The sequence below is a fragment of the Croceicoccus sp. Ery15 genome, assembly GCF_020985305.1.
Taxonomy (GTDB): Bacteria; Pseudomonadota; Alphaproteobacteria; order Sphingomonadales; family Sphingomonadaceae; genus Croceicoccus.
Genome location: NZ_CP087588.1, coordinates 2,059,329 through 2,114,235 on the forward strand (window position 1 = coordinate 2,059,329; position 54,907 = coordinate 2,114,235).

General features: G+C 63.3%; 58 protein-coding genes, 1 tRNA gene and 2 other RNA genes (2 of these 61 only partly in view). 28 read left to right on the forward strand and 33 right to left on the reverse strand.

Features of this window, described 5'->3' with window-relative positions; all coding sequences use genetic code 11:
- Positions 1-318, forward strand: the 3' portion of a protein-coding gene (locus tag LOZ77_RS10040; protein WP_230279037.1) for a hypothetical protein. 213 nt of this gene lie to the left of the window's left edge; the window shows 318 of its 531 coding nt (coding positions 214-531); its start codon lies off the left edge, out of view; the stop codon is at positions 316-318.
- A 72-nt stretch (positions 319-390) separates the two neighbouring features.
- On the opposite strand, the gene creD is transcribed toward LOZ77_RS10040, so the two are convergent.
- The 3 genes from creD to LOZ77_RS10055 form a co-directional block, all read right to left on the reverse strand.
- Positions 391-1,827, reverse strand: a complete 1,437-nt coding sequence (gene creD / locus LOZ77_RS10045) for a cell envelope integrity protein CreD (RefSeq protein WP_230279038.1) — start codon at positions 1,825-1,827, stop codon at positions 391-393.
- 61 nt (positions 1,828-1,888) lie between these two features.
- Positions 1,889-3,589 carry a M56 family metallopeptidase gene (locus LOZ77_RS10050; RefSeq protein WP_230279039.1) on the reverse strand — a complete coding sequence of 567 codons (1,701 nt, stop codon included), beginning with the start codon at positions 3,587-3,589 and terminating at the stop codon, positions 1,889-1,891.
- The gene (locus tag LOZ77_RS10055) at positions 3,586-3,969 is read right to left on the reverse strand and encodes a BlaI/MecI/CopY family transcriptional regulator (RefSeq protein ID WP_230279040.1); all 384 of its coding nucleotides are present in this window, start codon (positions 3,967-3,969) and stop codon (positions 3,586-3,588) included. Before LOZ77_RS10055 ends, LOZ77_RS10050 begins: the two co-directional genes overlap by 4 nt.
- Before the next feature lie 174 nt (positions 3,970-4,143).
- Here LOZ77_RS10055 and LOZ77_RS10060 point away from each other — a divergent pair, with 174 nt between their 5' ends.
- Positions 4,144-4,803, forward strand: coding sequence for a peptidylprolyl isomerase (locus LOZ77_RS10060; protein ID WP_230279041.1), 660 nt, complete (start codon positions 4,144-4,146; stop codon positions 4,801-4,803).
- Here LOZ77_RS10060 and LOZ77_RS10065 read toward each other — a convergent pair.
- Positions 4,800-5,879 carry an AI-2E family transporter gene (locus tag LOZ77_RS10065; protein ID WP_230279042.1) on the reverse strand — a complete coding sequence of 360 codons (1,080 nt, stop codon included), beginning with the start codon at positions 5,877-5,879 and terminating at the stop codon, positions 4,800-4,802. The two genes, LOZ77_RS10060 and LOZ77_RS10065, sit on opposite strands and share 4 nt — an antisense overlap.
- A gap of 2 nt (positions 5,880-5,881) precedes the next feature.
- Positions 5,882-7,573 (reverse strand): DNA repair protein RecN, encoded by a 1,692-nt coding sequence (gene recN / locus LOZ77_RS10070; RefSeq protein WP_230279043.1) that lies wholly within the window; start codon positions 7,571-7,573, stop codon positions 5,882-5,884.
- Between the two features lie 204 nt (positions 7,574-7,777).
- On the opposite strand from recN, the gene LOZ77_RS10075 reads away from it, so the two are divergent.
- The 5 genes from LOZ77_RS10075 (at position 7,778) to LOZ77_RS10095 (ending at position 12,622) form a co-directional block, all read left to right on the forward strand.
- Positions 7,778-8,695, forward strand: coding sequence for a UDP-2,3-diacylglucosamine diphosphatase (locus LOZ77_RS10075; protein WP_230279044.1), 918 nt, complete (start codon positions 7,778-7,780; stop codon positions 8,693-8,695).
- Between the two features lie 29 nt (positions 8,696-8,724).
- Positions 8,725-9,798 (forward strand): glycosyltransferase family 1 protein, encoded by a 1,074-nt coding sequence (locus LOZ77_RS10080; protein ID WP_230279045.1) that lies wholly within the window; start codon positions 8,725-8,727, stop codon positions 9,796-9,798.
- Positions 9,799-9,886: 88 nt separating this feature from the next.
- Positions 9,887-11,143, forward strand: coding sequence for an IS701 family transposase (locus tag LOZ77_RS10085; RefSeq protein ID WP_119592595.1), 1,257 nt, complete (start codon positions 9,887-9,889; stop codon positions 11,141-11,143).
- 161 nt (positions 11,144-11,304) lie between these two features.
- Positions 11,305-12,077, forward strand: a protein-coding gene (locus LOZ77_RS10090) for an IS5 family transposase (RefSeq protein ID WP_156170621.1) whose coding sequence is annotated in 2 segments (ribosomal slippage) — positions 11,305-11,623 and positions 11,623-12,077 — 774 coding nt in all. Because the reading frame shifts where the segments join, the coding sequence is not laid out codon by codon here.
- A gap of 125 nt (positions 12,078-12,202) precedes the next feature.
- Complete coding sequence (locus LOZ77_RS10095; RefSeq protein ID WP_370637998.1) at positions 12,203-12,622, forward strand: PRC-barrel domain-containing protein; 420 nt, start codon at positions 12,203-12,205, stop codon at positions 12,620-12,622.
- 18 nt (positions 12,623-12,640) lie between these two features.
- Here the strand turns inward: LOZ77_RS10095 and LOZ77_RS10100 are convergent, their stop codons facing one another.
- Positions 12,641-12,823, reverse strand: a complete 183-nt coding sequence (locus tag LOZ77_RS10100; protein ID WP_230279046.1) for a hypothetical protein — start codon at positions 12,821-12,823, stop codon at positions 12,641-12,643.
- Between the two features lie 308 nt (positions 12,824-13,131).
- Between LOZ77_RS10100 and LOZ77_RS10105 the strand changes: the two genes are divergently transcribed.
- Positions 13,132-14,316 carry a pyridoxal phosphate-dependent aminotransferase gene (locus LOZ77_RS10105; protein ID WP_230279047.1) on the forward strand — a complete coding sequence of 395 codons (1,185 nt, stop codon included), beginning with the start codon at positions 13,132-13,134 and terminating at the stop codon, positions 14,314-14,316.
- Between the two features lie 48 nt (positions 14,317-14,364).
- Here LOZ77_RS10105 and LOZ77_RS10110 read toward each other — a convergent pair whose 3' ends face one another.
- From LOZ77_RS10110 to LOZ77_RS10140, 7 genes are all read right to left on the reverse strand, one after another.
- Positions 14,365-15,228 carry a class I SAM-dependent methyltransferase gene (locus LOZ77_RS10110; protein WP_230279048.1) on the reverse strand — a complete coding sequence of 288 codons (864 nt, stop codon included), beginning with the start codon at positions 15,226-15,228 and terminating at the stop codon, positions 14,365-14,367.
- Between the two features lie 132 nt (positions 15,229-15,360).
- The gene (locus LOZ77_RS10115; protein ID WP_230279049.1) at positions 15,361-15,699 is read right to left on the reverse strand and encodes a hypothetical protein; all 339 of its coding nucleotides are present in this window, start codon (positions 15,697-15,699) and stop codon (positions 15,361-15,363) included.
- 194 nt (positions 15,700-15,893) lie between these two features.
- On the reverse strand, positions 15,894-16,433 hold the full coding sequence (locus tag LOZ77_RS10120; RefSeq protein WP_230279050.1) for an NUDIX hydrolase: 540 nt from the start codon (positions 16,431-16,433) through the stop codon (positions 15,894-15,896).
- Positions 16,434-16,473: 40 nt separating this feature from the next.
- Positions 16,474-17,160, reverse strand: a complete 687-nt coding sequence (locus LOZ77_RS10125; RefSeq protein WP_230279051.1) for a TPM domain-containing protein — start codon at positions 17,158-17,160, stop codon at positions 16,474-16,476.
- A gap of 2 nt (positions 17,161-17,162) precedes the next feature.
- Positions 17,163-17,954 carry a YgcG family protein gene (locus tag LOZ77_RS10130; RefSeq protein ID WP_230279052.1) on the reverse strand — a complete coding sequence of 264 codons (792 nt, stop codon included), beginning with the start codon at positions 17,952-17,954 and terminating at the stop codon, positions 17,163-17,165.
- Positions 17,951-18,463 (reverse strand): TPM domain-containing protein, encoded by a 513-nt coding sequence (locus tag LOZ77_RS10135; protein WP_230279053.1) that lies wholly within the window; start codon positions 18,461-18,463, stop codon positions 17,951-17,953. The genes LOZ77_RS10130 and LOZ77_RS10135 overlap by 4 nt, the downstream gene beginning before the upstream one ends.
- 62 nt (positions 18,464-18,525) lie before the next feature.
- Positions 18,526-19,125, reverse strand: coding sequence for a LemA family protein (locus LOZ77_RS10140; RefSeq protein WP_230279054.1), 600 nt, complete (start codon positions 19,123-19,125; stop codon positions 18,526-18,528).
- 222 nt (positions 19,126-19,347) lie between these two features.
- Between LOZ77_RS10140 and mscL the strand changes: the two genes are divergently transcribed.
- The 3 genes from mscL (at position 19,348) to ssrA (ending at position 20,351) form a co-directional block, all read left to right on the forward strand.
- The gene (gene mscL / locus LOZ77_RS10145) at positions 19,348-19,809 is read left to right on the forward strand and encodes a large conductance mechanosensitive channel protein MscL (protein ID WP_230279055.1); all 462 of its coding nucleotides are present in this window, start codon (positions 19,348-19,350) and stop codon (positions 19,807-19,809) included.
- Positions 19,810-19,839: 30 nt separating this feature from the next.
- A complete protein-coding gene (locus LOZ77_RS17845) occupies positions 19,840-19,971 on the forward strand; it encodes a hypothetical protein (protein WP_255671120.1) in 132 nt (43 codons plus the stop codon).
- 33 nt (positions 19,972-20,004) lie between these two features.
- Positions 20,005-20,351: a transfer-messenger RNA gene (gene ssrA, locus LOZ77_RS10150) on the forward strand.
- A gap of 139 nt (positions 20,352-20,490) precedes the next feature.
- Here the strand turns inward: ssrA and rnpB are convergent.
- The 4 genes from rnpB to LOZ77_RS10170 form a co-directional block, all read right to left on the reverse strand.
- Positions 20,491-20,931: RNase P RNA component class A (gene rnpB / locus LOZ77_RS10155), an RNA gene on the reverse strand.
- A 59-nt stretch (positions 20,932-20,990) separates the two neighbouring features.
- Entirely contained in the window at positions 20,991-21,626 is a 636-nt protein-coding gene (locus LOZ77_RS10160; RefSeq protein WP_230281842.1) for an N-acetylmuramoyl-L-alanine amidase, read from the reverse strand.
- A gap of 85 nt (positions 21,627-21,711) precedes the next feature.
- On the reverse strand, positions 21,712-22,368 hold the full coding sequence (locus LOZ77_RS10165; RefSeq protein WP_230279056.1) for a histidine phosphotransferase family protein: 657 nt from the start codon (positions 22,366-22,368) through the stop codon (positions 21,712-21,714).
- A gap of 111 nt (positions 22,369-22,479) precedes the next feature.
- A complete protein-coding gene (locus tag LOZ77_RS10170) occupies positions 22,480-22,863 on the reverse strand; it encodes a M67 family metallopeptidase (protein ID WP_230279057.1) in 384 nt (127 codons plus the stop codon).
- A gap of 50 nt (positions 22,864-22,913) precedes the next feature.
- Here LOZ77_RS10170 and LOZ77_RS10175 point away from each other — a divergent pair, with 50 nt between their 5' ends.
- From LOZ77_RS10175 to mtgA, 3 genes are all read left to right on the forward strand, one after another.
- The gene (locus LOZ77_RS10175) at positions 22,914-23,885 is read left to right on the forward strand and encodes an RluA family pseudouridine synthase (RefSeq protein WP_370638081.1); all 972 of its coding nucleotides are present in this window, start codon (positions 22,914-22,916) and stop codon (positions 23,883-23,885) included.
- 118 nt (positions 23,886-24,003) lie between these two features.
- Positions 24,004-24,906, forward strand: coding sequence for an RNA polymerase sigma factor RpoH (rpoH, locus tag LOZ77_RS10180; RefSeq protein WP_230292700.1), 903 nt, complete (start codon positions 24,004-24,006; stop codon positions 24,904-24,906).
- A 303-nt stretch (positions 24,907-25,209) separates the two neighbouring features.
- Positions 25,210-25,896: a monofunctional biosynthetic peptidoglycan transglycosylase gene (gene mtgA / locus LOZ77_RS10185; RefSeq protein ID WP_230279060.1), complete on the forward strand. Its 687-nt coding sequence runs from the start codon at positions 25,210-25,212 to the stop codon at positions 25,894-25,896.
- A 65-nt stretch (positions 25,897-25,961) separates the two neighbouring features.
- On the opposite strand, the gene LOZ77_RS10190 is transcribed toward mtgA, so the two are convergent.
- Positions 25,962-28,448 carry a TonB-dependent receptor gene (locus tag LOZ77_RS10190; RefSeq protein WP_230279061.1) on the reverse strand — a complete coding sequence of 829 codons (2,487 nt, stop codon included), beginning with the start codon at positions 28,446-28,448 and terminating at the stop codon, positions 25,962-25,964.
- A 304-nt stretch (positions 28,449-28,752) separates the two neighbouring features.
- Between LOZ77_RS10190 and LOZ77_RS10195 the strand changes: the two genes are divergently transcribed.
- A complete protein-coding gene (locus LOZ77_RS10195) occupies positions 28,753-29,709 on the forward strand; it encodes a cation diffusion facilitator family transporter (protein ID WP_230279062.1) in 957 nt (318 codons plus the stop codon).
- Here LOZ77_RS10195 and LOZ77_RS10200 read toward each other — a convergent pair.
- The 6 genes from LOZ77_RS10200 to LOZ77_RS10225 all read right to left on the reverse strand — a co-directional run bounded on the left by LOZ77_RS10200 (position 29,697) and on the right by LOZ77_RS10225 (position 35,930).
- Positions 29,697-30,437: a trans-aconitate 2-methyltransferase gene (locus tag LOZ77_RS10200; RefSeq protein WP_230279063.1), complete on the reverse strand. Its 741-nt coding sequence runs from the start codon at positions 30,435-30,437 to the stop codon at positions 29,697-29,699. The two genes, LOZ77_RS10195 and LOZ77_RS10200, sit on opposite strands and share 13 nt — an antisense overlap.
- A gap of 30 nt (positions 30,438-30,467) precedes the next feature.
- Positions 30,468-31,724, reverse strand: coding sequence for an ATP-dependent Clp protease ATP-binding subunit ClpX (clpX, locus tag LOZ77_RS10205; RefSeq protein WP_230279064.1), 1,257 nt, complete (start codon positions 31,722-31,724; stop codon positions 30,468-30,470).
- A 276-nt stretch (positions 31,725-32,000) separates the two neighbouring features.
- On the reverse strand, positions 32,001-32,645 hold the full coding sequence (gene clpP, locus LOZ77_RS10210; RefSeq protein WP_230279065.1) for an ATP-dependent Clp endopeptidase proteolytic subunit ClpP: 645 nt from the start codon (positions 32,643-32,645) through the stop codon (positions 32,001-32,003).
- A 226-nt stretch (positions 32,646-32,871) separates the two neighbouring features.
- Positions 32,872-33,783 carry an intradiol ring-cleavage dioxygenase gene (locus LOZ77_RS10215; protein ID WP_230279066.1) on the reverse strand — a complete coding sequence of 304 codons (912 nt, stop codon included), beginning with the start codon at positions 33,781-33,783 and terminating at the stop codon, positions 32,872-32,874.
- Positions 33,784-34,103: 320 nt separating this feature from the next.
- On the reverse strand, positions 34,104-35,762 hold the full coding sequence (tig, locus tag LOZ77_RS10220) for a trigger factor (RefSeq protein ID WP_230279067.1): 1,659 nt from the start codon (positions 35,760-35,762) through the stop codon (positions 34,104-34,106).
- Between the two features lie 83 nt (positions 35,763-35,845).
- A tRNA-Leu gene (locus tag LOZ77_RS10225) sits at positions 35,846-35,930 on the reverse strand.
- Positions 35,931-36,079: 149 nt separating this feature from the next.
- Here LOZ77_RS10225 and LOZ77_RS10230 point away from each other — a divergent pair.
- Positions 36,080-36,271, forward strand: a complete 192-nt coding sequence (locus LOZ77_RS10230; RefSeq protein WP_230279068.1) for a hypothetical protein — start codon at positions 36,080-36,082, stop codon at positions 36,269-36,271.
- A 3-nt stretch (positions 36,272-36,274) separates the two neighbouring features.
- Here the strand turns inward: LOZ77_RS10230 and sppA are convergent, their stop codons facing one another.
- Positions 36,275-38,164: a signal peptide peptidase SppA gene (sppA, locus tag LOZ77_RS10235; protein WP_230279069.1), complete on the reverse strand. Its 1,890-nt coding sequence runs from the start codon at positions 38,162-38,164 to the stop codon at positions 36,275-36,277.
- Between the two features lie 173 nt (positions 38,165-38,337).
- On the opposite strand from sppA, the gene LOZ77_RS10240 reads away from it, so the two are divergent.
- Together LOZ77_RS10240 and LOZ77_RS10245 are read left to right on the forward strand one after the other, a co-directional pair.
- Positions 38,338-39,378, forward strand: coding sequence for an aspartate carbamoyltransferase catalytic subunit (locus LOZ77_RS10240; protein ID WP_230279070.1), 1,041 nt, complete (start codon positions 38,338-38,340; stop codon positions 39,376-39,378).
- Positions 39,375-40,628 carry a dihydroorotase family protein gene (locus LOZ77_RS10245; protein ID WP_230279071.1) on the forward strand — a complete coding sequence of 418 codons (1,254 nt, stop codon included), beginning with the start codon at positions 39,375-39,377 and terminating at the stop codon, positions 40,626-40,628. The genes LOZ77_RS10240 and LOZ77_RS10245 overlap by 4 nt, the downstream gene beginning before the upstream one ends.
- Here LOZ77_RS10245 and LOZ77_RS10250 read toward each other — a convergent pair.
- Complete coding sequence (locus tag LOZ77_RS10250) at positions 40,625-40,828, reverse strand: hypothetical protein (protein WP_230279072.1); 204 nt, start codon at positions 40,826-40,828, stop codon at positions 40,625-40,627. The genes LOZ77_RS10245 and LOZ77_RS10250 overlap by 4 nt on opposite strands.
- Positions 40,829-40,941: 113 nt before the next feature.
- Here LOZ77_RS10250 and LOZ77_RS10255 point away from each other — a divergent pair, with 113 nt between their 5' ends.
- Positions 40,942-41,322 (forward strand): DUF3597 domain-containing protein, encoded by a 381-nt coding sequence (locus LOZ77_RS10255; RefSeq protein WP_230279073.1) that lies wholly within the window; start codon positions 40,942-40,944, stop codon positions 41,320-41,322.
- 56 nt (positions 41,323-41,378) lie between these two features.
- On the opposite strand, the gene LOZ77_RS10260 is transcribed toward LOZ77_RS10255, so the two are convergent.
- Together LOZ77_RS10260 and LOZ77_RS10265 are read right to left on the reverse strand one after the other, a co-directional pair.
- A complete protein-coding gene (locus LOZ77_RS10260) occupies positions 41,379-41,741 on the reverse strand; it encodes a hypothetical protein (RefSeq protein WP_230279074.1) in 363 nt (120 codons plus the stop codon).
- A gap of 187 nt (positions 41,742-41,928) precedes the next feature.
- Entirely contained in the window at positions 41,929-43,518 is a 1,590-nt protein-coding gene (locus LOZ77_RS10265; protein ID WP_230279075.1) for a phosphoenolpyruvate carboxykinase, read from the reverse strand.
- A 440-nt stretch (positions 43,519-43,958) separates the two neighbouring features.
- Between LOZ77_RS10265 and LOZ77_RS10270 the strand changes: the two genes are divergently transcribed.
- The 7 genes from LOZ77_RS10270 (at position 43,959) to LOZ77_RS10300 (ending at position 49,458) form a co-directional block, all read left to right on the forward strand.
- Positions 43,959-44,669, forward strand: coding sequence for a response regulator transcription factor (locus tag LOZ77_RS10270; protein ID WP_230279076.1), 711 nt, complete (start codon positions 43,959-43,961; stop codon positions 44,667-44,669).
- Positions 44,638-46,341, forward strand: coding sequence for an ATP-binding protein (locus LOZ77_RS10275; RefSeq protein ID WP_230279077.1), 1,704 nt, complete (start codon positions 44,638-44,640; stop codon positions 46,339-46,341). Before LOZ77_RS10270 ends, LOZ77_RS10275 begins: the two co-directional genes overlap by 32 nt.
- Positions 46,338-46,811, forward strand: coding sequence for an HPr kinase/phosphorylase (locus tag LOZ77_RS10280; protein WP_230279078.1), 474 nt, complete (start codon positions 46,338-46,340; stop codon positions 46,809-46,811). The genes LOZ77_RS10275 and LOZ77_RS10280 overlap by 4 nt, the downstream gene beginning before the upstream one ends.
- On the forward strand, positions 46,808-47,776 hold the full coding sequence (gene rapZ, locus LOZ77_RS10285; RefSeq protein WP_230279079.1) for an RNase adapter RapZ: 969 nt from the start codon (positions 46,808-46,810) through the stop codon (positions 47,774-47,776). The genes LOZ77_RS10280 and rapZ overlap by 4 nt, the downstream gene beginning before the upstream one ends.
- 120 nt (positions 47,777-47,896) lie before the next feature.
- A complete protein-coding gene (locus tag LOZ77_RS10290; protein WP_230279080.1) occupies positions 47,897-48,301 on the forward strand; it encodes a PTS sugar transporter subunit IIA in 405 nt (134 codons plus the stop codon).
- Positions 48,298-48,618: an HPr family phosphocarrier protein gene (locus LOZ77_RS10295; RefSeq protein ID WP_370637999.1), complete on the forward strand. Its 321-nt coding sequence runs from the start codon at positions 48,298-48,300 to the stop codon at positions 48,616-48,618. Before LOZ77_RS10290 ends, LOZ77_RS10295 begins: the two co-directional genes overlap by 4 nt.
- A 42-nt stretch (positions 48,619-48,660) precedes the next feature.
- Positions 48,661-49,458, forward strand: a complete 798-nt coding sequence (locus LOZ77_RS10300) for an RNA methyltransferase (RefSeq protein WP_230279081.1) — start codon at positions 48,661-48,663, stop codon at positions 49,456-49,458.
- A 42-nt stretch (positions 49,459-49,500) separates the two neighbouring features.
- On the opposite strand, the gene LOZ77_RS10305 is transcribed toward LOZ77_RS10300, so the two are convergent.
- The 4 genes from LOZ77_RS10305 to recR form a co-directional block, all read right to left on the reverse strand.
- Entirely contained in the window at positions 49,501-50,232 is a 732-nt protein-coding gene (locus LOZ77_RS10305) for a hypothetical protein (protein ID WP_230279082.1), read from the reverse strand.
- Between the two features lie 25 nt (positions 50,233-50,257).
- Positions 50,258-51,685, reverse strand: a complete 1,428-nt coding sequence (gene rmuC, locus LOZ77_RS10310; protein WP_230281844.1) for a DNA recombination protein RmuC — start codon at positions 51,683-51,685, stop codon at positions 50,258-50,260.
- Positions 51,686-51,916: 231 nt separating this feature from the next.
- On the reverse strand, positions 51,917-52,483 hold the full coding sequence (gene def / locus LOZ77_RS10315; protein ID WP_230279083.1) for a peptide deformylase: 567 nt from the start codon (positions 52,481-52,483) through the stop codon (positions 51,917-51,919).
- A 56-nt stretch (positions 52,484-52,539) separates the two neighbouring features.
- The gene (gene recR / locus LOZ77_RS10320) at positions 52,540-53,151 is read right to left on the reverse strand and encodes a recombination mediator RecR (RefSeq protein WP_230279084.1); all 612 of its coding nucleotides are present in this window, start codon (positions 53,149-53,151) and stop codon (positions 52,540-52,542) included.
- Positions 53,152-53,198: 47 nt separating this feature from the next.
- On the opposite strand from recR, the gene fmt reads away from it, so the two are divergent.
- Together fmt and truA are read left to right on the forward strand one after the other, a co-directional pair.
- Positions 53,199-54,104: a methionyl-tRNA formyltransferase gene (gene fmt / locus LOZ77_RS10325; protein ID WP_230279085.1), complete on the forward strand. Its 906-nt coding sequence runs from the start codon at positions 53,199-53,201 to the stop codon at positions 54,102-54,104.
- Positions 54,101-54,853: a tRNA pseudouridine(38-40) synthase TruA gene (gene truA / locus LOZ77_RS10330; protein ID WP_230279086.1), complete on the forward strand. Its 753-nt coding sequence runs from the start codon at positions 54,101-54,103 to the stop codon at positions 54,851-54,853. Before fmt ends, truA begins: the two co-directional genes overlap by 4 nt.
- 28 nt (positions 54,854-54,881) lie before the next feature.
- Here the strand turns inward: truA and LOZ77_RS10335 are convergent, their stop codons facing one another.
- On the reverse strand, positions 54,882-54,907 hold the 3' end of the coding sequence (locus LOZ77_RS10335; protein ID WP_230279087.1) for a transglycosylase domain-containing protein. It continues 1,885 nt past the right edge of the window; only the last 26 of its 1,911 coding nucleotides appear in the window; the start codon falls outside the window, past its right edge; its stop codon occupies positions 54,882-54,884.

A 54,907-nucleotide genomic window follows, 5' to 3' on the forward strand; every position in this document is an offset into this window, starting at 1 on the left:
ACCGGCGGGCTGACCGATTGCGCCACCATCGGCAAGGCCATTGCGGACATCGACGTGATGCTGGGCGACGATATCGACGTTCCGAAAGAGGAACGATCCGACCTGCAGAAGGGCGCGAACAAAGTGGGCGAAGTGGCGCAGGACATCGTCGGCGGGCTGATCCCGTTTCGCGGCATCGTGCGCGAAATCACGGGGGCCAAGGCGCAGGAACAATATGTCAGCGAACTGGTCGTGGCCGCCACGGTGCGGCGCGCATTCCTGAAAGGCATCGGGCTGGAACGCGGATGCAAGGCACCCGCGCGGCCCGCAGCCGAATAGAAAGGCGCGGGAGAACACTGCCCCCCGCGCCCATCATCGCATTCATTTCTCGGCCATTCAGTATCAGGCCGGTCAGTTTTGAGAGGGCCGCGCTAATCCCGACCAGTCGATATTGCGCGTGGCATACATTACGCCCGCCAGTGCCGCGAACAGCAGCAGCGAACCGATCAGCAGCGACCATGCCTCAAGACTGAGCAGCACGAACAGCAGTGCATACAGCCCTGCCAGCAGCACGCCCATCACCCGCGCCCGCTTCCAGCTTTTCAACACGGAAGCGCTATAGGCCGTGATCAGGCCGACAATGGCGGCGCTGGCCACCAGATAGGCGATGGTAAAGCCCGTCACCTCGGCAAAGGCGAGCAGCAGCACGAAGAACAGCACCAGCCCCGCGCCGGTCAGCAGATATTCTGCCGCCGCCACGGTCACGCCCGCGACCACGTCGAACATCAGAAAGGTCAGAAAGGTAAAGCCGATGATCAGAAAGCCGTATTTCACCGAACGGTCGATCCGGCTGTAGAGATCGACCGGTTCGACCAGCCCGATGGTGGCGACGCGCGCCTGCGATCCACTACGCATGTCGGGGTCCGTGTAAACATTGGTCACGACGGGCGGTTCAAGATCGCTGGTCATGGCCAGCCCCTGCCCCAGCGCCAGATCGGGCACCGCAAATTCGGCCGCGAAGCCCGCATCGGATATTTGCGGATCGCCGGGAAGGAACCCGCCCGAAAAGCTGGGATGCGGCCAGCTGGATGTGACCGACCATTCGGTGTTCCCCCCGCGCGGCACAAGGCTGATCGTTTCGCTGCCGCGCAGGCCATAGGACCATGCGACATTCATCGCCTGACTTTCGTCCCAGTCGGGAAACCCGTGAAAACCCGCCCCGCTGGTCGCCGCCGGACCGCCGCCGGGCCGCGTCGCCAAAGCCTTGCCGTTCACCGTTACCGCGCTCTGGCTTTGCAGGCCGCGCGGATCCGACACACCGAAACGCAATTCGGCGCGTTCGGGCATCAGCGCGTCGGGATCGATCCCCTGTCGCGCCAGATCGGCAGGCAGTTCGAACCGCGCCGTGCCCTCGACCGCGGCATTATACAGCACCGAGGCATAGATCGATTTCTGTTTCAGCTGCGGGTCCAGACCGGTCGCGATCTTCTGCTCGACCGGAGAGAGATACAGCTCGCGCGTTACCCTCGTCAGCTTTGACGTCTGTTTCCCGTCGACCACGCTGTTTTCGGTGACCGTCTCTTCATAGGGGATCACCAGCACCGGCCCTGTCACCAGCTGCGCGCCGCCCCAGCCCTGCGTGATCGTCTGCCGCGCCGTATGCGACTGGTCCTGCCGGTCCCAGACCAGCGCATAGACCATCATCAAAGGCACCGCGAGCGCGCCCGCGACCAGCAGGGTGAAGAGTAGTTTTATGCCCGGCGACCGTTGTCGGCCGGATTGATGCGATTGTTCATAGTCCGACACGATGTCGTCTCCCCTTTCAGAATAGCCATTCAGGTGGGCCATTCAGGATGGAGAGACGAACCGTGGCGTTTTGTCGATGAATTGAAGGTGAACTATCCGAAATTCAGCGCGCGCCCATTTCCTTGCGCAGCTCGGCCAGTTCGGCATCCAGCTCGGCCATGACCTCGGCGCGCACATCGGCGGACAGCGATCCGCTCGACGCGATGGCAAGGCGCGCGCCTTCGATCCCGGCGATCGCGGCATGCATAGCGCTGCGCTCTATCGCGGCTTCGTCGATGACATGCTCCTGCACCACCAGATCCTTGCCGTCCGCGCTCTTGCGGGTGACGCGGATCGTGCGAACGCCATCGGACGATACTGTTTCGGTCACTTGCGGCGCGGCAGCGGCTGCGCGTTCGGCCTCGGTAATGGCGCGGGTCGTTTCGCGGCTGGACCGGCGGATGTCGGCGCGGGCACGTTCCATATCGGCAGCAGCGCGCTCCAGATCGCGTTCCAGCTTCGCGCGTTCCGCGGCGCTCAATTCCTTGTTGCTGCGCACGACGCGGATCTCGCGGCGGATTTCCTTTTGCCCCTCGACCAGATCGGCGTCGGCTTCGCTGAATTCGCGCTCGGTCTCGAACACCCAGCTGTGGGTGCCGTCGGAATAGACGCCGTGCTCGGGCGGCACAGGCGGCGTCGGTGCGACGGGCGGTTCCGGCGGCAGCGGAGCCTCGGGCGCTTGTGGAGCCTCGGGCGGAAGCGGCGCCTCGGGTGCGGCGGGAACCGATGGCGGTGCGGGCACTTCCGCGATTTGCGCCTCGGCATAGGATAGTGATGCGGTCAGCGGCACGGCGATGCACGCTCCCGCACCGACAAGCAGCAGACCGGTGCGACGACGCAGGCGGGAGGGGGACATGGCAAGACTCCTGAGACGATGGACAATGGCTTTTTCGCCCAGCAGAGGCCCGATCTCCCGAAATCCGGCCATGGGGGCAGCAAGGGCAAGGTTCTGTTCGCGCGCCGATGCGGCAATCACGCTGCCGTAATGGGCGCGGATGGCGGCATCGCGGCCCTCTATGACCCGCGCGTCGCAGGCCGCTTCCTGATCGCGCCGCATCGCGCGCCAGCCCAGCCACGCGACGGGGTTGAACCAGTGCAGCGCCAGAACCGGCTGTGCGACGATATTGGCCAGCAAGTCGTGGCCGCGGTGATGCGCAATCTCGTGCGCGATGGCCAGATCGCGGCCCGCGCTGTCGATACCGGCCATAAAGCCGACCGGCATGGCGATCACCTTGTCGAACACGCCGAACGCGACAGGGGCAGCGACGGCATCGCTTTCGATCAGGCGGATATCTTCCCATTCGCCCACCGGACGCGCGCCTTTCAGCAGCATCCTTCGCATCGCGTGATAGGACGACCAGCGCCACGCAAGGAACAGCGCCGCCACGCCCAGCCAGACAAGGATCGCCCCGCCGACCAGCATGTCGGGCGCGACCAGCGCGGGGGCCGGATCGCCCATTGGCGTGGCCGCCATGCCGGTCACCGTATCAACCGGCACCGGCACGCGATCCGCAAAATAGGGAACATCGGCGGCGACAGGTGTAGCAGACGGCGCCGCAACCGGCTCGGCAGGGCGCATCCATGCGGGCAGCACCAGCGGCGGCAGCATCAGCCGGATCAGCGGCAACAGCCACAAGGCATAGGCCGCGCGCGGGCCGAACCAGCGCGCCACAGGGCGGCGTAGCACCAGCGCGGCGGCGATCAGCACGCCGGTCCCGACCAGCGTATCGACCGCAAAGTCCAGAAGGCCAATGTCTCCCGTCATTTCCTGAGCTCCCTCAGCAGTCCCTCGATCTCGTTCAAATCGCGCTCGCTCAGCGCCTCGGCCTCGGCCAGATGGGCGAACAGGCTGGATGCGCGCCCGCCGAACAGCCGGTCGAGCAGGCGGCGCGATTCGCTGCCCAGAAAGGCATCGCGCCCGATCAGCGGCGTATAAAGAAAGCGGCGCCCGTCGGGCTGGGTCGCAATGGCGTTCTTGGCCACCAGCCGCGACAGCAGCGTCTTGACCGTCGCAAGGCTCCACCCTTTTTCCGCCCCAACGCGGTCGGCAACCTGCGACGCGGTCAGCGCCTCGTCCGCATCCCATAATGCTTCGAGCACGGATTGCTCGGCTTCGGAAATGCGGTCTGCGGCAGCGTCGGCCATGATCGTCCCTTTAGGCGTGAAGTTCGATTACAGATGTAAACGCAATCGACTACAGCTGTAAACGCCCGATCGCGGCCAACCATGTCGCCGGTCGAGCGGTCTATGTCGTTCGTCGGCGCCTGCCTGCTTCGATCCGCGCTTGCACCTGCGCGGCGGCAGCGCGATAGTCGCGCGATGATCCGCGCTCTGATCCCGGCTTTCGCCCTTGTGTCCGGCCTGCTTGCCGCGCCCGCCTTTGCGCAGGAAGCGCCTGCCGCGCCGCTGCCCGATGCTGCCGAAGCGCCCGCCCCGCGGACCGAGCTGGTCGCCATCGAAACCGCGCTGGGCACCATCACCATCGCGCTGGAAGTCGAACGCGCGCCTGTCACCGCTGCCAATTTCCTGCGCTATGCGGCGGGCGGGAAATTCGACGGGGCCGTGTTCTATCGCGCCATGCGGCTTGAATGGGGAGAGCAGCCGAACGGGCTGATACAGGGCGGATCGCAGGGCTATCCCGACCGGGTGCTGCCGCCCATCGCGCACGAGCCGACGGACGAGACCGGCATCACCCACAAGCGGGGCACGATTTCGATGGCCATGCTGGAACCGGGCAGCGCGACCGGCGACTGGTCGATCCTGCTGTCGGACATGCCGGGGCTGGACGCCGATCCCGACAATCCCGACCCCGCCCGCCGCCCGGGCTATGCCGCGTTCGGCCATGTGGTCGACGGGATGGAGGTGGTCGAGGCGATCTGGAACGCCCCGCTAGACCCCGATGCGGGCGAAGGGTGGATGAAGGGGCAGATGCTGGCCGATCCGGTGACGATGATCACCGTGCGCAAGGTGGAGGATTAGCCCCGCGCCGCCTCGCGCTGTTCGCGCAGGATCGCCCAGCCGGTCATGAACAGCCCCGCGACGACCGGCCCCACGACGATGCCGGTAATGCCCAGCGCGGCAATGCCGCCCAGCGTGGTGACCAGAATGACCCAGTCGGGCAGGCCCGTATCGCGGCCCACCAAAAGCGGGCGCAGCGCATTGTCGGCCATGCCGATCACCAGTACGCCGGACCCGATCACCACCAGCCCCTGCCAGATTGCGCCCGTCGCCAGCAGATAGGCCGCGGCGGGCACCCAGACGATGGCGGGCCCCACCGCGGGCAGCAGCGAGAAGATCGCCATCAGCAATCCGAACAGCAGCACGGCGGGCAACCCCGCGATCCAGAACGTGATCGCGCCTAACGCCCCCTGCACCAGCCCGACCACGATCGAACCCTTGATCGTCGCGCGCGTCACAGCTGCGAAATTCGCCACCAGCCGCTGCGCAATGGCCGGTTCCATCGGCAGGCTGGCCGTCAGCGTCGCTGTCAGGCGTTCGCCGTCGCGCAGCAGGAAAAAGGTGACATAGAGCCCCATCGCAAAGGCCAGCGCAAAGCCCAGCACCCCGCCGCCGATTTCCAGCGCCTTGCTGGCGATCAGCCCCACGCTTTGCTGCAGCAGTTCGACCAGCCTGGCCTGCAACAGCTCGAACTCGCCATAGCCCGAATTGTCGACCATGGTCTGCAGCCGAGCGGGCAATGCGTCATAGCCCCAGCGGAAATAATAGCCCGCGTCGATCTGCTGGTCCTGCAAGGCGACGTAAATGCCCGTCGCCTGTCGCACGATCATCGACCCGATGATCATGGCCGGAATGATCACGGCAAAGGTAATGACCAGCAGCGTCACGAAAGCCGCGCGATTGCGCCTGCCGCCCATGTTCCTCAGCACGCGTCGGAACAGCGGCTGGAACATCATCGCGGCCAGCATCGCCCAGAACAAGGGCGTCAGGAACGGCCACGCGATCAGCGCCAGCAACACGGTTATCGCGGCAAGGAACAGCAGGAAACCGCCCCGTTCCGTTACGGGCCCGCCCTTGGCCATCGGGTCCGGTTCCATCGTCATACCCCTTCCAGCAGCCGTTCGGCCTGTGCCCGCGCCTCGGGCGTGATTTCCGCGCCCGACAACATGCGGGCGATTTCCTCGACCCGCTGGCCCGCATCCAGCATGCGGACCGATGTGCGCGTCACCGTGCCCTCGCTCGACTTGGCGATCATGTAATGGCTGCCCCCGCGCGCGGCGACTTGCGGGCTGTGCGTAACCGCCAGCAATTGCGCCGCAGCCGCCGCACCGCCGCCCGCCGATCCGCCTGCAAGCCGTGCCAAACGGTCGCCGATGGCGCTGGCCACCGCGCCGCCGACGCCGCGGTCGATTTCGTCGAAGATGATGACCGCCGCGCCGCCCTCTTCTGCCAGCGCGACCTTCAGCGCGAGGATGAAGCGCGACAATTCGCCGCCGCTCGCGATCTTGGCCAGCGGCGCGAAGGGCGCGCCCGGATTGGTCGCGATCAGGAATTCCACCCCGTCCATGCCATGCGGGCCCCAGCGTTCTTCGGGCAGACGCTGGACCGATGTGCGGAATTTCGCGGCATCCAGCTTCAGCGGCGCCAGTTCGGCCGCGACTGCCTTGTCCAGTCTGCGCGCTGCCTCGGCCCTTGCGGCAGACAGGGTTTCCGCCTCGGCATGGTAATGCGCCCCCGCATCGAATGCCTTGCGCTCCAGCATGGCGATCCGCTCGCTGCTATGAGTGATCGCGTCCAGTGCCTCGCGCATGGCGTCCAGCCTTGCGGGCAGCGCGTCGACCTCCACCTCGTGCTTGCGGGCCGCGGCGCGCAGGTCGAACAGGCGGCGCTCGGTCTCGTCCAGCACCTTGGGGTCGAAGGCAAGCGCCTCGCTCGCCCGCGCCAGCGCTTCTTCCGCCTCACCCCCTTCGATCAGCGCGCGGTCCAGCGCGGCCAGCGCATCACCCAGCGCGGGGTGATCTTCGGCAATGCGATCCAGCTTGCGGGCGGCGGCGCGCAATTGCGCCAGCGGACCGTCGGACCCTGCGAACACATGGCCAAGGTCCGAAAGATCGCCCGCCAGCCGCTCCCCCTTTTGCATGTCCGCACGGGCGAGGGCCAGTTCCTCCTCCTCGCCCGGCACGGGATGCAGCTTTTCCAGTTCAGCGACATGGGCGGTCAGCAATTCCTGCTCCGCCTCGGCATCGGCGGCGGCCTGCTTCGCCTCGGCCAGCGCGTCCTCCACCTTGCGCCATGCGCTCCATGCATCGGCAACACGCCCCTCGTCCGCTCCGGCATAGCGGGTCAGCAATTCGCGGTGTCCGCGCGGGTTCACAAGGCCGCGGTCGTCGTGCTGGCCGTGCAATTCGACCAGCGCGGGGGCCAGCGCGCGCAGCACCGCCACGCCGACGGGCTGGCCGTTGACGAAGGCCTTGGACCCGCCATCTGCTTTCACCTGACGGCGCAACAGCAGCGGCTCGCCCGGTTCGATTTCGACGCCCGCATCCTCCAGCACTTCGGCCAGCAGCGGCGGCATTTCGGCAAATTCAAAGGCGGCGGTCACGCTGGCGCGGTCTTCGCCCGCACGAACGAGCGACGTTTCCGCGCGATTTCCCAAAACCAGCCCCAAAGCGTCGAGCAGGATCGACTTGCCCGCACCCGTCTCACCCGTGAGCACGCCGAGTCCCGCGCGGAAATCGAGGTCAAGCGCCTCTATCAGAACGATATTGCGGATCTGCAGGCTGGTCAGCATGGTCGCCGTCCTAAATGGACTGTCGCAGCGGATTTCACCACAGCGTCCTCCGCCCGCTCACACCCCGCCCCCAGCTTTTCCACAGCTTTGCCCCGTCATCCGTCATGCGGCTGTCACAACGTCCCCGAACGGAAACACGCGGCAGGCAGGGCAGAATCACACGAAAGGCGAAATTGGCGCGGCACAACATCAGGGGGCCGGAACATGCGGAACACTGTCTTTACGCATCTTGGATCTGAAAGTTCGATTGCGGTTCCGGGCGCATTGCCCGACTGGCTCGACTTGCCCGAACCGCGCGGTTTCAGGCCCAAACGCAAACTTCGCACGATCTATATTTCCGATGTCCATCTTGGCACGCCGGGCTGCAATGCCGAACTGCTGCTCGACTTTCTGGCGGGCGTAGAATGCGAAACGCTCTATCTGGTTGGCGATATCGTCGACGGCTGGCGGCTGAAAAAGGGCTGGTACTGGCCCGACGCGCATAATGAAGTCGTACGCCGCATTCTGAAAATGGCGCATCGCGGAACGCGGGTCATCCTTGTCGCGGGCAATCATGACGAAATGCTGCGCAGCTATGCCGGCATGCATTTCGGCGGGGTGGAAATCGCGAACGAGGCGATCCACGTCACCGCCGACGGCCGCCGCCTGCTGGTGGTGCATGGCGATGCGTTCGACGGGGTGGTGCTCTATGCCCGCTGGCTCGCCTTTCTGGGCGATCAGGCCTATGCGCTGCTGCTGAAATCGAACATCTGGCTGAACCGGTTCCGCCGCGCGTTCAAGCTGCCTTATTGGTCGCTGTCGGCTTATATGAAGCACCGCGTGAAGAATGTGGTCCAGTTCGTCTGCGACTTTGAAGAAGCAGTCGCCCATGCGGCGCGCGAACGCGGCGTCGACGGGGTGGTGTGCGGGCACATCCATTGCGCCGAAATCCGCCAGATCGGCGACATCGAATATTACAACGACGGCGACTGGGTCGAAAGCTGCACCGCGCTGGTCGAAAACGCCGACGGTTCGATGCATATCATCGACCACGCCGCCGAAGTGCGCGAACGCGACCGCGCCGCGCGCGAGGAACGCCAGCGTGTCGATGCCCCCGTTGCGGCCGAACCGGAAGCGGCCTGACCGTGCAGGAGGGCGAGAGTAGCATACCCATGCCCCGCCGACTCCTGCTGGCCAGCGATGCATGGGCACCGCAAGTGAACGGCGTGGTGCGCACCTTGCAGGAAACCGTCGCGCGGCTACGCGCGCGCGGCCATGTGGTCGAACTGGTCACGCCCGACCTGTTCGTGAACATGCCCATGCCGTTCTATTCCGAAATCCGGCTGGCCATGGTGCCCGGTTCGGGCGTGACCCGCCGGATAGAGGCATTCGCGCCCGATCTGGTCCATATCGCCACCGAAGGGCCGATCGGCTGGGCCGCGCGGCGCTGGTGCCGTAAGCATGACATGCCCTTTACCACCGCGTTCCACACGCGCTTTCCCGATTATGCCGCCGTGCGCACCGGACTGTCGCCGGAACGGTTCTGGCCGATCATGCAGCGGTTTCACGCCCCGTCGCGCACCGTGCTGGCCGCCACGCCCAGCCTGCGCGCCGAACTGGGCGAACGCGGCATCGGCCCCGTCGCCCCATGGTCGCGCGGAATCGATGCCAGCCTGTTCAATGCCGGTGTGGCGCCCGATCCCGCGATCCGCGCGCTGGAAGGGCCCGTGCTGATGTATGTCGGCCGCGTCGCCCCCGAAAAAGGGCTGGACGACTTTCTCGGTTCGCGCCATCCCGGCACCCGCGTCGTCGTCGGCACCGGTCCCGCATTGGCCGGACTGAAGGCGAAATATCCCGATGCGGTCTTTACCGGAAAGCTGACGGGCGATGCGCTGGCCAGCGCCTATGCCGCCGCCGATTGCTTCGTCTTTCCCAGCAGGTCCGACACGTTCGGGCTGGTCATGGTAGAGGCTTTGGCCTGCGGCGTTCCGGTCGCGGGCTATCCGGTGCAGGGGCCGATCGACATCGTCGGGCCCAAGGGCCGCGGCGGGAACAGCGAACTGCACCGCTCCATCGGTGCGGTCGATGATCACCTCGACACCGCGATCGCCCATGCATTGCTCGCCAGCCGCGAGGATTGCGCCGCCTATGGCGCCAGCTTCAGCTGGGAAGCCGCGACCGACCAGTTCATCACCGCGCTGGGCAATGTGCTGGAAGACGATCACGGCGCGCCGATCGCGGCCTAGCACTACTTTGGCAGAAATCTGATTTTTGGGATTCCCAAGGTGGGATTCCAGTGATTCATAGGGAGCCAGCTTTTCGAAGGGGCTGGCGATGGATACGGATTGGCGTGGCGAACTGGACGAGTGGTTGGCACCGTTTGTAGCGGCGTTGCGACACAAGACGCGTGGCCGGATGTGTCCGGCGTATATCGCGGGACTGATCGGCCCGGGGGATCGCAAAAGCATACAGCCGATGGCCGCCCGGACAGATGATGTCAGCTACGATCGGCTGCATCATTTCATCGCCAGCGGCGTGTGGGACGAAGCACCGCTGGAGGCAGCTCTGCTCGCCGAGGCCGACCGGCAGGTAGGCGGCGAGAAGGCCTGGCTGATCATCGACGACACGGCGCTGCCCAAGAAGGGGCGCCATTCCGTCGGCGTGGCGCCGCAATATGCGTCGGCACTGGGCAAGAATGCCAACTGCCAGACGCTGGTGTCGGTGACGCTGGCATCTGGCGAAGTCCCCATCATGGTCGGCCTGCGCCTGTTCCTGCCCGAGAGCTGGACCGGAGACGTGGCCCGCCTGGAACGGACTGGAGTTCCTCTCGATTGCTGCCCCTACAGGACCAAGCCCGAGATCGCGCTCGCTGAGATCGATCGGGTCGGCGCTGCGGGTGTTCGTTTCGGCTGTGTCCTGGCGGATGCGGGCTATGGCATGTCCGCACCGTTCCGACAGGGGCTGAGTGAGCGCGGGCTTGCATGGGCGGTGGGCATACCTTTCAGACAGAAGGTCTACCCCGCCGATGTTGGGATGATCTTCCCGATCGCTGGAAGAGGTCGCCCTCGCAAGAACGCCATCCCCGACGCGAAATCGATATCCGCCAAGGCAATGCTGGAGATGGCAAGGTGGCGCAAGGTGAGTTGGCGGCGCGGTACCAAAGGGCCACTCTCGGCGCGGTTCGCTGCCGTTCGCGTGCGTGTCGCCGATGGTCCGCCCCAGCGCATCCGGGACATGGGTGCGCAACATCTGCCCGGCGAGGAGGTGTGGTTGGTCGGGGAGCATCGCTCGACTGGCGAGCGCAAATACTACCTCTCCAACCTGCCTGCCAGCACGCCAATCAGGCAGCTTGCCGGCGCCATCAAGGCCCGCTGGGTCTGTGAGCAGGGGCATCAGCAACTCAAGGAAGAACTCGGCCTCGATCACTTCGAGGGTAGATCATGGAAGGGGCTGCACCGACACGCGCTGATGTCCATGATCGCCCTGGCCTTCTTGCAGACCCAGCGCCTCAAGCAGGCCAAGGGGGAAAAAAAGGACTGCCGGTCCGCCTCCACAGCCGAGCTTACCAGCGATCAGACAGGCCATCATTGACCGCTTCTCCAAGCCACCGGATCGGCCATGCCCGCACTGCGGTCGCTGCATATCTGACCCGACACCAAAAAATCTGCCAAAGTAGTGCTAGGCCGTAAACTCATAAACTGACTTGCGCGGCGCGGGCGCGGTTGATTCAAGGCTTCGGGAAGGAGCTTTGGATGACGCGTCGTAGATTTGAACTGACCGATGATGAGTGGCTGGTGATCGAGCCGTTGTTGCCGAACAAGCCTCGCGGGGTTCCGCGTGTGGATGACCGGCGGGTCATCGACGGGATATTGTGGCGCTTTCGCACGGGCAGTCCTTGGGCTGATATTCCCGAGCGCTATGGCCCACATACCACCTGCTACAACCGTTTCGTGCGCTGGCGCAAAGCCGGTGTGTGGGACCGCCTTCTCGAAGCGGTGAGCCAAGCCTTCGACGGCGAGTTGGTCATGATCGACAGTTCTTCCATCCGGGTCCACCAGCACGGTGCGACCCTAAAAAGGGGGACCCAAATCGCTGCATGGGACGTTCCCGGGGCGGTTTGACAACCAAGATCCATGCCCTGGTTGATGGTCGCGGCCTGCCGATCCAACTGCATCTGTCCGAAGGCCAGGCGAGCGATTGCCGTGAGGCCGAGAGGCTGCTGGCCGCCGTGCCGAACGCCACCACCTTTCTCGCCGATAAGGCTTATGACAGCGATGCCATTCGCAGTCAGATCACCGCGCAGGGTGGCTTCGCCAACATCCCAGTCAAGCGCAATCGTCGCAAAGGCTTCGCGTTCAGCAGCTTCCTGTATCGCTACCGTAATCTGGTCGAGCGTTTCTTCGGGAAACTCAAAAACGCCAGAGGCTTGGCCACCAGATACGACAAACGAAGCGATAACTTCCTCGCTGCCATCAAGCTCTTCTGCACACGCCTATGGATCGCCGCTAATGAGTCTACGCCCTAGGTCGGAAAATTCGGAACAACATGGCCATTCACGCATCTTTCCCATAGAGGATGACGCCGATTGGGCCGCGCGGAAATCTCCGAACCGGCGCCATCATTTTCACTCACGACAGAGGGAGAATGACCATGGCAAACACTATCGAACGCAGCACCGGAACCGCTTCGGTCCGCGATCTGGTCGATGCGGGCCACGCGATGGAACGCGACGAAGGGCGCGACCTCATCTCGTCCGACCGTGTCGACGGGACCGCCGTCTATCGGCCCGATGGCGAAAAGATCGGCCGCATTCACCACCTGATGATCGGCAAGCGTAACGGCCGCGTGGAATATGCCGTGCTCAGCTTTGGCGGCTTTCTCGGCATGGGCACCGAACGCCGCCCGGTCCCGTGGGAAGCGCTGGATTACGATACAAGGCTTGGCGGCTATGTCGTTTCGGCCGAGGAAGACGTGCTGAAAGCCAGCCCGTCCTTCATGGAAAACGAAGACCCGCAGTGGGACCGCGCCTATGCCGCCCATGTCTATGGCTATTGGGGCGTGCCCTATTGACCGGCCTGCCGGCCCGCATCACAGGGGCGGCGTCATCACGCTATAGACAAAGCCGATGGTGCCCGCGCCGAACACGGCGGCACTGGCCAGTTGCGATGCCATTCGCACGTGACGGTTCCGGAAAACGGGCAGGAAAAGCAGCAGCGCAAGACCGATGGCCATAAAGATTATGCCGAACTGGATCATGTCGGTTCCCCCCAACAAACGCCCGTGACCACACATCGGGCGAGCCCCAAGCTGATGCCGCGCGGCTTAACGGAAACCTGAAATTAAGCATGAACGAGTGCGGCTAACGCGTTTACCCTGTCCGCTCCCGCGCCAATCCCACTCAATGGAATCGGCATGGCTTTCGCATCGCGCAGTGGACAAGCGGCCCCGCATTTGATGAACTCCCCCGATGCAAGCGCGGCAGGGAGCGTCGGGTGCCGGAAATGGCCCGCCCCTGACAGCGCGGACAGGGACGGATGCGTCGGGGCGCGTTGACCACCATCAGGGGAGGGACCTGATCGATGCTGCACGACCAAGACCATGATATGCCGGATACCGAAGCCGCCGAAGAACTGCGGGCGCGCGGCTATAACCGCCGCCAGATGGGGCGCATTGCCATGATGCTGGGCGGGGGCGCCGCCATGGCCAGCTTTGGCCGCCCCGCCGCTGCCCAGCAATCCGGCCCCGCCGTGGTGGGCGCGGTGCGGATCGCGTCGAACGAATGCTGGACCGGCCCGTTCAGCGAAGGGGTCGCCGCTGCCGCCATGCTGGCAAGGGAAGGCAACCGGTACGAACCCGACAACGACCACGCCCGCCTGACCGCCGCCGTCGCCGAGGTAGAGGGCGTGCCCGAAGATCACATTCTTGCATGGCCGGGGTCCAGCGATCCGTTGAACCGTGTCGTCGTCACCTTCTGCTCGCCCGAACGCGGACTGGTCACTGCCAATCCCAGCTATGAACAAAGCTGGCGTACCAGCGACTGGCTGGGCGTGCCGTTAAAGCGCGTGCCGCTGACGGCGGATTACCGCCACGATGTCAGGGCCATGCTGGCCGCCAATCCGCAGGCAGGGCTTTACTATGTCTGTTCGCCCAACAATCCCACCGGCACCGTCACCCCGCTGGAGGACATCGTCTGGCTGGCCGAGAACAAGCCGAAAGACGCCGTTCTGGTCGTGGACGAGGCCTATATCCATTTTGCGGGCACGCCCAGCGCCGCGCCGCTGGCCGCCAGCCGCGACGATGTGATCGTGCTGCGCACATTTTCCAAGCTGTTCGGCATGGCGGGGATGCGGCTGGGGCTGACCTTTGCGAATCCAGCGCTTTACGAACGCATGATGCGCTATGACGGGCAGCAGGTGACCTTCATGGTGCCGATGACCGCCATCGCCTGCGGCACGGCCAGCCTGAAACTGGCCGACAAGATCGCCGCCCGGCGCGCAGAGATGATCGCGGTGCGCGAAGAGACGCTGGCCCATCTGAAATCGCGCGGCATTCCCACCGTCGGGTCGCAGGCGAATATGTTCATGGCCGATTGGGGCAGCATCGCCACCCCTGCCCAAATGCAAGAGAAATTCCTGTCGCACGGGGTGCAGATCGGCCGGTCATGGGACGCATGGCCGACGATGAGCCGGATTACGGTCGGTTCGGCAGAGGATATGCAGAAATTCCGCCTCGCCCTCGACAAAATCCTGATGGCTGAGGCCTGATATCAAACGACCGGCGCGCCATCCGTACCGACGGCGCGCCGGCCCCGATCAGCCTTTTTTCCTGAACAGCAGCGTCATGCGGTCGCTCTCGCCAATGGCCGCGCGTCGGGCACGCTCGGCATCGTCGTCCGCACCGCGATAGCTGGGCGGCAGCGACCAGACGCCGCCTTCCCAATCGGCGGGGTCCTTGGGGTTGGCGTTGACCTCGCCCGCTTTCACCAGCTCGAAACCGTGGCTTTCGACCAGCGCGACCACATCGGCCTGCCGCAGATAACCCTTGCCGCCGGTGACATAATCGTCGGGCGCATCGGCCTTCGCGCGGTGCTGGACGATGCCCAGCATGCCGTCATCCTTCAGCAGCGCATGGATGCGGTCCAGCTCTGCGCCGACGCTGCCCCAGCGCTTCAGATTATGCATCTCGCGAAAGATCAGCACGCGGTCCACCGTGCCGTTTTGCGCCTCGCCCAGATCGGCGCTCGACAGGTTTTCGACCGGCGCGCCCGACAGCGCCCATGTCGGGCTCTGTGCGGCGAAGTTGCCCACCAGCTTCGAGCTATAGGCCTTGCCCCCTTCGTCCGAGATCAGCGCCGGATCGGGGTTCAAGCCGATATAGCGCCCCTCCGCGCCCAGATAAGGCACCAGAACGCGCGTGTACCAGCCGCTCGACGGCATGAAATCGGCGACGGTCATGCCCGGTTTGACGTCGAAAAACGCCAGGGTTTCAGCCGGATGGCGATATTGGTCGCGCGCCTTGTCCTCTGCGCGGTTTTCCTGCGCCAGTGCGGCCTGCATCGCCATATGGGCAGCATGATCCTGATGCGCGACGTGGCCCTGATGGGCGGAATGGTCCTGCGCCTGCGCGGAAACGGGCACGGCCAGTGCAATGGCGGCGGCGAAAAAGGTGAAACGCATCGAACTCTCCTGCAACTCCATGCGGTAAGGGTTAGGCGGCAACAGGGGCCCCGACAATGTTAAACCGGCCCATCAATGAAAAACCGGCCCGAAGCATGCTCCGGACCGGCCTTTCGTCGCATGATGCGATGGTTACATGCCAACCGCGTCCTTGGCGACGCCCTCGGCCTTTTCCTTGGCCATGCTTTCGGCCTTGTCGCGCACGATGGCTTCGGCTTCGTCCATGGTGGTCGGGTCGGCCTCGTCCAGCGCTTCCAGCTCGGCATCGGCTTTCGCTTCGACGGCTTCGCCCATGGCGTCCGCTTCCTCGGCGGTCACTTCGCCGGCAGCTTCCATATCGTCGATCATTTCGCCTGCGGCTTCCTCGTTCGCCTCGACCTGATCCTCGGCGGCGTTTTCGGCGGCACTGTCGCAGGCAGTAGTGGCAAGACCCAGAGCGGCAACGGCCGCAATGCTAACGAATTTCTTCATCGAGAATCCCCTTCTCACTCGAATTGCATGACCCAAGCCTCGGGCATAGGGCCGCTATCCGCACGCGCCAACTCGCGGTTACTTACCAGTTTCGCCGGAAATAATGCCGATGCCGCCGCGCACGGGTGCCATTGACCGGGTTTTTGTTATGACAGGGGCGTGACTGAACGGTGCCTTTTCCAAGGCCCGACAGGTCATTCCCCGCGCAGCAGTCCCGCGCCCAGCAGCAACAGCAGCTTGACGTCGATCGCCTTGCCCGCCTGCCGCGCATCGGCGACGAATTGCTCCAGCCTGTCCAGCGGCATGCGATGCGGGGTGATATCCTCGCCGCCGACACCGCCGCCCCTGCCGATTTTGGTCAGCCCCTTGGCCAGAACCAGCGTAAAGCTCTCGCTCACCATGCCGGGCGAGGAATGATATTCGCCCGCATCTTCCAGCACGGCGGCACGATAGCCGGTTTCCTCTTCCAGCTCGCGCCCCGCAGCTGCCAGCGGGTCTTCGTCGGCCGCGCTGTCATCGTCGCCGATCAGGCCGGCAGGCAATTCGATGCAGGGCTTGCCCAAGGGCACGCGATATTGCTCCACCAGCAGCACATGCCCGTCCTCTACTGCCAGGATCACCGCCGCGCGGATCGATCGTGCACGCGACACATATTCCCAGCGGCCCCGCTGTTTGGCGATGATCCACTTGCCTTCCCATGCGATATGTTCGGGTGCGTCACGGTCGGCGGTCATGCAATATCCTATGATTCGATCGGGCTACAATTCGATAAGCCTATAACTCGATCAGGCGGTCGGGGATTTCGTTCTCGTCATCCTCGGCGCGGGGGAAATGCTCGGCCAGCACCCTGCCCACATGCTCGACGCCCGACACCATGGCGGCGGCGGTGCGCCCTTCCTTCAACTCGCCCAGCATGTCGATCATCGCCTCGCCCCACACGGCTTCGGGCACCTGATGGGCGATGGCGGCATCGGCCACGATCTCGGCACGGTGTTCGCGCATCGACAGATAGATCAGGATGCCCGTGCGCCCGTGTGTGCGCCGTTCGGCCCCGACCTTGAAGAAGGACACGGCGCGGGCATGCACGCGCTTTGTCTTGATGCGTCCGGGGACGAGGATCAGGCGAAATGGCCACCATGCCAGCACGATCATCGCGCCCGCGAATTGCAGCGCCGCGAACAGCCCCGCCATCCAGAACAGTTCCGACGGCGTATGTTCCGCACCCCATTGCCCCGTCAGCGTGTCCCACACGCGCAGGTAGAAATCGGCATTCATCGCCAGCGCCGCCAGCCCGACCAGCGAAGCCGCCGCCGCCCAGCACAGCGCGACATCCAGATAATCGTCCGATTTCTCGGTCAGGATCGTCACGATCTCGCCCGAAGTATGCTGTTCCGCCGCGCTGACGGCGGCCGTCACGCGAAGATGATCCTCTTCGCCCAGGTAGATCGGTTTCTGTGCCATCCTTACCAGCCCCCGCTCGCGCCGCCGCCGCCAAAGCTGCCGCCCCCGCCGGAAAAGCCGCCGCCGCCGCCAAAGCCGCCCCCAAAACCGCCGCCGCCAGAGCCGCCGCCCCAATGATCGTCCCCGCCCCAGATGATCACCGGCCCGCTGCCGCGATACCGATGCCCGCCGCGCAGGCCGCGCAGCAGGGGAATGATAAAGAAGAACAGGAAGATCAGGAGGAAGATGATTTCGAACATATTGATCCCGTCGCCCTCGCGCTCGCCGGCAGCCTGCTGTTCGGCCTGCGCCGCGATCTTCGCTGCCTCTTCAGGGGGAAGCTCCAGCTGCTCGATCACCGCATCGGTGCCCGCGACGATGCCGCCCGGCATATCGCCCGATTTAAAGCGTGGCAGGATTTGCCGGTTGATGATCAGGAACGACAATCCGTCGGTCAGCACGGGTTCAAGGCCATAGCCGACCTCGATCCGCACCTTGCGTTCATTGGGCGCGACGATCAGCAGGACACCGTCGTTGCGCTCTTCATCGCCGATGCCCCATGCGCGGCCCAGCCGGTAACCGAAATCGGCAATGTCATACCCTTGCAGGTCGGGCACCGTCGCCACCACGAACTGCCGCTGCGTGCGGGTTTCGAACTCTGCCAGTTTCTGGCCCAGCATCGCTTCTTCCGCTGCGGGTATGATATTGGCCGCATCGACTACGCGGCCAGTCAGCTTGGGGAAATCCTGCGCAAAGGCAGCCGGTGCGGTGCACAGCGCGACCGCAAGCCAGATCAGGGCAATTATCCGTTTCATGTCACATCCGGACCGCCGGCCTTGGCCAGCAGATCCTCGACCCCTTTTATTCCGGTTAGCACCGCACCCTTGAAATCGCCCGCGCGGGCCAGCGGTTTCATCGCATCGATGATCGCCTGCCGCTGCGCTTCGGTCGGGCGGACGGGCAAGCCATGACCGGTCGACACGCCAACAAGCCTGTCGGCTGGTGACACGAACACGATCGCCGCATCGTTGCTGCCCGTCCCGCGTTCCCATCCTGCGTGGAACCGGTTGGTAAAGCGATCGAAACTCTCGCCCCGCAAGCCGCGCGTCGTCATCACCACAATCCTTGCGCCCGTTTCCGCGCGCGCCAATTCAACCCTTTCGCGCAAGGCCCCCGCCTCTTCGGCAGAGAACAGGCCGATCGGGTCGATCACCGGCTCCACCGTCCGTACCGGCAGCGGCGCTTTATCGCCTGCCCCTGCCGTTTCGCCCACATAGCGGAAGGCGCCGCCGCTCCATGGCAGCAAGGCGCCCGCCGTCAGCATGAAGGCCACCGCGAACAAGCGCCAGTGGCGCAGCGGGTGCCGGACGATGTCGCCTGCTGGGGTCAGAGCATCTCACCCAGATCGGGCGCCTGTTCGGCATTGGGCGTCACCGCCTCGAACGGCTCCATCGGTTCCGCCCCATGCACCAGCTTGGCGCCGATGATGTCGGGGAATGTGCGGATGGTGGTATTATATTCGCGCACCGCCTCGTTATAATCGCGCACGGCGACATTGATGCGGTTCTCGCTGCCTTCGACCTGGCTTTGCAGCATCTGGTAATTGGTGATGCTCTTCAGGTCGGGATAGGCCTCGAAATTGGCAAGCAGACGGCCCAGCCCCTGCGACAGCGCGCCCTGTGCCTGCGCATATTCGGCCATCTTGGCGGCATCGCCCAGATCGTCGGCACTAACCTGAATGCTCGTCGCCTTGGCGCGCGCCTCGATCACGTCAGTCAGAATGCCGCGCTCCTGCTCGGCCGCGCCCTTGGCGACGGCGGCAAGGTTCGGGATCGCCTGTGCCCGGCGGTCATAAGCGTTCTGCACATCGGCCCAGCGCGCCTTGGCCTCTTCCTCGGCAGTGGGCACGGAATTGATGCCGCATGCGGCCAGCATGCTGGCCAGCGCAGCCGCAAGAACGATGCGCAGCGGATTGGTGATTGCCATGGCGGTCGGTTCCCCTCTCGGTCGACGAAAGACAGTTGCGGGAATACGGCCATTCGCACCCCCTCTCACGACAGATACTATAGGGTGCGCTGCGCGCTCAACAAGGGCAGAGCAACCCTGAATTTAAAAGGGGATTCTTACCGGTCCGCCCAGCCCTATTGCCATATGCCGCCCAGCCGTTAACTCTTGGCGCGTTGCAGACAACAGGGGAAACGGCGTCGCATGCTCACCGAATTCAAGAAATTCATCGCCCGTGGCAATGTGCTCGATCTGGCGGTCGGCGTCGTCATCGGCGCGGCTTTCGGCAAGATCACGACCTCGCTGACCGAAAATATCATCATGCCGCTGCTGGGCTGGATTTTCGGCACGATGGACTGGTCGAACCATTTTATCCTGCTCGGCTCCATCCCCGAGGGGTATGAGGGCGATCCCGCCAATTTCGCCGCCCTGAAAGAAGCGGGCGTGCCGATGATCGGCTATGGCGACCTGATCACCCAGATCATCAATTTCCTGCTGATCGCCTTTGCCCTGTTCCTGCTGGTGCGCGGCGCGAACAAGATCATCGAAGAAGCCGAAAAGCAGAAAAAGGAAGCCGAGGCGACGAGCGAGGAAGAAGCGGTGACCACCGATCCCACGCTCGACGTGCTCAAAGAAATTCGCGACCAGCTGGCTGCCAAGGGCTGATACGCTTCGCACAATACAGGAGATAGCAGGATGGAAGAGCTTCCCGGCTGGCTGGTAATCGGCTGGGGGCTCTTCGTCCTCGGCATGCTGGTGCAAATCGGCACCAGCCTCGACAAGATCGCAAAGGCGCTTGACCGCAAAGAACCGCCCGAAGGCGAGTAGCTGCGTATCGGCCAAGCGCGATTTGTTTCGCGCTCACTTCACATTAAGATCGGGATCGCTATATGGGGCGTGCCGGTTTCGACCGGCTATGGCGATAAATTGCGGTGTGCAATAGGCACAGCGGACCCGGGGGCAGTACCCGGCGGCTCCACCAAATACACCCGTTGTCGGGGAATTGGTATCAGGGGGCCGAACCAGGATCGACGTGTGTTGAAAGGCACTGTTTTCGCCCGGGCTGAGTAACCCGTTAAAGGCTCAAAACCTACAAGTGCCAACGACAACGAAGCACTCGCTCTCGCTGCGTAATTTTACGGCCTAACGGCCCGAATTTACAAAGCTAAAGCGCGGTTGGACCCACCGGGCAACAGAAGCGGATTCCGGGGGCCCGGGGGCGGGCCTAGCAACAGAATCGCCCCCACCTTTCTTCATCTCCGTACCGACACCGAACGCCCCGGTTGCGAACCGGCCCTGTCTTCGCAATAGACGGGAAGTGCGGCGATCAACCGAGCCGTTCAGAAATACGTCGGGGAGCCTGTAAGCCGGGTTCTGTCATGCGAGCGGTATGGTTTTCAACACCAGCCCCGCAAGGGCAGCCATTCATCTCGGCCCTGCGTTGCCGCAGGGCTCCAGCAACCAACCCGGGCGATCACGGGGCGAAACACCCCTGCCCTGACCTTGCGGCCGGGCGCGCCGCCCCTATTCGGTCTTGCTCCGGATGGGGTTTGCCATGCGGACCGCGTTGCCGCGCCCCCGGTGCGCTCTTACCGCACCCTTTCACCCTTGCCTGTGCCGGTTACGGCCATCGGCGGATTGCTCTCTGTGGCACTTTCCCTCGGCTTCGGACGTTCCGGCCTGAACCGTCGTATCCCCGCCGGGCGGGCGTTACCCGCCATCCTTGTTTCGTGGAGCCCGGACTTTCCTCGACGAAGCGAACTTCGACGCGGCTGCCCGGCCCCCCGACGCGCTAGCTTGATAGCGCGAAACGCATGGCTGACAAGTGAATTAAGCGGGGCCGCGGCCTAGCGCGTGACGCCGCGGTCGCGGTCGAGCAGCAAGGCGAACAGCATGGCGCGAATCTCGCCATCGACCTCGCCGTCGATACATTCGGGGCGAAACCGCCGCTGGAACGCGCGCACCGCCGCATGGCCATCGGAAATGTCATAGCCGAACCGTTCCAGCGCCAGAAAGAACGCCCCGTCATTTTCGAACGGATCACCCAGCCGTATACCGGGACGCGGCAGCGCCAGCCGATGTTTCGCCAGCCGTGCCCAGTCGAACATTTCGCCGGGGTCCACCTTGCGCCGCGGGGCTACATCGGAATGGCCCACCACATTCGCCCGCGGAATATCGTGCCGCTTCACGATATCGGCCAGCAGGATGCACAGCGTTTCCATCTGCGGATCGGTAAAGGGTTCATAGCCCCATGTGTGGCCGGGATTGTCCATCTCGATCCCGATGCTGGCCGAATTCACGTCGGTATTGCCGCGCCAGTACGATTTGCCCGCGTGCCACGCGCGCTTGTCCTCATCCACCAGCCGCACCAGCTCGCCTTGGCGCGTGATGCAGTAATGGGCGCTGACTTCCGCCTCGGGATCGCACATGCGGGCGATCGCCTCTTCGACATCAGGCATGTCGGTATAATGCATGACCACCATGCTGACAGGCAGCTTGCGCACGTTGAAATTGGGCGAAGGGCAATCGCGGACCACCGGCAGCCCGTCGCCCGGTTTTGCGCCCTTTTCAGCCACGGGGCAAAATGGCGCCCAGCACCAGCGCCCCGCCCGCGCCTTCTGCCGGGGTCAGCGCGTGCTGCACCCCGCCGCCGCATTCCTGCGCCAACAGGCGGACCAGCATGGCAGGGGCGGTATGGGCCGACAGATCATCCATTGCGATCCCGCCTTCCAGCGCGCGGCCGATATCCTTGTCGAATGCGATCCGCATCCCCTCAGCCCGGACGGCGATTTCATAGCTGCCCTCGCGCTCTTCCGCCGCGATGGCCAGCGTTCCGCCGCGCGGCAGGGCATCGATGCCGATCAGCGCATAGTTCAAAAGCACCTTGGCCGCCGACTTGGACAATTCGGCCACGGATACGGCCCATTGCACGTCGATATCGCGCCCCTCGGCCGCTTGCGCGCGGACCAGTTCCTCGATCTCCGCCGCGGGAAGCTGCGCGTCAAAGCCGCCCGCCGCGCCGAACGCCAGCCGGAAAAAGCGGAGCCGGGTCGCCGTTCGCCGCGCACCTTGCGCCAGCAGATCGATGCATTGTTCGCGCATTTTCGGGTCAGTTTCATCGACCAGCAATTCGATGCCATTCGCCATGCCGCCAACAGGCGACAACAGGTCGTGACACAGGCGCGATGCGATCAGGCTGGCAAGCTGGATGGAATCCGTAGACATTACAAAGGTTCAGCGCTTCCTATTGGCTATGCCCCCGCCATAACCCGATTGTCGGGGGCAAGAAAGCGCCATGCCCCACATTCCACGGCGAATAGCGGCTTTTCGGGCCGGTCAGGGCAGGATTTGCGGCACTAACGGCATAAAACCCGCAACGTCGCTGACGAACCAGCCGATCGCGCCATCGGGCGTCGCGATGGCCCAGACCCGCCCGTCACGCGCCGCCTGCGCCCGATCGGTGGCGGACGGTTCGGGCAGACCGGTGGGATGCGAATGGAAAAAGCCGATCAGCCTTTTGCCGCCGTCCCTCTCGACCTTGTGCGCGGCGATCAGGGCGGCGGGATCGATCTCGAAATGGCGGGCGCGGTCGGTGGCGACATTGGCGGTCGGGCGAAAGGCATCGATATGGGCGCCCTGCCCCAGCAACAATCCGCATGCCTCGTCCGGCACAGCCATGCCGGCGGCAGCGGTCATCGTGTCGATGACGGTTCTTGTCACGGAAAGGTCCAGCACCCATCTTCCATAGCATGGGGGGCAAGCCAATCACCATGGCCGAGGACGATCTGGCGGACAGCGATGATGCCGAACGGATCGAAGGCACGGTCCCGCCGGGCGAAAGGCTGGACAAGGCGCTCAGCCATGCCAGCGGATTGTCGCGCGAAAGGATCAAGGCGCTGATTGCGGATGGCGCGATCACGCTGAACGGCAAGGCGGTCACATCGGGGTCGGCCAAAGCCGCAAGCGAAAGCCCCTTTGCAATCGCCGTTCCTGCCCCCGCGCCCGCACAGGCGGTGCCGCAAAACATTCCGCTCAACGTGGTGTTCGAGGATGAGCATCTGATCATCGTCGACAAGCCCGCGGGTATGGTCGTCCACCCTGCGGCGGGCAATCCCGACGGCACTTTGGTCAATGCGCTGCTGCATCACTGCGCGGGGCAATTATCGGGTATCGGCGGCGTGGCCCGCCCCGGCATCGTGCACCGGATCGACAAGGATACATCGGGCTTGCTGGTCGCCGCCAAAACCGATCTGGCGCATGAGGGGTTGGCGCGGCAATTTGCCGACCATTCGATCGATCGCGCCTATCGCGCCGTGGTCAAGGGTCAGCCCATTCCCGCTGCAGGCACGATCGAGGGACGAATCGGGCGCAGCAGCAAGGACCGCAAGAAAATGGCGGTGCTGGATGATAATGATACGCGGGGAAAACATGCAATTACGCATTTCCGGACGATGAAACTCTTGGCGGGTGCGACTTTGGTCGAATGCACGCTGGAAACGGGGCGCACCCATCAGATCCGCGTTCACATGTCGTCAATCGGTCATGCGCTAATAGGAGACCCTGTCTATGGGCGCTCCGATTCCCGATTTCGACCGATTCTCAATCGGCTATCCTTTCACCGTCAGGCCCTTCACGCGGCCATGCTGGGATTCACCCATCCCGCAAGCGACAAACGGATACAATTTTACAGCGAGATTCCGCTCGATATGGCGGAACTGATCGATACACTCGCTCGTACATAGTGAGAATTTAGGCGGGAAATTCGGGGAAAATACGCCTATAAAAGGAATGTGGTCAGGATTGGGGATGCCCGATTGGGGTCCCGCGACTCTGATCGACGCAAGGAAAGGTTTCGCAGACGTGACGAACACAAAACCAACCGTTCCGGCCCTTGGCGGCGAGCAAAGCCTCAACCGCTACCTGTCGGAAATCAAGAAATTTCCGGTGCTTACGGCTGAGCAGGAATATATGCTCGCCAAGCGCTATGCCGAGCATGAAGATCCTGAGGCAGCGGCCCAGCTGGTCACCAGCCATCTGCGACTCGTGGCGAAAATCGCCATGGGCTATCGCGGCTATGGCCTGCCCGTGTCCGACCTGATCTCCGAAGGCAATGTCGGCCTGATGCAGGGCGTGAAGAAGTTCGAGCCCGATCGCGGCTTCCGCCTCGCTACCTATGCGATGTGGTGGATCAAGGCCTCTATTCAAGAGTTCATCCTGCGGTCCTGGTCGCTGGTCAAGATGGGCACGACCGCTGCGCAGAAGAAGCTGTTCTTCAATCTGCGCCGGATGAAGAAGAACCTCGAAGCCTATGAGGATTCGGATCTTCACCCCGACGATGTGGCAAAGATTGCAACCGATCTCGGCGTACCCGAGCAGGAAGTGATCAATATGAACCGGCGCATGATGATGGGCGGCGATGCGTCGCTCAACGTCTCCATGCGCGCGGACGAGGAAGGATCGGGCCAGTGGCAGGACTGGCTGACCGACGATCGTCCGCTGCAGGACGAAACGGTCGCCGACGCGGAAGAAAAACAGGTCCGTCACGACATGCTGGTCGAGGCAATGGACGTGCTGAACGACCGCGAAAAGCACATTCTGACCGAACGTCGCCTGACCGACGATCCGCAAACGCTGGAAGAGCTTTCGCAGGTCTATGATGTCAGCCGCGAACGCATCCGCCAGATCGAGGTGCGCGCGTTCGAGAAGATCCAGAAGGCGATGAACCGCATTCTGGAAGACCGCATGAGCCCTGCGCTGGCCTGATCGCAACAAACCCGACCGTTACTGCGGGTATTTACTGCAAGCATTGGGCAGCAGATTTTCGCTGCCATCCCGTTGTCGGGCAGGCTATCCTGCTCGACAACGGGATTGGGCTGGCGCGCTTGGCAGTCGGACCAGAGTATCCATGCTAAGGCGCATGGGCGAGAAAATTGCTTTTGACCGCGCCCGGATGAAATCATCCGCGATGGTCCCGCTATCCCACCAAACCCCTGCCCCAAGCGCGAGCAAAAGGCCGCAGTCGCAGAACCGTTTTGCACCGGCCAAAGCTGCGCTAGATGCAGCATCATGATCCGACGCATCACATTCTTTATCGTCAAGCTGATACTCGCTCTTGTCGTACTCAGCCTCCTCCTTACCCTGATGTTCCGTTTTGTGCCCGTGCCGGTCACCGCCACCATGGTCATGGACCAGAACGGCATCACCAAGGACTGGGAGCCGCTGGAGAACATCGACCGCAATCTGGTCCGCGCCGTGATCGCGGCAGAGGATTCCAAGTTCTGCACCCACGACGGTTTCGATGCCGAGGCGATCGCCAGTGCCATGGCACGCAATGCGCAGGTCAAGGCAAATGGGGGCGGACGTATCCGTGGCGGCTCCACCATCAGCCAGCAGACCGCGAAGAATGTCTTCCTTTGGCAGGGCGGCGGCTATTTCCGCAAAGGTCTGGAAGCCTGGTTCACGCTTTTGATCGAGAATATCTGGGGCAAACGCCGGATCATGGAAGTCTATCTCAATATCGCGGAAACCGGCATCGGCACATACGGCGCAGAGGCCGGATCGCAGCGCTATTTCAAGCATTCCGCCGAAACGCTGAGCCGCAGCGAGGCCGCGCGCATGGCCGCTGCCCTGCCGCTGCCCAAGGAACGCGCCGTGGTAAGCCCGTCGGGCTGGCTGCGTCATCACGGCAATACTATCGCATCTCGGATCAATGTGGTGGCGAACGAAGGGCTGGACGCCTGCGTTTACGAATAGGCACGAAAAAGGGCGCGGAGGAAGAACCCTCCGCGCCCGATTTTGCCCGGTTATGATCTGAACGATCAGTAACCGATGATGATCGACAGGCTGCCCGCACGCGGTGCGCCGATCTGGGCAAAGCTTTCACCCGTCAGCGAACCACCGAAGTAGCCGATGTAGTACTCGTCGAAGATGTTGGTGACGTTCAGCTGCAGCGCCATGTTACCACCGGTTGCGAACTCGGCGATGTTATAGCGGGCGTCGAAGTCGACCAGCGTATAGGCCGGCGTCTTCTCGGTGTTCTCGTCGTCGATCCAGCGCTCGCCGGTCCGCTTCGCCTGAACACCCAGTTCCAGATCGCCAAAACGAACCTGACCGCGTGCACCGAACGAGTAGTTCGGAGCGCCCGATTCGCGCTTGCCGGCCGTATCCAGAACGCCGCCGTCAGCGATCACGTCTTCCTTGATTTCGGAGTCGTTATACGAACCGAAAACATAAAGCAGCGTGTTCGATGTCGGCATAAAGGCCACCGAACCGTCGACACCCCACTTATCGACGCGACCCAGGTTACGATAGACCGTCGCACCTTCGCCGTCGTTCGCATTCGGATCGAAGGCCGAAGCCAGACGATCGTTATAGCGGGTATACCAACCGGCCAGCTGTGCCGTCACGCCGCCCTGCTGGAAACGCACGCCAGCGTCGAAGCTGTCGGTGGTTTCCGGAACCGGACGGGCAAAGTCTTCGTCCGACAGGTACAGCGAGTCATACAGCGGATCGGTGCCCGGCACCGAAATGCCCTTGGAGTAGTTTGCGAACAGCGACGCCGCACCGGTTACGTCATAGGTAAAGCCGACGCTCGGCAGCACCTTGTCGTACTTATAGGTGCGCTGCTGCGGCGGGGCGTGATCGGGATTGGCTGCTTCATAGGCGGTCATGTCCTGACCGGGGTTCGGACAATCGACGAAGCCGCTGATCGAGGTGGTGTAGCAGTTCTGGTTCAGCTCACGCTTGAAGAAAGGCGCGCGCAGGCCCAGCACGGTCGTCAGGTCGCCGAAACGGCCGCGATATTCACCCGAAACCTGATGCAGGATCGCATAGGAAAGGCGATCGCGCTTGTTCACTTCCACGCCGTTCAAATCCAGCAGCGGATTGTCGATCGCGAACACGTCGCTCGGCTCGCCGTTCTGCAGCATATAGGTGATCTGGCCGGTCTGACGGTGACGTGCACGGTCCCAAGTATAGGCCAGGCGGACGCGGTGGTCGTTGTTGATCTCGTACAGCAGGTTGGCCAGCACGCCGTAACGGTCGGTCTGGGTCTGGCTGGGATCGTTACCGGCAATACGGTCGAGCAGATCGCCGTCGCCGTTCAGGTCGCGACCGAAGTAATAGCCGCCGTTGAATGCGCCGGTATAGTTTACGCCGTCGATGGTGAAAAAGGCTTCACGCGGATCGTCGGGGCCGCCGCCATTGGCTTTGACGTATTGATAGCTGGGGTCCACGGTCAGGATCAGATTATCCATCAGCGTGAAGCGCGACGAACCGCGGATGTTGCCCGTGTCCGACGGGTTGTAACGGCGATAGAAGGGTTCGCCGCACTCGCTGCTGTCGTCATAGCGTTCCGAAACGCCGTTCTGACCACCGCCCTGATAGATTAGGCCCGGCTCGACGGTGCAGGGATAGCCCGCTTCGGATTCCTTGTCATAGACGGTGAAGCGATCGCGCTTTGAGAATGTGCCGTCATAGTAGCCCATCAGATCGCTAAGGCTTTCCGAACCCGCGAAATTGTTGCGGTTCTGGTTCCAGTGACCGGCAACCGATACGAAATCGCCGTTGCTGCCAAGGTCCTGATAGATACGCGCGTTCAGCTGCGTCTTATCGACCTTGCCATAGGGGTTATAGGGAACGCCATAGGTCTGGTAGCTGGCCGAGATGAACGCCTTGGTGCCGAAGCCGGTGATGTCGCCGGTATCGATCATCCCGAAGCCGCGCATATACAGGCTGTCGTCATAGCTGCCCTTGGACAGCACATCGCCGACCGTCATGGTCGTGGTGACCTTGAAGCTGTCGCTGGGAACGCGGGTACGCAGGTTGACCGTACCGCCCGAAGCCGAAGCCGTGGGGCTGTCGATGTCGGTCACACCAAGGTTGACGTTCACCTGCTCCAGAATTTCGGAATCGACCTGCTGGTTGGTGTAAAGCGCATAGTTGCCCGAATCGTTCAGCGGCAGACCGTCAAGCGTCTGCGACACGCGGTCGGCGCCGAAGCCGCGGATCGTGAAGCCGCCGCCCATCGAACCCCACGGGTCGTTGTTCTGGAAGCTGACGCCGGGAACCAGGTTGATGATGTCGTTGACCGTCTGGCCGGGGCGCTGACGACGGATAACTTCCTCGGTCAACACCTGCTTGGCGCGCGGCGTTTCCGGAATCTCGACACCGCCGACATCGGTCGACAGAGCGCCGGTAACGACGATTTCGTCTTCAAAGTCGATCGAGCCGGTCGACTGTGCGTGCGCGGCGGCAGGCACTGCCACTGCGATGATCGCGGTGCTGCGAAGAAGCAATTTCTTCATGGCTGAATTGGTCCCTGAATGGTTTTGCGAACGGCAGGCCGCTTGGAAATTCGCGCCCTTGCTGCGCCGCGCCATAAGCGGAGATTTATGACGAGCAAGTGACAACAGAAACCGGTTTGGCCGACTTACTTTTGTCATAAGCCCGCAAAACCGCAGTTTTCCTTGATCTTCAAGGCGTTTCAGCAGCACGCAATAAAATGCCGATGACTGACAGAAAGGTCAGTTCATTGTGCACTGCGGCATTTTTGCAACGATTATCACAAGCCACTTTCGCCTTGCGCATAAGCCGCTAAGAATCGTCGGCATGGGTCTCGCGCATCATCATTCACACGATCATCACCATGGACATTCGCACGGGCATGGCCACGGCCATTCACACAGCCATGCTCCCGCCAGTTTCGACCGGGCCTTTGCGATCGGCATTGCACTGAATACCGTGTTCGTCGCTCTGGAAGCGGGGGCCGGTTTCTGGTTCGGGTCGATGGCGCTGGTGGCCGATGCGGGGCACAATCTGTCCGATGTTCTCTCGCTGCTGATCGCATGGGGCGCCAGCGCAGCGGCGCGACGGCCGCCTTCGGAACGCTTTACCTATGGGCTCAAATCCAGCTCGATCCTTGCCGCCATGGCCAATGCAGCGCTGCTGCTGGTCGCGCTGGGGGCTATCGCGATAGAGACCGTGCGGCGGCTGTTCGATCCCGCTCCGGTCGAACCGGGCGCGGTCATGATCGTGGCGGGCATCGGGATCGTCATCAATACGGTGACCGCCCTGCTGTTCATGCGCGGCAAGGACGACGATCTGAACATACGCGGTGCCTATCTGCATATGGCCGCCGATGCGGCTGTTTCGGCAGGCGTGGTGATCGCAGGGCTGCTGATCGCGCTGACGGGGCTGAACTGGATCGATCCGGTGGCGGGTCTGGTCATCGTGGCGATCATCGCGGTCGGCACATGGGGGCTTTTGAAGGATTCGGTGAAGATGGGCCTGCTCGGCGTCCCCGACGGGATCGACATGGCCCAGGTGCGCGGCGTGCTGGAAAGCGAAGCGGGCGTTGTCGCCGTCCACGATCTGCACGTCTGGCCGATGAGCACGACGGAAAATGCTTTAACGGCCCATCTCGTCATGCCGGGCGGCCATCCGGGCGACGAAGTGCTCGACGCGCTGGCCCACAGGCTGGAGCATGATCATGGCATCGGCCATGTTACCTTGCAGGTCGAAACGGGGCATGCCGGTTGCCGGTTGGCCAGCGATCACATCGTCTGACGCTTGCGATAGAGCACCGCTCTCTCGCTGATAGTGTCGATGCGGCGATTGTCGGGGCCGTACATCACAGTCATCGGGTCATGGTCCGCCATGGTGAAGCGATCGGCTTCATAGGCGGCAGCAACCGCACAATCGGCAAAACGGAAATGGCTGTGCCAGATCGCCAGCCATCCGCCTGGCGCCAGCACCCTGTCCAAACGCGCAACGCCCGCCGCAAACCGTGCAAAGGGCATGATCGCGGTGCAGGTCGCGGGCGCGTCATCCTCCAGCGATCCGTGGCGAAATACGGCCATTGCCAGAATGGCGTCGAATGTCTCGTCCGGATCAGGCGCATCGGCGATGCGATAAGACGACAGCGAATGCCCGTCCTGCTCGCGCGCCTTGGCGATTGCCAGCCTGTTCGGATCCAATCCCACGATCTCGGCATGCGGCAGATGGCGACGCAGGCTGCGTACTTCCTCACCCGAAGCGCAACCGTAAGAGAGAATGCGCGGCCTTTCCATGCCGTCCAGCTTGCGGGCCAGTTCGGCGAACAGCAGCGGATAACGGTCTTCCCCCGTGGTCGGAAAGGGCTGAAAAAGATCGATCGACGGATCGTTCATCAACCGGTGCTTTTCGCGCCGCACGGGGTCTAGCCGGCGCATGATCGCACGCGTGCAGGGGGCCAGAATCGGGATCGCCCCAAGAAAAGCGCGGCCACGACCGGTCGAATGGTCGGGCCGCGCCAATTCTTGTCCGCCAATGCGCGCCTACGCGATTTAGGCAGCGGCTTCCTTGCCCTTCAGAACCTGCACAGGCTCTTTCCGGCCATCGACTACGTCCTTGTCGACCACCACTTCGGAAACGCCTTCCAGCGTGGGCAGATCGAACATGGTGTCGAGCAGAATCGCCTCGACGATCGAACGCAGGCCGCGTGCACCGGTCTTACGCTGGATCGCCTTTGCGGCAATCGCTTCCAACGCATCGTCGGTGAAGGTCAGTTGCACATCCTCAAGCTCGAACAGCTTCTGGTACTGCTTGACCAGCGCGTTCTTGGGCTCTTTCAGGATCTTGACCAGCGCCTCGACATCAAGGTCTTCCAGCGTGGCGATCACCGGTAGACGGCCCACGAATTCGGGGATCAACCCGAATTTCAGAAGGTCTTCCGGCTCTGCCTTCGACAGCAGTTCGCCCACCTTGCGCTTTTCGGGATCGGCGACATGCGCGCCGAAGCCGATCGAACGCTTTTGCAGACGGTCGGAAATCAGTTTTTCCAGACCCGCGAAGGCGCCGCCACAGATGAACAGGATGTTCGTCGTATCGACCTGCAGGAATTCCTGCTGCGGATGCTTGCGCCCACCCTGCGGCGGAACGCTGGCTGTGGTGCCTTCCATCAGCTTCAGCAACGCCTGCTGCACGCCCTCGCCCGATACGTCGCGCGTGATCGAGGGGTTTTCGGCCTTGCGCGTGATCTTGTCGATCTCGTCGATATAGACGATGCCGTGCTGCGCCTTCTCGACATTATAGTCGGACGACTGAAGCAGCTTGAGGATGATGTTCTCGACATCCTCACCAACATAGCCGGCTTCGGTCAGAGTCGTGGCATCGGCCATGGTAAAGGGCACGTCGAAAGTACGCGCCAGCGTCTGGGCCAGCAGCGTCTTGCCCGAACCGGTCGGACCGACCAGCAGGATGTTCGACTTTGCCAGTTCGACGTCGCTCGACTTCCCCGAATGGCGCAGGCGCTTGTAATGGTTGTGCACCGCGACGGAAAGCACGCGCTTCGCCCGGTCCTGACCGATCACATAGTCGTTCAGTGTCTCGAAAATCTCGATCGGAGGGGGAACGCCTGCATCTTTCTTGCCCGCGATGCCCGCCTTCGTTTCCTCGCGGATGATGTCGTTGCAAAGCTCGACACATTCGTCGCAGATGAAAACGGTGGGTCCGGCGATCAGCTTGCGCACCTCGTGCTGCGACTTCCCGCAGAAGCTGCAGTACAAAGTGCTCTTGCTGTCCGATCCGCTAACTTTGGTCATAAAAGTCTCGTAAAACGCCCGCAGATTCGGGCCAAACTCAAACTTACGCGGCTGTCACAGAGAATCAACCGCAGGCGCACAACACACCCGGCCATACAGTGCATAAATGCAACGCCCTGTATATCCGATTAAAGAGTCAATGCGCATAGCGAAAATGCTAAGCCGGGCGGGCATCGCCTGCCCCTTTCGGGCCGGAACGCGACAACGCTGCACAGGCCCGAAAGCAATGGGAGGCCGGCAGGCATGCTGCGCCCGCCGGCCACCTGTTAAGCGATATCAGGCTTCGCCGCCCGCCGCGTCGGCGCGCGACACGAATACCTTGTCGACGATGCCGAATTCCTTGGCTTCCTCTGCCTCGAGGAAGGTGTCGCGATCCATCGCACGCTCGATCTCTTCGAGCGGCTTACCGGTGTATTTCACGTAAAGCTCGTTCATCCGGCGACGGATGCGCAGGATTTCGCGGGCCTGAATCTCGATATCCGATGCCATGCCCTGCGCGCCGCCCGAGGGCTGGTGCACCATGACGCGCGCGCTGGGAAGCGCGATGCGCATGCCAGGTTCACCCGCGGCCAGCAAGAAGCTGCCCATGGACGCCGCCTGACCAATACACACGGTCGATACGCGCGGCTTGATATATTGCATCGTGTCATGGATCGCCATGCCCGCCGTTACGACGCCGCCCGGCGAGTTGATATACATCGAGATATCCTTGGTGCTGTCTTCCGATTCAAGGAAGAGCAGCTGCGCCACGATCAGCGATGCCATATGGTCTTCGACCTGTCCGGTAACGAAGACGATGCGTTCGCGCAAAAGGCGCGAGAAAATGTCGAAGCTGCGTTCGCCGCGGCTGGTCTGTTCGACGACCACGGGCACGAGCGCGCCGGTTTCGGGGTCGATCCGCATGTTCCCGATCTGATTCATGAAATCCTCTGTGCAATCTGGAACGCCTATGTCGCGATTGCCCGTCGCTTGTTCAACCCCGTTTACCGCGCCCTCCACTGCCCGATGCGGAACGGGACAGTCTGCCCGACCACCAAATCACGCAAAACGCCCGGCGGGGGACTGGTCCGCCGGGCGTCACCCTTGACCGCCAAGGGCATTTGCAAGGACGGCATCGTTGCCTAAGTGTGAGAAAATTGTGGCTTCCTCAGGTGGCGAGGCCGACCGTCACTTCAGCCATGTAACCGGCCGATACCGAACCTGACGCAGTTGCCGTCATGGCCTCTATCTGGTCGCTGGAATTGTCGCCAAACACATTGTCGCCGCTGATCGATTCCCCGGCATAATTCGACAGGCTGCTCTTATATCCATCGCTGGCATAGACCACGTCGTTCACCGCATCGGGCATCGCGATCTGCGAGACGAGCAGGGCGTAACGACCGCTGGTGGCATTATCGATCGAGGAATAGACCTCGAAGTGAATGTGCGGGAAACGGCCATTATAGCAACCGGGCCAGATGGTGGTGAAGGTCACCTCGCCGTTCTCGTCAGCCACCTGGGCACCGCGTAGCCAGCTTTCATTGGGCTGGTCGTAAAGCGAATATTCGCCTTCGACATCGCAATGCCAGATATAGACGGCATAGCCTTCCAGTGTGGCGCAGCTGTCATTCACATCGACAAGCTTCAGCGTAATGGCAAGCTCCACGCCCTCAACCGTCGTCGTGGAACTGCCCAGAAAGCTGGACCGGATGTCGCTGCGCACGACGCCGCTTTCGCTCAGTACGTTGGAGCTGAGGCCGCGCGAACGATTAGTGCCGTCGGCGGGATAAGGGCCATTGGTTTCCGTGGCAAAAGCGGTGCAGCTGCCCGAGGAGGATGTCGATCCGGTTGAAGAGCCACTTCCCGTGCCAGTCGAGCCGGTGCCGGTAGAAGTCGATCCGTCGCCACTGATGGTGACACTGCTATCGCCGCTGGCCGATGTTTCCGAACCGCCGCAGCCTGCCAGCACCAACGCGCCGCCACCGACGCCGATCAGGCCAAGCGCGCGGCGTCTGCCAAGCCTGATCCGCTCGATCTCTTTCAGATCGGCCTGCAGGCCTGCATGGTGATGTTCGCTCATAATTCAATCCATTTTGCGTTGCCGGTCAATGCGGCGAAGCATCAGGCTTGAATTGGATTGGCTGCCACTTGCAACCGTCGGCAGGCCGTCCGCGACATTTTGCGACACGATGGTGAACAAGCGACACGAACGTGACGAAAGCGATACGCAGGAGACCGGCTTGCGACAGATCTCGCCAAGCGGCTGATGCCAGCGCGTACGCATAGGGGGCCGGGTAGCCGCCAGCGATTCGCGACCTCATTGAAGTTCGCCGAACCAACGAAAAGGGCCGCAAGGCTTTCGCCTGCGGCCCTTTCCTCTTCGGGTCTTGCCGGTTTCGATTACTCGGCAGTGTCCTTGGCTGCCGCCTTCTTAGCGGCAGGCTTCTTGGCAGGAGCCTTCTTCGCAGCGGGCTTCGCTTCACCTTCGGCAGCAGCCTTCTTGGCCGGAGCCTTGCGGGCGGGGGCCTTCTTCGCGGTGGGCTTCGCCTCAGCTTCGCCTTCGGCTGCGTCGTCAGCCTTCTTGGCAGGGGCCTTCTTCGCCGGAGCCTTCTTCGCAGCAGGCTTGGCTGCGCCTTCGGCCGCATCGTCGGCCTTCTTGGCCGCAGGCTTCTTGGCAGGAGCCTTCTTCGCCGGAGCCTTCTTTGCCGCAGGCTTAGCTTCTGCGTCGCCTTCCTCGGCCTCGATCGCGGCCTGCAGTTCTTCGCGCGTCACTTCGCGTTCGGTCACTGCCGCCTTGTCGAACAGGAAGTCGACGACCTTGTCCTCATACAATGGCGCACGAAGCTGGGCGGCTGCCATCGGTTCGGACTGGACATATTCCATGAAGCGCTGACGGTCTTCGGGGCGATATTGCTGCGCAGCCTGCTGCACCAGCATCTGCATTTCCTGACCGGTCACTTCCACGCCATTGGCCTGGCCGATTTCCGAAAGCAGGAGGCCCAGACGCACGCGGCGTTCGGCGATCTTGCGGTAATCGTCCTTCTCCGCCTCGATTTCCTTCATCGCGGCTTCGGGGTCTTCCTCGTGGCTCGCTTCGTGCTGAAGCTGCTGCCAGATCTGCTCGAACTCGGCATCGACCATCTGGCCGGGGACGGGGAAATCATGGCCGGCGGCCAGCGCGTCAAGCAGCTGCCGCTTCATCTGCGTGCGGGTCAGGCCGGCGGTTTCCTGCTCCAGCTGCGCCTTGAGCAGTTCCTTAAGCTTGTCGAGACCTTCGAGGCCGAGCGTCTTGGCGAACTCGTCGTCGATTTTGGTTTCGCCCGGAACCTTCACCGCCTTCACGGTGATGTCGAAGGTCGCTTCCTTGCCTGCCAGATGCGCGGCGGGATAATCTTTGGGGAAAGTGACCGTAATGGTCTTTTCCTCGCCGGTCTTCGCACCGGTCAGCTGTTCCTCGAAACCGGGGATGAAGCGGCCCGCGCCGATTTCCAGCGGAGCGTCCTCGGCCTTGCCGCCTTCGAATTCCTCGCCGTCCAGCTTGCCGACGAAATCGATGATCAGCTGGTCGCCTTCACCGGCCTTGTGCGTTTTCTTCGCATCGACAAAGCTCTTCTGACCTTCTGCGAACTTGGCCACCGCCTCGTCCACGGCTTCGTCGCTGACGGGAACGATCAGGCGTTCCAGCTTCAGACCATCGGTATTCGGCGTTTCGATCGCGGGCAGCACTTCCAGCTCGATCGCGACTTCGGCGTCCTTGCCTTCTTCATAGCCCTCGCCAAGCGTCACGGCGGGCTGCATCGCGGGACGCAGCTTGTTTTCGGCCATCACCTTGTCGACGCTTTCGCGCACGGTCTTGTTCAGCACGTCGGCGTGGATCGCCTCGCCATGCATCTTCTTGACCAGATTGGCGGGGACCTTGCCGGGGCGGAAGCCGGGCATGCGGACCTGCGGGGCGATCTTCTTGATCTCGGCAGTGACCTTGTCGGCAATCTCGCCGGCGGGGATCTTGACGGTGTAAGCGCGGGCAAGCCCGTCATTCTTGGTTTCGGAAATCTGCATGATGTCTCTTTCAGGCGTCGCTGTATTGCGTTCTGTGTGGGTCGCACAGACGACAAAGGGCCGCGTCCATTGCGCAGCGAGCCTGGTGCGGGCGAAGGGAATCGAACCCCCACATCTTGCGATACCAGAACCTAAATCTGGCGCGTCTACCAGTTCCGCCACGCCCGCATTGCCCCGTGCCGCCCAGCGGACAGGATTCTCAGGCTCGCGGGCCTCTATCGGACGGGCGGCAAAAGAGCAAGCGCGTTGGCGGAATTGCGCGTTTCGCACCGTTGATAGATTGCGGATCGTTCATACCCCCCAAGCGTTTCAGCGATATGGCAACGAACCCGAACATACCCGCGCCCGACAGGATCGAGCCCGCGGCCCCGCCCGAAACACCGGCCACACCCGCCCCGCTGGAAGCGCCGGAAATCGACCCCGCACGACCGGACGAGATCGAACCGCCCGCGCCCGATTACGACAATCCCGATCCGGGACTGCCCGAAACGCCGCCGCCTGCGGACTGACCGTTAGAGCCCCGTCCGCGAAACGATCGCCTGCAATAGCGATTCGCCACGCCTTGCATCGGGAGCCGCAAAAGGCGCGGGACAAGCCATGCAGCGCGCCTGCATGCGCGGGCTTTCCAGCAATGCCAGCAGATCGCCCGCCGCACGGCCCGCCGCCATATCGCGCCGCGCCATCATCACCGCCAGCATATCGCCATCGCCGCTCGATTCCGCCGGTTCGGTCATCGACTGGACAAAGGCGGTGAACGGGTCAGGCTCGTCCTGAATAAAATCCGCGTGCCAGTCGCCTTCTTTCAGCCCCGCCTTTTCCGCGGCAAATACCAGCGCATCGTCCAGATTGCCGAAACGGTCGACCAGCCCCACCTGTCGCGCGGGTCCGCCAGCCCATGTGCGCCCCTCGGCAATGTCGCTGCGCAATTTCGCCTTGGTTATCTTGCGGCTGTCGGACACCAGCCCGAGGAACATGTCATAGCTGTGCTCGACCTGAGATTGCAGCACCGCATCCATCTGGGGCGAGAATCCGCCGAACAGGTCGGGCTGCCCTGACAAAGGCGTTGTCCGGATCGAATCGGGGGTCACGCCCCATTCGGGCAGCGCGTTTTCGGCGCTGGGCACGGCAAGGAATACGCCGATTGAGCCGGTGATGGTCGACGGGTCGGCAAAAATCGCATCGGCAGGCGTCGACACGTAATAGCCGCCGCTGGCCGCCACATTCGCCATGGAAACAACGACGGGAATGCCCTTTTCCTTGTGGCGCAGGATCGCCTGCCGGATGCGTTCCGATGCCGTCACCGAACCGCCCGGCGAATCGACGCGCACCACCAGCGCGGCGAGATCATCCTCCAGCGCATCGTCAAGCAGTGCAGCGATCCGGTCGCCGCCTGCAGTGCCGGGGCCGGCCTCGCCATCCACGATTTCGCCCGCGACGGTGATGACGCCGATGGCTTTGCCGCTTTGGGACGGTGCGACCGCCTTAACCCAATCGGTATAGAATGTATGCGCGAAGCTATGCGCGTCTTCGGGCATTTCGGGATCCTCGCCGACCAGTTCGCCAACGCGCGCGGAAAAATCCTCGTAAGAGCCGATCTTGTCGACCATCCCCGCCGCCAGGGCGGCCCTGGCTCCGTCGCCGCCCGCCGCCTGTATCGAACTTACCGGATCGAGCGCCACTTCGCGCGCCTTCGCCTTGGGGCGGGCCTTGGCGACCTCGTCCACCCAGTTTTCCCACAGCGCGCCATAGGTCCCTTCGATATCGCGGCGCGCGGCATCGGAAAACCGGCTGAGCGTATAGGGTTCGACAGCGCTCTTGTACTCGCCCGTGCGATAGACATGGACATTGACCTTCAGCCGGTCGGCAATGTCGCCATAAAACAGAAAGGTCCCGCCGGGTCCCGCGACAAGCGCGCCGCCCAAGGGATCGACCCAAACCTCGCTGGCGTGGGCGGCCAGCTGCATCCCGTCGCCCGTATAGGCATAGGCATGTGCCAGCACCGGCTTTTTCGCGGCGCGAACCTTGTCGATCGCCTTGCCGATTTCGGTCATATGCACCTGACCGCCACCCAGAAAATAATCGAGGTCAAGCACGACGGCCTTGATCCGGTCGTCCGTCGCGGCCCCTTCGATGGCGCGTATCACGTCGCGCGCGCGATGCTCGCGGATGGGTGTGCCGGTCGACAGCAGCATCGAGAACGGATCGATTGCCTCCGGCTCTTCCACCACCACGCCGTCCAGCGCGACCAGCAAGGCCCCTTCCTGCACATGCGCGCCATCGAGGGGCCGAAAGCTGAGTGCCGCATAGAGCAGGCCAAAGAACAGCAGCATGAACAACAGGACCAGACCGTCCTTGATCGCCACCAGCAGTTTCCAGACCTTGCGCGCGAACGCCATTTTCATTTTCCCTTCACGAAAGACGCATGCACGCCTTGGCATTTCCGGCAAGTTAGGATGGCGGGGCCGATGTCGCAAATGCGAAACGCCTTTCATTTTGTAACCGGTGATTTTGTGGTCGGCATCGTCCCATCGCCCTTGCCCGATGGCCCAAGGGTGATTAGACGCCCGATTTCAGAATGAACGACGCGCCCTCTCCTTCCTCCACCCGCTATCCCGCCGGTGGCGATGCGTTCCGGCACAAGGATCTGATCGGCATTGCGCCATTGGCTCCATGGGAAATCCACTACCTGCTGGACGAGGCCGAGCAATGGGTCGCGCTCAACCGCCAGCCTGCCAAGCATGCCGACGCTCTGGCAGGGCTGACCATCATCAACGCTTTCTTCGAAAATTCGACCCGCACGCTGCTGTCGTTCGAAATCGCGGGCAAGCGGCTGGGCGCGGATGTCGTCAATATGCATGCCGCGCAGTCCAGCGTGAAAAAGGGCGAGACGCTGATCGATACGGCGACCACGCTGAACGCGATGCGCGCAGATGCCATCGTGATCCGCCATTCCTCGTCGGGCGCGGTGCAGCTGATCGCGGACAAGGTGGACTGCCCCGTGTTGAATGCGGGCGACGGGCAGCACGAGCACCCGACACAGGCGTTGCTGGACGCGCTGACCATGCGGTTCTGGTTGCGCAGCGATGCCTGTCCGCTGGGCGACGAGTTCGCCAAGCTGAAAATCGTGATCTGCGGCGATATCATGCACAGCCGCGTGGCACGGTCGAATATCCTGCTGCTGACTGCTTTGGGCGCCGAAGTGCGCGTCTGCGCGCCCCCCGCGCTGATGCCTGCCGCGGTCGAGCAGATGCGCGTCAAACCCTATACCGATTTCAATGCCGCCATCGACGGTGTGGACGTGGTGATGATGCTGCGCCTTCAGATGGAGCGCATGGCGGGGCCGTTCATTCCCTCTGCCCGCGAATATCGCCATTTGTTCGGCCTGACGCCCGAACGGCTGAAGCGCGCGGCACCGCACGCTCTGGTCATGCACCCGGGCCCGATGAACCGCGGTGTCGAAATCGATTCCTCGGTCGCGGACATGCTGGAACGGTCGGCGATCACGCGACAGGTTGAAATGGGCGTGGCCTTGCGGATGGCCTGCCTCGACGTGCTGACCCGGCGCGCGCGCGGAATCGCGGGATGGGGACCGCTCACGCGGGGAGAATGGGCATGATCCCGCGCGAACCCCTGACCATTACCGGTGGACAATTGCTGACCGGCAGCGGCGCACCCGTCGCCGGATCGATCCGCTGCGAAGGCGACCGCATCGTCGCGGTGGGCGACACCGCGGCGCAAGCCGGCGACCGCAGCTTCGACGCATCGGGGCGGATCGTCATGCCCGGCATCATCGACCTTGGCGTGTTCGAGATCGACAAGCCTGCCTTTCACTTTGGCGGCATCACCCGCGCCGCGCTGATGCCCGATCAGAACCCGCCGCTCGACTATCCGGCGCGGGTCCGTTTCGCGGCCAGCTATGGCAAGCCCGATTTCTGGGTCCACCCCATCGCCGCCGCCACGCGGGGCCTTGCCGGACAGGAATTGCCCGAACTGGGGCTGATGCAGGATGCAGGCGCGCGCGCCGTATCGTCGGGCCGGAAATGGCTGGCCGATTCGGGCATGATGCTGCGCATGATGCAATATGCCGCGATGCTGGGCCTGCCCGTCATCGCCCATGCCGAAGATGCGGGGCTGACCGGCGACGCCGTGGCGACCGCGGGCGAGATGGCAACCCGCCTCGGCCTGCCCAGCGCACCGGCAGAGGCGGAGGCGCTGGCGATCATGCGCGACATCGCGCTGGCCGAAATCGCGGGCGCGCATCTGCATATCCGGCAGGTCACCACGGCGGCAGGGCTTGATCTTGTGCGTTCGGCCAAGGCCCGCGGCCTGCGGCTGACCTGCGGGGTGACCCCTGCCTATTTCATGCTGTCCGATCTGGCGACGGCGGGTTTTCTGACCTTTACGCGCCTGTCGCCCCCGCTGCGGAGCGAGGCCGACCGCCATGCCGTGCGCGCCGCGCTGGCCGATGGCACGATCGACACCATCGCATCGGGCCACGATCCGCGCGGACCGGAAGACAAGCGCCTTCCCTTTGCCGATGCCGCCCCCGGCATGGCGGGCGCGGAAACGCTGCTGCCGCTTACGCTCAGCCTTGTGCGCGACGATGTGATCGACATGGCGCGCATGTGCGAATTGCTATGCGTCAATCCCGCCCGCATTTTGGGGGTAGAGGCCGGCAGGCTGGAGGCGGGGCTGGAAGCCGATATTGCGGTAATCGATCCCGATCGCCCGTGGATCGTCGATTCGAACCGCATGGAAGCGCAGGCAGGCAATACGCCTTTCGACAAGCAGCCCGTGCAGGGCCGCGCCACTGCCCTGTTCAAGGGTGGTCAGCGAATTGGCGGCGGCCAGCGCGCCGAACATTAATCGGCGGCGGCACCCGCCTGCGACAGGGAAGCCTCATCCGGGCCCGGTATCGTCCAGATCGCCACATTGAGCGCCAGCACCACGGCAAGCACCAGCATCAGCCCGCCCTGTTTCTTATCGCCGCGCCGGAACGCGAAAAACGCCGCGACGCTCATCACCACGGCGCACAGAACCATCAGGGAAAGGGCAAGATCGGCCATGCGGCTGCGCATAGACCGGCGGTGGCCTGCGGAACAAGGCGAAATAGTGCTGTGTTTGTAGCATTGGCTTGCTACCAACACAGCGGGCTTGGACGGACGACAAGGAGTTCAAGATGGGTATTTTCAGCAAGATGCGCGATTCGATCTTCGGCAAGAAGGAAGAAAAGCCGAAAGCCGCCGCTCCCGCTGCCGCGCCGAAACCGGCTGCCGCGCCCGCTGCCCCTGCCAAACCCGCGCCAATGGCCGAAGTGGACGTAGAGGCAAAGCTGGCAGGCATGGCCGAGGGCAAGACGCTCAACTGGCGCACCTCGATCGTCGATCTGATGAAGCTGCTCGACATCGATCCCAGCTATGCCAATCGCAAGGAGCTGGCGGTCGAACTGGGGCGGACCGATTACGAAGGATCGGCCGAGGACAATATCTGGCTGCACAAGCAGGTCATGCGGGAACTGGCCAAGAACGGCGGCAAGGTGCCCGCCTCGCTTACCGACTGATCCGCGAAAACAGAGGTCCGGGCGGGCATTGCGCCCTGCCCGGACATCGATGGCGCCTATTTCTTGCCGAAGAAACCCTGCGCCATGCCCATGATATCGTTCAGCGGATTGCCGTCGCCGTCGCGGTCCAGCATGTCCAGAATGCCCGCCGCCTGCGGATTATCCTGCAGCATTTGCGCGAAATGGGTCAGCGATCCCTCGCCCCCGATCTGCTGGACAATGGTCGACAGGATCGAAGTATCCATGCCGGTGCGGACCGATGCAAGTTCGACCGTATCGCCGGGTGCCTGATGCGCTTGCCCCAGCGCGGCGATCGCCTTTTCGGCCATGGCGGGCTGAATGCCCAGCTTGGTGGCAAGATTGGCGACATCGGGGGTCTCGCTCGAAAGCTGGCCCAAAAGCTGATCGAAAACGGCCATGTCCTTTACTCCTCGCAACGGTGGATTCAGGCGGCGGCGTTCACTGCCGCGCGTGAATACTAGACATTTTCGCAGGGGTGGCCACTAACAATGACCGGTTGAAGACAATCGGCACCTGTCTCGCGCAAAAGAAAACGCCCCGAACCGAAATGGCCCGGGGCGTTTCGCATTCCAGCAAGCGTCGTTACTAGGCCGCCGTCGGCGCCGCCTTGCGCACGCCTTCGTCGACATGGCTTTCGAACTGGGCGAAATTATCGACGAACAGCTGCACCAGCTTATGTGCGGTCGCGTCGAAATCGTCCTTGTCGGCCCAGGTCGCACGCGGGTCGAGGATGGTATCATCCACACCGGGAACCGCGACCGGAACCTCGAAACCGAAATTGGGGTCCTTACGGAATTCCACATCGTTCAGCGAACCGTCGAGCGCGGCATTCAGCAGTGCGCGGGTCACCTTGATCGGCATACGATGGCCGGTGCCGTACTGCCCGCCGGTCCAGCCGGTGTTGACCAGCCAGCACTGCGCGCCGCCCTGTGCGATACGCTCTTTCAGCAAATTGCCGTAAACGCTGGGGTGACGCGGCATGAAAGGCGCGCCGAAACAGGTGCTGAACGTCGCCTGCGGTTCGGTCACGCCGATTTCGGTGCCTGCGACCTTGGCTGTATAACCCGACAGGAAGTAATACATCGCCTGATCGGGCGTGAGGCGCGCGATCGGAGGCAGCACGCCAAAGGCATCGGCGGTCAGCATGATTACGTTCGACGGGACGGGGCCAAGGTTCTTTTCCGACGTGTTCGGAATGAACTCGATCGGATAGGCGCCGCGGGTGTTTTCCGTCTTCGACGTGTCGGTGAAATCGATGGTGCGCGTTTCTTCGTCCATCGCCACGTTTTCAAGGATCGTGCCGAACATCTTCGTCGTGGCGTAGATCTCGGGCTCGCCCTCTTCCGACAGGTCGATCATCTTCGCATAGCAGCCGCCTTCGAAATTGAAGACCGCCGAATCCGACCAGCCATGTTCGTCATCGCCGATCAGCGTGCGGCTGGCATCGGCCGACAGCGTCGTCTTGCCGGTGCCCGAAAGGCCAAAGAAGATCGCGGTCTTGCCGTCTGCGCCGACATTGGCGGAACAGTGCATCGGCATCACGCCCTGTTCGGGCAGCAGATAGTTGAGAAGGCCGAACACGCCCTTCTTCATCTCGCCCGAATATTCGGTATTGGCGATCAGGATCAGCTTTTCGGTGAAGCTGACGGCGATCATCGTGTCGGACACGCTGCCGTGGCGGGCCGGATCGGCCTTGAAGCTGGGCAGGTTGATGATGGTGTATTCCGGCTCGAAGCTGTCCAGCTCTTCCTGGGTCGGGCGGACGAGCAGCGTGCGGATGAACAGATTGTGCCACGCCATCTGGTTGATGACGCGCACGTTAACGCGATATTCGGCCTGCGAACCGCCGAACAGATCGGCCACATACAGCTTTTCCTGCCCCTTCAGCGCGTCGAGGAAATCCGCCTTCAGATTGGCGAAATGTTCGGGCGACATCGGCTGGTTGATCTTGCCCCAGTTGATCGTGTCGGCAGTCATCTCGTCCTTGACGACGAACTTGTCCTTCACGCTGCGACCGGTGAAACGGCCGGTGTCGACGACCAGCGGCCCATCGGCGGCCAGCTTGCCCTCGCCATTGGCGAGCGCATGTTCGACCAGTTGGGACCGGCCAAGATTGGCGAAAACACGGGCATTGGTGACAATGCCCTCACCAAGCAGGGTGGAATCGTTCGGCACGTAGCTCTCCTTTCAGAGACCCCTCTCCAGACGGGGCCGACCGCGCGGCGCAAGCGCGGGCAATTGATGCAATCCTCTCGGGATGGTTCCGAAGTCGGCAGGCATACGCCAGTCGCTCCGATTTGTTTGATTTTCGCATGCTCACAAATCACTTCAGAGTCAAACGCTCTGCTATGACCTGTCACGAATTGCCGCAATTGATCCGAAGGGCGACTTTTTTCGGTCTAGCTGTCCCCGAAGGATTAAGGACACGGATTCCCGCCCTGCCTCTCGATATTGCCGCGGGCGGCATAGTTGCGACCGATATGGCCAGGACCGATATATCTTGGCGCCAGGGCAAGAATTGGCCATTTGGCGCGCGCGTCCGAATTGGCTAAGTCGAAACACATATGGCGTGCGATGCGTTGCGAACACACCAAACGCGAGAAAAAGGTTTTGATATGGCGCATGTAATCGCCCTGGTGGACGACGACCGGAACATACTGACCGGTCTGTCGATCGCGCTGCAGGCCGAGGGGTTCGACACGCGGGTCTATTCCGACGGGTCCGCCGCGCTGGAAGCCCTGATCGAGAACCCGCCCGATCTGGCGGTGTGCGACATCAAGATGCCGCGCATGGACGGGCTGGAACTGCTGCGCCGCCTGCGCGAAAAATCGTCGCTCCCGGTCATTTTCCTTACCTCCAAGACCGACGAGCAGGACGAAGCGCTGGGCCTTGCCATGGGGGCCGACGATTATATCGCCAAACCGTTCAGTCAGCGCCTGCTGATCGCCCGCATCCGCGCCTTGCTTAGGCGCGAGGAGCTGGTCATGAACCGGCTGTCGGGCGATACCAGCCAGCCGCCCGCCGAACTGATCACGCGCGGCCGCCTGACGATGGAGCCCGAACGCCACCGCGTCACATGGGACGGGCATCCCGTTTCGCTGACCGTCACCGAATTCCTGATTCTTGAGGCTTTGGCCCAGCGGCCCGGCGTAGTGAAAACGCGCAACCAGCTGATGGATGCGGCCTATCAGGACGATGTGTTTGTCGACGACCGCACGATCGACAGCCATATCAAGCGTCTGCGTCGAAAGTTCCGGCAGGCCGACAGGGAGTTTTCCGGCATTTCCACGCTTTATGGCGCGGGCTACAGCTTTGCGGGGGACTGATCCCCATCACGATGCCAGCGGGCCGACCGACGCGCCCGCCGCTTTGGCGGCGTCGAGCGTGGCCAGCGACAAGCTTGAAGGCAACAGATTGGGCGGCGGCGATGCCCCCGATCCGCTGTTCTGGACGCGGCGCTTCTCGCTCACCACGCGCATTCTGGCGGTCAACCTGCTGATCGTCGGATTGGTGCTGGGCGGGCTGTTCGTGCTCGACACCAATCGCAAGCAGCTGATTGCCGAACGCTCGCGCCTTGCCCGTTCAGAAGTCGAGATCATCGCCAATGCGCTGGCAGAGGCGCCCGCCAGCGAACATGCCGCGCTTTTGGCGCGCATCGGTGACCAGCAACGGCTCCGCCTGCGCACATTCGACGCGCTTGGACGGCTGCAGACCGACAGTTTCGTGGTGGGCGAGCCGGTATTCTCCTTCGCCGACCCCGAACAGCAGGACTGGACCCACGCGCTGGCCCGCACCATGGACCGCGTGGTCGACGCGCTGGTCTTCGCGCCGCCCGTCCCGCCCTATGATCCCACACAGGACGAAGAGCCGACCAACAAATCGCAATGGCCCGAGGTGTTCGTGGCCGAACAGGCCCGCGCGGGCACGGTAATGCTGCGCCACGCACCCGACCGCACGCCTGTCATCACCGCGGCTGCCCCCTATGGCGCGCAGGGCGAAACATTGCTGACGATGCGCAATGCCACCGACATCACCGCCGCGATCCGCGCCGCGCGACAATTGCTGCTGGTGCTGCTGACCCTGGCGGTGCTGTTTTCGGTGCAATTGTCGCTCTTCCTTGCGCGCACCATTGTGCAGCCCGTCCGCACCCTGTCGCGCGCGGCCACCCGGGTCAGCGCGGGGCGCGAGCGCGAGGTGGTGATCCCGCGCCTTCCCGAACGTCAGGACGAGATCGGCAATCTTGCACGATCGCTATCCGACATGACACAGGCGCTGCGCGACCGGATCGACGCGGGCGAGGCCTTTGCCGCCGATGTCAGCCACGAGCTGAAGAATCCGCTCGCTTCGCTGCGCAGCGCACTGGACACATTGGAAACCGTGGAAGATCCCGATCTGCGCCGCCAGCTTGCCGAAATCGCGCAGGCAGATCTGCGCCGCATCGACCGGCTGATCACCGAAATTGCCGAGGCAAGCCGCCTCGACGCCGAATTGTCGCGCGCCTCGTTCGAACCGGTGGACCTGCTGGCGCTGGCCCGCAACGTGCTGGGCGGACGCACTGCCGCCACGCGGCTGAGCGCCGAACGCGACTTGCAGTTTCATGTCGAAAGTGCACCCACCAGTGCCACCGTGGTGCGTGGAGACGAAGCGCAGCTGGAACGTGTGCTGGAAAATCTGGTCGATAATGCCGCCAGCTTTTCGCCCCATGGCGGTACCATCGCCATCGCCTTCCGCGATCTGGGCGACAAGGTCGAAGTGACCGTCACCGACGACGGCCCCGGCATTGCCGAGGACCAGCGCGAGGCGGTGTTCGAGCGCTTTCACTCGCACCGGCCCGAACCCGAAAGTTTCGGCAAGCACTCGGGGCTGGGCCTTGCCATCGCACGGTCGATCGTCACCGGTCACAAGGGTACATTGGTCGTACGCGGCAGAGAGGACGGAGCCAGCGGCGCGGTCTTCGTCATCACCCTGCCCGCACTGGACAGCGGTGCCCGATCATGACCCTTATCGCCGTACCCGAACACGCAGCCAGCCATCAGGCCACCGTCGTCGCCATCGGCAGCCGCGCGATCCTGATCGAGGGCGAGCCCGCCAGCGGCAAGACCAGCCTTGCCCTTGCGCTGATCGACAGGGGCGCGGTGCTGGTGGGCGACGACGGTGTGCTGCTGGCCGACATGGCGGGCACGCTCTGGGCTTTTCCCCATCCGAAAACGCGGGGCATGGTGGAAATCCGCAATGTCGGCATCGTCACCATGCATGCCGTCCCCGCGCCGATCGCGCTGGCCATCACGCTGACGCATGATGCGCCGCGCCATATCGACGGGGTTGCCCAGCAACTGATCGGCGGCGTGCCGATCCCATCGCTGACCTTGTGGCCCGATACGCCGGTGATCGCCCTGCGGACGGAATGGGCATTGCGCGAACACGGGCTTCCGCTTTCGGGCGCAATCGGGGATAGCAATTTGCGATGACTGCCGAATCGCCCACCCCGCCCGACAGCGATCTTGCCGAGAGTAAGAAGCCGACGCGCATCCTGCTGGTCACGGGCCTTCTGGGCGCAGGCAAGACCACTGCCTTGCGCGCGCTGGAGGATCTGGGCTGGGAACCGGTCGATAATTTCCCCGTCCGCCTGCTCCCCCGCCTCGTCTCGACCGCGCCCGGACCGGGCCATGATCGCAGCGCGAACGAAAACGACCCCCTTGCCATCGGCTTCGATTCGCGGACACGCGGTTTCGATCCGCAACGCGTGATCGCAGAAGTGGATGCGCTGGCGCGTCGTGACGACATTGCCGTTTCCACACTGTTCCTCGATTGCGGATCAGAGGAACTGGAGCGTCGCTATAACGAAACACGCCGCCGCCACCCGATGGCGGGGGACCGGCCGGTTGCAGCGGGCATCGCAGCGGAACGCGAAATGATGGCCCCTTTGCGTAACTGGGCCGATGTGGTGGTCAATACGACCAGTTTTTCGACCAATGACCTGGGCCGCACGATCCGCGAACTGTTCGCCCCCAGCGCGCCGCAAGGCATGACGATTACCGTGTCCAGTTTCGGCTTTGCGCGCGGCATGCCGCCGCTGGCCGATCTGGTGTTCGACATGCGTTTCCTCGACAATCCGCACTGGGTGGAAGATCTGCGCCCGTTGACGGGCCGCGACGCGCCGGTGGCCGACCATATCGCCGGCGATCCGGCATGGCAGGACAATTTCGCCCGCATCCGCGATCTCGTGCTCTCGCTGGTCCCGCTCTACGAAGCGCAGGGCAAGACCTATCTGCATATCGCCTTTGGCTGTACCGGCGGGAAGCACCGGTCGGTGTTCAGTGCGGAATCCATGGCACAGGCCTTGCGCAAAACGGGACACAATCCCGGTGTGCTGCATCGCAACCTTGACACCGGTGCAAGTGATCTGGTCGAAGGCGGGACGCGTGCGCGGTAACGGATGTTTGCTAAATTCCGCTGCGCCATTGCAGTGATGCATTATGAAGCGCACGCCATAAAAGGGCGGCGTCAGTTTGGGTGAGGCCATAGTGAGCTTTGGCTGTTTAGAAGGACGGACATGATTGGCCTCATCCTGGTGACCCATGGTGACCTGGCGCAGGAATTTGTCGCTGCGATGGAACATGTGGTGGGCAAGCAGGACCGGATCGTTCCGGTCTGCATCGGCCCGAATGACGATATGGAAGCGCGTCGCAGCGAAATCGCCTCTGCCATTACAGAGGTGAATGACGGATCGGGCGTGATCGTGCTGACCGACCTGTTCGGCGGCACCCCGTCGAACCTTGCCATCTCGTTGCTGGAAACGGGCAAGGTAGAGGTGATCGCAGGCATCAACCTGCCCATGCTGATCCGCCTTGCCGGTGCGCGTAACGACATGACCGTGACCGACGCGGTCGTCGCCGCGCGCGATGCGGGTCGCAATTACATTACCGTCGCCAGCGAATTTCTGGGTCAGGACGCATGAGCGATTCCGGCGCCCGCTTCGCACGAGAAGGAGATGCGCCGGATATGCTTTGCCGCAAAGTGATGATTTCCAACCGTCGCGGCCTGCATGCACGCGCCAGTGCCAAATTCGTCGGCGCTGTGGCCGAATTGCCGGCAGGCACCACGGTCCGTGTCGCACGCGAAGGTAACGAGGCGGCGGGCGGATCGATTCTGGGCCTGATGATGCTGGGCGCGGCCAAGGGCGACGAGATCGAGATCCGCACTTCGGGCGAGGCTGCGCAGCAGGCCATGGACGTGCTGGTCGCACTGGTCGAAGGGCGTTTCGGCGAGGAATAAGGGCGCCCGCCCTTTGCAGCCGGCAATGAAGCAGTCCAATCGATGAAGACCATCAGCGGCCTTTCCAATCCCACCGTCAAATATCTCCGCTCCCTGCGCGATAAAAAGCACCGGCGGCGCGAAGGCGTGTTTCTGGCCGAGGGGCTGCGCCTGTTGACCGATGCGCGCGAAAGCGGGCGCGTGCCGCACATGCTGGCCATGGCAGAGGGGCGCGATCCGCATCCCTTGCTCGACGCGCTGATCGCGGCGGTCGAGGAGGCCGACGGCGAGGTGCTGGCCATGTCGGAGGCCGCGCTGGCGAAGATCACCGGCAAGGATAATCCGCAGGCCGTCTGCGGCGTTTTCGCCGAGTTCGACACTTCGCTCGACCGGCTGGACCGCAATGCCGCGCCGATCTTTCTGGCCGCGCAGGCCCTGCGCGATCCGGGCAATCTGGGCACCATGCTGCGCACGGCCGATGCGGTCGGCGCGGGCGGACTGGTGCTGATCGACGACTGCGCCGATCCGTTTTCGGTGGAGGCCGTGCGCGCCAGCATGGGCGCGATCTTTACAGTCCCGCTCGCCATGGCCCGCTGGGAAGAGTTTCTGCCATGGCTGCGCGGCGGATCGGGCGGACAGCTGGTGGCGGCATCCTTGCGCGATGCGGTCAACTATCGCGGCGCGCCCTATGCCGCGCCCTGTTTCCTGCTGGTCGGCAACGAATCGCGCGGCCTGCCCGAAGAGTACGAGATGGCGTGCGATTTGCGCGTTACCATCCCGATGCTGGGGCGCGCCGACAGCCTGAATGCCGCCATCGCGGGGGCCGTGCTCGCCTATGAAGCGCTGGCCAGCCTTCGGTAATATATGAGGCGCCGGACGGACCTCCCATCCGGCGCCCCGAAATCAGTCGCCGGTCAGAAAGGCCGTGACCTTCCAGCCATCGTCGCCCCGATTGGCAAGGATGCGATAGGAACTGACCGGACGCAGGCTTTCCTCCGCGACGAAGCCGCTGGTCGCACCGTCAAGCGTGCTCACCTCGATAAATTCGGAATCGGCAGCAGGCCCATCGCCCGCCAGCTTCACCAGATCCCAGCCGATGGTGCCCGTGCTGTCCGATTCGGCATCGGCAGAGGCAAGCACCGGCGCGTCGTTCGCGGTGACGAGATAGGTCGAAAGACCGTCGGTCCCATCGGGCAGGCTTGCGAAAATCCACGGCATGGTCGCCGCCGTATCGCCCTGCGCGGCACAGCCCAGCGCGATCGCATCGCCCATTTCGCCCCACAATTCGGGATCGTCGGCCAGACGCTTCTTCAGCTCGTCCACGCCCGCACCGCCGCCAAAGTCCAGCTTGATCGCCGGATCGGCCAGTGCGGCAAGGCTGTCGACATTCTGGAAGGTGATCGCACGGCGCAACTGGCCGCGGAAACTGTCAAAGCCGTAAAGCGCGCCGCAATCGTCCTTGGGCGCGAACGGCCCCTCGGCATTGGTGACGGCATCGGCCAGTGTGGGCGCTTCCTCGACCGGCGCGACCGCTTCGGTCACGGGGGCTTCGTCGGCAGGGCTGTCGCCGCAAGCGGCCAGCAGCAGCGAAAGGGCGCACAGGCCAGCCATCTGGCCGGTAATCGAATATTTCATGGGGAGGATTGGTCCGTAAGTCGTTTCAGCTCTCATGCGGAGGCTGCGGCATTGCAGCATTCTCTGCCTGAGACAAGACAGGCACATCGCTGTGACCGTAACGCGGAGAACTCTCGACCTGCGGCACATCTTCGATCTCGCGCTTGCCGATTTCGATATGCTTATCCTTCAACCGCCGACCCGCCGACAGCACATTACGCTCGAACGAACCGACGAACTTGTTGTAATTGTTGACTGCTGTCTCAAGCCCGGACCCGACGCGCTTCATATGCTCGGCCGCGACGGCTAGCCTGTCATACAGCTCACCGCCCATCCGGCCGATCTCCTGCGCCTCTTTCGCAAGCCCGTCCTGACGCCAGACCTGTGCGACGGTCCGTGCAATAGCCACGAGGTTCGTCGGCGTCGCCAGCAGCACACCTTTTGCAAATGCAAAGTCCCAAAGGGTCGGATCGGCTTCCAACGCGGCGGCGACGAAATGCTCTCCGGGTACGAACATCACGACGTAATCGGGCGCTTCCTCGAACTGGCTTTGGTACGATTTTGCGCCCAATTGCTGCACATGGGTGCGCATGGATGCCGCATGTTGCGCCAAAGCCGTGTCGCGCGCGTCGTCATTATCCGCCTCGAACGCAGCCTGATAGGCGTTCAGCGACACCTTGGCATCGATCACCAGCATTTTCTGCCCCGGAATGCGGACGATGGCATCGGGGCGCAGCCGTCCGTCTTCGGTATCGATCGAATGTTCGAGGTGAAAATCGGTATGTTCGGCAAGGCCGCAATGTTCGAGCACATTCTTCAATTGCTGCTCACCCCATCGGCCGCGCGCCTTGGGCGCGTTGCGCAGCGAATTGCCCAGCCGCGCCGCTTCGCGCCGCACGTCTTCCTGCCCCTTGCGCATCCCTTCGATCAGGCCGGACAGCTGGCCGAACGCATCGACGCGCTTCGCCTCAAGCTCTTCGACCTGCTTGCGATAGGTGTCGAGCCGTTCGCCCACCGGCGACAGCAGCGCGCGGATCTTTTCGGCATTGGCCTTCTCGCTCGCCTCGAACCGCTCGTTCGCGCGTTCGAGGAAACGGGCCTGCGCGCCTTCGAGCGCCTTGTTGCCCAGCGCCTCGAACTCCTTGCCCAACGCCTCGCGCGCTTCGACCAGCAGCTTCTCGCGCTCGGCAAGATTGTGCCGGTCACGCGCAGCCTCGGCGATTTTCACGCGCAGCCCGTCAGCTTCCTGCCGCGCCGCACGAAGATCGGCGTCGAGCGCGGCCGCACGCTCGGCCCGCTCGCTCATCGTCGCAAGCTCGGCAATGGCGCTGCGGAATTTCTCGTCCAGCGCCTTCGCCTCTGCGTCCCGTTCCGCATGACGCGCGCGCCAGTCGGCAACGGGCCGCGATCCGAAGAACCAGCCCAGCGCTGTACCCAGCACCAGCGCGACGAAAGCAACAATAAAAGCAAGCATGTCCATGCGCGGAACATAGCCTGAACACCAACGTATTCAAGCGCAACAAGCCCCGAACCGGACCTTGTCCCCCGCTATCGAAAGATCAATTCGCAGCGCGAAGTGACATCCGTAAGGACATCAACTCGGGGCGCGAAGCGATACCCGCAAGGCCGACTGCGCGCCCGAGCTTATGCGAGGAAGGCAAGGGGCGCGGATGCGCCCCGCCCGCCGTTTGAGGGCCCAAGAAAATCACGCCGCGGCGCGCAGTTTCTGCAGCTTCTTCATCGCCATGTTCCGCTTCAGACGCGAGAGGTGGTCGATGAATACGATACCGTTCAGATGATCCATCTCGTGCTGGATGCACACGGCCATCAGCCCGTCCATATCCTCTTCATGGGTCTTGCCCTCAAGATCCTGCCAGCGCACGCGGCAGGTGGCGGGGCGGTCGACCTCGGCAAAGATTTCAGGGACGGAGAGGCAGCCTTCCTGATAGACTTTCAGCTCTTCCGACGGGTCGAGAATCTCGGGATTGATGAAAACCCGCGGTTCCTTTTTCGTCGGCTGGTGCGTGTGCTCGTGCCCGCCGTGATTGCACGTCTCGGGCTCCGCATCGGGGTCGTCGGGCTGCAGATCGATCACCAGAACGCGCAGCGGCACGCCCACCTGTATCGCCGCAAGGCCGATGCCCGGGGCGTCATACATCGTTTCGAACATGTCCTCGACAAGCGTCTTCAACTCGTCGTCGAACTTTTCAACGGGGTCCGACACGCGCTTCAGCAGCGGGTTCGGCACTTCAATAATTTCGCGGATAGCCATCGCCCCTATTTAGGGGGCGCAGCCGGTTCCGGCAATGATTCGTGAAATGCCGCCCGTCACCCCACCGGACGACGCGCGCGCAGGGCCTGTGCCAGCGTGCCTTCGTCCAGATAATCCAGCTCTCCCCCCACGGGCAGGCCATGGGCGAGCTGGGTGATACGGACGGGCCTGTCTTCCAGCCGTTCGGCAATGTAATGGGCGGTCGTCTGCCCTTCCAGCGTAGCGTTCATGGCCAGCACCACCTCTTCGATACCGCCGCCATCGTCGTCCCGCGCATCCAGCCGCGCCAGCAATGTGCCGATGGCCAGATCCTCGGGCCCCACGCCGTCCAAGGCCGACAGCCTGCCGCCCAGCACGTGATAGCGTCCGGGAAACAGCTTCGACCGGTCGAGCGCCCACAGATCTGACACTTCCTCCACCACGCACAGCGAACGCGCGTCGCGGCGCGGGTCGGCGCAGATGCCGCAGGGGTTCTTCGTGTCGACATTGCCGCAGATGTCGCATTCGACCAGCAGTTCCTGCACCGTGGCCAGCGCATCCAGCAAGCGCGGCAGATCCGATTCGCGGCGCTTTACCAGCCATAGCACTGCGCGCCGGGCGGAACGGGGACCAAGTCCGGGAAGACGCGCCAATGCGCCCGCCAATGCGTCGATCTCTTGCGATGCCATATCGGGACAGATAGGGACTGCCGCTCTTTCCGGAAAGCCGTAAGTCTATGCGCATTATTTTCATGGGGACGCCCGATTTCGCCGTGCCGGTGCTGGAAGCGCTGATCGACGCGGGGCACGATGTCGTCTGCGCCTATTCCCAGCCGCCCCGCCCCGCCGGTCGCGGCAAGAAACTGCAACCAACGCCCGTCCACCTTGCGGCAGAGGCGCACGGGATAGAGGTGCGCACGCCCGTCTCGCTGAAACCGCAAGAGGAAAAGGATGCCTTTGCCGCGCTGGAAGCCGATGTGGCGGTGGTGGCGGCCTATGGGCTGTTGCTGCCCGTCGCCGTACTGGAAGCACCCGGGCACGGATGCCTGAACGTCCACGCCTCGATCCTGCCGCGATGGCGCGGGGCGGCACCGATCCAGCGCGCGATACTGGCAGGCGACCTGACGACGGGGGTGACCATCATGCAGATGGAAAAGGGGCTGGATACCGGCCCGATGATCGCCACGCGCACCACGCGGATAGAGGACAAGACCGCGGGCGAGCTGACCGACGAGCTGTCGGTTATCGGCGCGCGGCTGATGGTCGAGGTGCTGGCCGACCTGCCCCGCCGGACCGCCACGCCCCAGCCCGCGCTGGGCGCGACCCATGCCGCCAAGATCGACAAGGCCGAGGCGCGGCTGGATTTCACCCATGACGCGGCCCTGCTGGAACGCCAGATCCGCGCATTCGCCCCTCGCCCCGGCGCGTTTTTCGAGCTTGAGGGCGAACGTATCCGCGTGCTGGCTGCCGAAGTGATCGGACGCGAAGGGGTAGCGGGCACGACATTGGACGACGAGCTGACCATTGCATGCGGCTTCAGCGCGCTGCGCCCCACCATCGTGCAGCGCGCGGGCAAGCCGGCGATGGAAACCGCCGCCATGCTGCGCGGCAAATCGATACCGGCGGGCACCGAAATACGGTGAGCCGCTACGCCCTTACGATCGAATATGACGGCAGCGCTTTTTTTGGCCTGCAACGGCAGGCCGATGGCCCGTCGGTGCAACAGGCGGTCGAGGAAGCCGCGCTTGCCATCACGGGTGAGGATGTGCGTATGCATGCGGCAGGGCGCACCGACACAGGCGTCCATGCGGTGGCGATGCGCGCCCATATCGACATAGCCAAGGATTTCGCCCCCTTTCGCCTGATGGAGGGGATGAACGCCAAACTACGCCCCGATCCCGTCGCCATCACCGCGTGCGAGAAAGTGGACGACGAATGGCATGCTCGCTTTTCCTGCACGGGGCGGCGCTATCTTTATCGCATCATCAACCGCCGCGCGCCGCTTGCACTGATGAAGGACCGCGCATGGCAAGTGCCGCAGGAACTGGACGCCGCCGCCATGCACCGCGCCGCACAGCATCTGGTGGGGCTGCATGATTTCACCACGTTCCGTTCGGCCCATTGCCAGTCCGCCAGTCCGGTCAAAACGCTCGACCGGCTGGACGTAGAGGTAGTGGCAGGACCGTGGGGCGCGGAAATCGCGATCCACGCTGCGGCGCGCAGCTTTCTCCACCATCAGGTGCGGTCGATGGTCGGTTGTCTTGCGCTGGTCGGCATGGGGCGGTGGAGCGAACAGGACATGGCCGACGCACTTGCCGCGAAAAGCCGCGCCGCACTGGGGTTCAATGCGCCGCCGCAGGGGCTGTATTTCATGGAAGCACTATACCCGTAACGCGCGGGCAGCTTAGCAAGTCTGCAGGTCAGGCGCCGGGCACGGCACGTTGCA

Excerpts from the sequence above, each read along its gene's own strand:
- creD (WP_230279038.1), bottom strand. The coding sequence starts at position 1,827 with ATGGCCCACCTGAATGGCTATTCTGAAAGGGGAGACGACATCGTGTCG.
- LOZ77_RS10050 (WP_230279039.1), bottom strand. The coding sequence starts at position 3,589 with ATGACGGGAGACATTGGCCTTCTGGACTTTGCGGTCGATACGCTGGTC.
- LOZ77_RS10055 (WP_230279040.1), bottom strand. The coding sequence starts at position 3,969 with ATGGCCGACGCTGCCGCAGACCGCATTTCCGAAGCCGAGCAATCCGTG.
- LOZ77_RS10060 (WP_230279041.1), top strand. The coding sequence starts at position 4,144 with ATGATCCGCGCTCTGATCCCGGCTTTCGCCCTTGTGTCCGGCCTGCTT.
- LOZ77_RS10065 (WP_230279042.1), bottom strand. The coding sequence starts at position 5,879 with ATGGAACCGGACCCGATGGCCAAGGGCGGGCCCGTAACGGAACGGGGC.
- recN (WP_230279043.1), bottom strand. The coding sequence starts at position 7,573 with ATGCTGACCAGCCTGCAGATCCGCAATATCGTTCTGATAGAGGCGCTT.
- LOZ77_RS10075 (WP_230279044.1), top strand. The coding sequence starts at position 7,778 with ATGCGGAACACTGTCTTTACGCATCTTGGATCTGAAAGTTCGATTGCG.
- LOZ77_RS10080 (WP_230279045.1), top strand. The coding sequence starts at position 8,725 with ATGCCCCGCCGACTCCTGCTGGCCAGCGATGCATGGGCACCGCAAGTG.
- LOZ77_RS10085 (WP_119592595.1), top strand. The coding sequence starts at position 9,887 with ATGGATACGGATTGGCGTGGCGAACTGGACGAGTGGTTGGCACCGTTT.
- LOZ77_RS10095 (WP_370637998.1), top strand. The coding sequence starts at position 12,203 with ATGGCAAACACTATCGAACGCAGCACCGGAACCGCTTCGGTCCGCGAT.
- LOZ77_RS10105 (WP_230279047.1), top strand. The coding sequence starts at position 13,132 with ATGCTGCACGACCAAGACCATGATATGCCGGATACCGAAGCCGCCGAA.
- LOZ77_RS10110 (WP_230279048.1), bottom strand. The coding sequence starts at position 15,228 with ATGCGTTTCACCTTTTTCGCCGCCGCCATTGCACTGGCCGTGCCCGTT.
- LOZ77_RS10115 (WP_230279049.1), bottom strand. The coding sequence starts at position 15,699 with ATGAAGAAATTCGTTAGCATTGCGGCCGTTGCCGCTCTGGGTCTTGCC.
- LOZ77_RS10120 (WP_230279050.1), bottom strand. The coding sequence starts at position 16,433 with ATGACCGCCGACCGTGACGCACCCGAACATATCGCATGGGAAGGCAAG.
- LOZ77_RS10125 (WP_230279051.1), bottom strand. The coding sequence starts at position 17,160 with ATGGCACAGAAACCGATCTACCTGGGCGAAGAGGATCATCTTCGCGTG.
- LOZ77_RS10130 (WP_230279052.1), bottom strand. The coding sequence starts at position 17,954 with ATGAAACGGATAATTGCCCTGATCTGGCTTGCGGTCGCGCTGTGCACC.
- LOZ77_RS10135 (WP_230279053.1), bottom strand. The coding sequence starts at position 18,463 with ATGCTGACGGCGGGCGCCTTGCTGCCATGGAGCGGCGGCGCCTTCCGC.
- LOZ77_RS10140 (WP_230279054.1), bottom strand. The coding sequence starts at position 19,125 with ATGGCAATCACCAATCCGCTGCGCATCGTTCTTGCGGCTGCGCTGGCC.
- mscL (WP_230279055.1), top strand. The coding sequence starts at position 19,348 with ATGCTCACCGAATTCAAGAAATTCATCGCCCGTGGCAATGTGCTCGAT.
- LOZ77_RS17845 (WP_255671120.1), top strand. The coding sequence starts at position 19,840 with ATGGAAGAGCTTCCCGGCTGGCTGGTAATCGGCTGGGGGCTCTTCGTC.
- LOZ77_RS10160 (WP_230281842.1), bottom strand. The coding sequence starts at position 21,626 with ATGGTGGTCATGCATTATACCGACATGCCTGATGTCGAAGAGGCGATC.
- LOZ77_RS10165 (WP_230279056.1), bottom strand. The coding sequence starts at position 22,368 with ATGTCTACGGATTCCATCCAGCTTGCCAGCCTGATCGCATCGCGCCTG.
- LOZ77_RS10175 (WP_370638081.1), top strand. The coding sequence starts at position 22,914 with ATGGCCGAGGACGATCTGGCGGACAGCGATGATGCCGAACGGATCGAA.
- mtgA (WP_230279060.1), top strand. The coding sequence starts at position 25,210 with ATGATCCGACGCATCACATTCTTTATCGTCAAGCTGATACTCGCTCTT.
- LOZ77_RS10190 (WP_230279061.1), bottom strand. The coding sequence starts at position 28,448 with ATGAAGAAATTGCTTCTTCGCAGCACCGCGATCATCGCAGTGGCAGTG.
- LOZ77_RS10195 (WP_230279062.1), top strand. The coding sequence starts at position 28,753 with ATGGGTCTCGCGCATCATCATTCACACGATCATCACCATGGACATTCG.
- clpX (WP_230279064.1), bottom strand. The coding sequence starts at position 31,724 with ATGACCAAAGTTAGCGGATCGGACAGCAAGAGCACTTTGTACTGCAGC.
- clpP (WP_230279065.1), bottom strand. The coding sequence starts at position 32,645 with ATGAATCAGATCGGGAACATGCGGATCGACCCCGAAACCGGCGCGCTC.
- LOZ77_RS10215 (WP_230279066.1), bottom strand. The coding sequence starts at position 33,783 with ATGAGCGAACATCACCATGCAGGCCTGCAGGCCGATCTGAAAGAGATC.
- tig (WP_230279067.1), bottom strand. The coding sequence starts at position 35,762 with ATGCAGATTTCCGAAACCAAGAATGACGGGCTTGCCCGCGCTTACACC.
- LOZ77_RS10230 (WP_230279068.1), top strand. The coding sequence starts at position 36,080 with ATGGCAACGAACCCGAACATACCCGCGCCCGACAGGATCGAGCCCGCG.
- sppA (WP_230279069.1), bottom strand. The coding sequence starts at position 38,164 with ATGAAAATGGCGTTCGCGCGCAAGGTCTGGAAACTGCTGGTGGCGATC.
- LOZ77_RS10240 (WP_230279070.1), top strand. The coding sequence starts at position 38,338 with ATGAACGACGCGCCCTCTCCTTCCTCCACCCGCTATCCCGCCGGTGGC.
- LOZ77_RS10245 (WP_230279071.1), top strand. The coding sequence starts at position 39,375 with ATGATCCCGCGCGAACCCCTGACCATTACCGGTGGACAATTGCTGACC.
- LOZ77_RS10250 (WP_230279072.1), bottom strand. The coding sequence starts at position 40,828 with ATGGCCGATCTTGCCCTTTCCCTGATGGTTCTGTGCGCCGTGGTGATG.
- LOZ77_RS10255 (WP_230279073.1), top strand. The coding sequence starts at position 40,942 with ATGGGTATTTTCAGCAAGATGCGCGATTCGATCTTCGGCAAGAAGGAA.
- LOZ77_RS10260 (WP_230279074.1), bottom strand. The coding sequence starts at position 41,741 with ATGGCCGTTTTCGATCAGCTTTTGGGCCAGCTTTCGAGCGAGACCCCC.
- LOZ77_RS10270 (WP_230279076.1), top strand. The coding sequence starts at position 43,959 with ATGGCGCATGTAATCGCCCTGGTGGACGACGACCGGAACATACTGACC.
- LOZ77_RS10275 (WP_230279077.1), top strand. The coding sequence starts at position 44,638 with ATGGCGCGGGCTACAGCTTTGCGGGGGACTGATCCCCATCACGATGCC.
- LOZ77_RS10280 (WP_230279078.1), top strand. The coding sequence starts at position 46,338 with ATGACCCTTATCGCCGTACCCGAACACGCAGCCAGCCATCAGGCCACC.
- rapZ (WP_230279079.1), top strand. The coding sequence starts at position 46,808 with ATGACTGCCGAATCGCCCACCCCGCCCGACAGCGATCTTGCCGAGAGT.
- LOZ77_RS10290 (WP_230279080.1), top strand. The coding sequence starts at position 47,897 with ATGATTGGCCTCATCCTGGTGACCCATGGTGACCTGGCGCAGGAATTT.
- LOZ77_RS10295 (WP_370637999.1), top strand. The coding sequence starts at position 48,298 with ATGAGCGATTCCGGCGCCCGCTTCGCACGAGAAGGAGATGCGCCGGAT.
- LOZ77_RS10300 (WP_230279081.1), top strand. The coding sequence starts at position 48,661 with ATGAAGACCATCAGCGGCCTTTCCAATCCCACCGTCAAATATCTCCGC.
- LOZ77_RS10305 (WP_230279082.1), bottom strand. The coding sequence starts at position 50,232 with ATGAAATATTCGATTACCGGCCAGATGGCTGGCCTGTGCGCCCTTTCG.
- rmuC (WP_230281844.1), bottom strand. The coding sequence starts at position 51,685 with ATGCTTGCTTTTATTGTTGCTTTCGTCGCGCTGGTGCTGGGTACAGCG.
- def (WP_230279083.1), bottom strand. The coding sequence starts at position 52,483 with ATGGCTATCCGCGAAATTATTGAAGTGCCGAACCCGCTGCTGAAGCGC.
- recR (WP_230279084.1), bottom strand. The coding sequence starts at position 53,151 with ATGGCATCGCAAGAGATCGACGCATTGGCGGGCGCATTGGCGCGTCTT.
- fmt (WP_230279085.1), top strand. The coding sequence starts at position 53,199 with ATGCGCATTATTTTCATGGGGACGCCCGATTTCGCCGTGCCGGTGCTG.